At 57.5% G+C, this 45,156-nt stretch carries 29 protein-coding genes and 1 tRNA gene; 17 read left to right on the top strand and 13 right to left on the bottom strand.

The features are described 5' to 3' along the window. Positions 1-79: transposase (locus RCH91_RS10045; RefSeq protein WP_306534530.1), on the bottom strand; the 79-nt coding region annotated here is incomplete at its 3' end. 41 nt (positions 80-120) lie between these two features. On the opposite strand from RCH91_RS10045, the gene RCH91_RS10050 reads away from it, so the two are divergent. From RCH91_RS10050 to RCH91_RS10090, 9 genes are all read left to right on the top strand, one after another. Then, entirely contained in the window at positions 121-2,646 is a 2,526-nt protein-coding gene (locus tag RCH91_RS10050) for a hypothetical protein (RefSeq protein WP_306534696.1), read from the top strand. 220 nt (positions 2,647-2,866) lie between these two features. Continuing rightward, positions 2,867-3,772 (top strand): hypothetical protein, encoded by a 906-nt coding sequence (locus RCH91_RS10055; RefSeq protein ID WP_306534697.1) that lies wholly within the window; start codon positions 2,867-2,869, stop codon positions 3,770-3,772. A 358-nt stretch (positions 3,773-4,130) separates the two neighbouring features. Beyond that, positions 4,131-6,263 (top strand): AAA family ATPase, encoded by a 2,133-nt coding sequence (locus RCH91_RS10060; RefSeq protein ID WP_306534699.1) that lies wholly within the window; start codon positions 4,131-4,133, stop codon positions 6,261-6,263. Then, entirely contained in the window at positions 6,263-7,588 is a 1,326-nt protein-coding gene (locus RCH91_RS10065; protein WP_306534700.1) for an McrC family protein, read from the top strand. The genes RCH91_RS10060 and RCH91_RS10065 overlap by 1 nt, the downstream gene beginning before the upstream one ends. 596 nt (positions 7,589-8,184) lie before the next feature. Next, positions 8,185-8,661, top strand: a complete 477-nt coding sequence (locus tag RCH91_RS10070; protein WP_306534702.1) for a hypothetical protein — start codon at positions 8,185-8,187, stop codon at positions 8,659-8,661. A 190-nt stretch (positions 8,662-8,851) separates the two neighbouring features. Then, the gene (locus RCH91_RS10075; protein WP_306534704.1) at positions 8,852-12,493 is read left to right on the top strand and encodes a HEAT repeat domain-containing protein; all 3,642 of its coding nucleotides are present in this window, start codon (positions 8,852-8,854) and stop codon (positions 12,491-12,493) included. 172 nt (positions 12,494-12,665) lie between these two features. Further along, the gene (locus tag RCH91_RS10080) at positions 12,666-16,541 is read left to right on the top strand and encodes a CHAT domain-containing protein (protein ID WP_306534706.1); all 3,876 of its coding nucleotides are present in this window, start codon (positions 12,666-12,668) and stop codon (positions 16,539-16,541) included. Between the two features lie 44 nt (positions 16,542-16,585). After that, positions 16,586-20,419: a HEAT repeat domain-containing protein gene (locus RCH91_RS10085; RefSeq protein ID WP_306534708.1), complete on the top strand. Its 3,834-nt coding sequence runs from the start codon at positions 16,586-16,588 to the stop codon at positions 20,417-20,419. Between the two features lie 289 nt (positions 20,420-20,708). Beyond that, on the top strand, positions 20,709-22,112 hold the full coding sequence (locus RCH91_RS10090) for an AAA family ATPase (RefSeq protein ID WP_306534710.1): 1,404 nt from the start codon (positions 20,709-20,711) through the stop codon (positions 22,110-22,112). A 43-nt stretch (positions 22,113-22,155) separates the two neighbouring features. On the opposite strand, the gene RCH91_RS10095 is transcribed toward RCH91_RS10090, so the two are convergent. Continuing rightward, positions 22,156-22,231: transfer RNA gene (locus RCH91_RS10095), tRNA-Phe, on the bottom strand. A 100-nt stretch (positions 22,232-22,331) separates the two neighbouring features. After that, positions 22,332-22,895: an elongation factor P gene (locus RCH91_RS10100; protein ID WP_306534712.1), complete on the bottom strand. Its 564-nt coding sequence runs from the start codon at positions 22,893-22,895 to the stop codon at positions 22,332-22,334. A 99-nt stretch (positions 22,896-22,994) separates the two neighbouring features. On the opposite strand from RCH91_RS10100, the gene yaaA reads away from it, so the two are divergent. The 7 genes from yaaA (at position 22,995) to RCH91_RS10135 (ending at position 29,564) form a co-directional block, all read left to right on the top strand. After that, positions 22,995-23,192: a S4 domain-containing protein YaaA gene (yaaA, locus tag RCH91_RS10105; RefSeq protein ID WP_306534713.1), complete on the top strand. Its 198-nt coding sequence runs from the start codon at positions 22,995-22,997 to the stop codon at positions 23,190-23,192. Between the two features lie 14 nt (positions 23,193-23,206). Beyond that, the gene (locus tag RCH91_RS10110) at positions 23,207-24,472 is read left to right on the top strand and encodes a YjgN family protein (protein WP_306534715.1); all 1,266 of its coding nucleotides are present in this window, start codon (positions 23,207-23,209) and stop codon (positions 24,470-24,472) included. Continuing rightward, a complete protein-coding gene (locus RCH91_RS10115) occupies positions 24,472-25,515 on the top strand; it encodes a M48 family metallopeptidase (protein ID WP_306534717.1) in 1,044 nt (347 codons plus the stop codon). The genes RCH91_RS10110 and RCH91_RS10115 overlap by 1 nt, the downstream gene beginning before the upstream one ends. Further along, positions 25,512-26,225 carry a uracil-DNA glycosylase family protein gene (locus RCH91_RS10120; RefSeq protein ID WP_306534719.1) on the top strand — a complete coding sequence of 238 codons (714 nt, stop codon included), beginning with the start codon at positions 25,512-25,514 and terminating at the stop codon, positions 26,223-26,225. The genes RCH91_RS10115 and RCH91_RS10120 overlap by 4 nt, the downstream gene beginning before the upstream one ends. A 16-nt stretch (positions 26,226-26,241) precedes the next feature. Then, positions 26,242-26,718: a MaoC family dehydratase gene (locus RCH91_RS10125; protein WP_306534721.1), complete on the top strand. Its 477-nt coding sequence runs from the start codon at positions 26,242-26,244 to the stop codon at positions 26,716-26,718. Between the two features lie 65 nt (positions 26,719-26,783). Continuing rightward, on the top strand, positions 26,784-27,200 hold the full coding sequence (locus RCH91_RS10130; protein ID WP_306534722.1) for a thiol-disulfide oxidoreductase DCC family protein: 417 nt from the start codon (positions 26,784-26,786) through the stop codon (positions 27,198-27,200). An 87-nt stretch (positions 27,201-27,287) separates the two neighbouring features. Then, complete coding sequence (locus RCH91_RS10135; RefSeq protein ID WP_306534724.1) at positions 27,288-29,564, top strand: Tex family protein; 2,277 nt, start codon at positions 27,288-27,290, stop codon at positions 29,562-29,564. A 55-nt stretch (positions 29,565-29,619) separates the two neighbouring features. On the opposite strand, the gene tpx is transcribed toward RCH91_RS10135, so the two are convergent. The 8 genes from tpx to RCH91_RS10175 form a co-directional block, all read right to left on the bottom strand. After that, positions 29,620-30,135: a thiol peroxidase gene (gene tpx / locus RCH91_RS10140; protein ID WP_306534725.1), complete on the bottom strand. Its 516-nt coding sequence runs from the start codon at positions 30,133-30,135 to the stop codon at positions 29,620-29,622. Between the two features lie 102 nt (positions 30,136-30,237). After that, positions 30,238-31,029, bottom strand: coding sequence for a sulfite exporter TauE/SafE family protein (locus RCH91_RS10145; protein WP_306534727.1), 792 nt, complete (start codon positions 31,027-31,029; stop codon positions 30,238-30,240). Next, the gene (gene cysC, locus RCH91_RS10150) at positions 31,029-32,900 is read right to left on the bottom strand and encodes an adenylyl-sulfate kinase (protein WP_306534729.1); all 1,872 of its coding nucleotides are present in this window, start codon (positions 32,898-32,900) and stop codon (positions 31,029-31,031) included. Before cysC ends, RCH91_RS10145 begins: the two co-directional genes overlap by 1 nt. Further along, positions 32,900-33,808 carry a sulfate adenylyltransferase subunit CysD gene (gene cysD / locus RCH91_RS10155; RefSeq protein ID WP_306534730.1) on the bottom strand — a complete coding sequence of 303 codons (909 nt, stop codon included), beginning with the start codon at positions 33,806-33,808 and terminating at the stop codon, positions 32,900-32,902. Before cysD ends, cysC begins: the two co-directional genes overlap by 1 nt. Further along, positions 33,808-34,656, bottom strand: coding sequence for a sulfotransferase (locus RCH91_RS10160; protein ID WP_306534732.1), 849 nt, complete (start codon positions 34,654-34,656; stop codon positions 33,808-33,810). The genes cysD and RCH91_RS10160 overlap by 1 nt, the downstream gene beginning before the upstream one ends. A 91-nt stretch (positions 34,657-34,747) precedes the next feature. Next, the gene (locus tag RCH91_RS10165) at positions 34,748-39,991 is read right to left on the bottom strand and encodes a GLUG motif-containing protein (RefSeq protein WP_306534734.1); all 5,244 of its coding nucleotides are present in this window, start codon (positions 39,989-39,991) and stop codon (positions 34,748-34,750) included. A 42-nt stretch (positions 39,992-40,033) separates the two neighbouring features. Beyond that, positions 40,034-41,731, bottom strand: coding sequence for a ShlB/FhaC/HecB family hemolysin secretion/activation protein (locus RCH91_RS10170; protein WP_306534736.1), 1,698 nt, complete (start codon positions 41,729-41,731; stop codon positions 40,034-40,036). Between the two features lie 60 nt (positions 41,732-41,791). Continuing rightward, the gene (locus RCH91_RS10175) at positions 41,792-42,301 is read right to left on the bottom strand and encodes a chemotaxis protein CheX (RefSeq protein WP_306534738.1); all 510 of its coding nucleotides are present in this window, start codon (positions 42,299-42,301) and stop codon (positions 41,792-41,794) included. A gap of 207 nt (positions 42,302-42,508) precedes the next feature. On the opposite strand from RCH91_RS10175, the gene rdgC reads away from it, so the two are divergent. Continuing rightward, positions 42,509-43,675 (top strand): recombination-associated protein RdgC, encoded by a 1,167-nt coding sequence (gene rdgC / locus RCH91_RS10180; RefSeq protein ID WP_306534740.1) that lies wholly within the window; start codon positions 42,509-42,511, stop codon positions 43,673-43,675. Positions 43,676-43,732: 57 nt separating this feature from the next. Here the strand turns inward: rdgC and RCH91_RS10185 are convergent, their stop codons facing one another. After that, positions 43,733-44,110 (bottom strand): type II toxin-antitoxin system HigA family antitoxin, encoded by a 378-nt coding sequence (locus RCH91_RS10185; RefSeq protein ID WP_306534742.1) that lies wholly within the window; start codon positions 44,108-44,110, stop codon positions 43,733-43,735. A gap of 68 nt (positions 44,111-44,178) precedes the next feature. Then, complete coding sequence (locus RCH91_RS10190) at positions 44,179-45,021, bottom strand: hypothetical protein (protein ID WP_306534744.1); 843 nt, start codon at positions 45,019-45,021, stop codon at positions 44,179-44,181. Positions 45,022-45,156: the final 135 nt, after the last annotated feature.

The raw sequence follows: 45,156 nt of genomic DNA on the forward strand, positions 1-45,156 counted from the left end.
TTTGGGACAGCCCTTGCTCTGTTACCAGTTTGACCGCCTCTGCTCGAAACTCTGGCGTGTAACGTTGCTGCTTCTTCATGTTCCCCTCCCTCTCGGTAGTTTACCAAGTGGGAGTGTCCATTGTCTTCAGGATACGTCATAGCTCGTTTTGCAGCCGGTCGATTTAGGACGACTTTCCGGTCTCTACGTCCATTGCTGGATTCCGGTGTTAGAGGTGAGAAGGACCGGGAGAACTTAGATGAAGAATTCATTAACGATGAGCTTGGCGCAGCAGATGAAAGAAAATCGCAAGCGGAATTAGATGACGATGCGAGATCGTTTGCCTTGGGACTTATTGAAAACTGGGTTGAAGATCCATCAAACGTCCGATTGCTTCGCATTGGATTGGACCTGTGGCCGGCAAAAGAAATTCTTGAGAAAATTCTCGAACTTCTTGGGCAATATACCTCGAAAGGGGGAGGGCGCGATGCCCCGCGCCGTATTGCTTGGTATTGTCTTGCTGAGATTTTCAGAGCTGGGGCGACGGAGACAGGATTCGTCCGCGATGACGAGAGTTTGCCTGACGCTGTGGATTTACGAGAGTTTCGCGACGCCCTGTTGAGCGAGGCGCAGAGGTTGCTCCGGGAAAACTTTGGCTCACTGCCCTGGTATTTGCAGCAGCAGATTCTCCTTTTCCTTGCTGCCTATTCACCGAAGGCCGGGAACGAATTTCGGCAAGGCAGAAGCAGTGAGACGAAACATTATCGCGAACTTATTCGCTATTTATGCGGAAAATTCAATGGTCTCACTGAAAAGGATTTTGCTATTAATGCAATCCTTGCTCGAAGATCGTTCAAGAAAGCCAATGAACCGGTTCAGTTGGCAGGCAACGAACTGAACCCTTATCGAGCCAGATTTATCGCAGAAAGAGATCCCTCCTTTGCGGTAGAGATTTTTGAAAAATATCCTCAGAAAATTTCTTCTTTGAACCCAAGAATTCGCCATGAATTATCTTTGAACGAATATTCATCTCCCGTTAGTGGCATTATTTCGCTATCAGAATTAGTTATTAGTAAACCTGAATCAGGCCGAAGCAAACTCGGCAATGAGCTGACTTTACTTTCTTTTGCTGAAAAATTTCTTGTTCAGTGGAAAGAGGTAAAACCGGAAGTAGTTACACCGGCTGATGTTTATCTTTCAGTTGACGAAATCAAACCTGTACCTTTGATTGGAACAGTAGAGATTAAGCAAAATAAACTTAAAGCGGCGAAAGGTTTATATGGAGTTCCGAAGTGGTGCCATGAAGAAATGCGCTGGAGAATTCAGCTTGGGTACCTTCTTCGTTTCATTTTGACAGGGCAACATGATTTTTCTAAATCTCGTGAACCTGTTTCATGGAAGGAAAACTCACCTATTTACAGAATTCCTCAGAGTCATTGGTTTAAAAGAATTTACGGGCTCCATAGCGGATACACGGCTTTTGGGGCCGATTGGTTGCCAATCTCTGACTGGACAGAACAATTTCTTTACGCTCTGTTACGGTGGCCTGGCTGTCGTTCCACTAAATTTGCTTCGCAAATAAATGGCGGGCTTGAAAGTACACTGAATTTAATTCGAAGTCGCATTCAAACTCTTCAGGGGAAGATTGGAGGGATGTCGGAAACTCTTATGCTGCCTCTCACACCCAATTGGCCCAAAAGGCCACCCCAGAAAGGTATTTTTACCAGACCCCTCCGGGTTTGCGTGGTTCAAACAGTCGTCCCGAGTCCAGATGACTTTAATACAGCAACTTATCTCACTTTATCTGACCCTGCCCTCCGAAAACGCCATCGTCAACATCTCTCGGCAGCGTTTGCGGCAATAAAGCGAATGCTCAATCTGCGAGAGTCTCATAAAGCTTCTGATGGTGCCATTGATCTGCTCATCCTGCCGGAACTTTCAGTGCATCCTAACGATGTCGAAACACACTTGGTCCCATTTGCAAGAGCGAACGGAACCATTATTCTGGCCGGGTTGACTTATGAGGAGCTTTTTTCAGGGGAGCCTCTTGTTAATTCAGCCCTTTGGGTAATTCCAGTCTGGTCAAAAGAAAAAGGCCTAGAGGTGCTTCGCCGGCGGCAGGGAAAGTTGAATCTTGCGCCGAATGAAAAGCGAAAAAATCATCCAGTGCCTCGAATTCAAGGTTTTCGCCCTTGTCAGTGGTTAGTGGGTTACCCATGGTCGACGCAGAAGGGCAAGGAGCCCTTTTGGCTTTCAGGGGCTGTTTGTTATGATGCGACCGATATTCGACTGGCTTGCGATCTGCGAGATGAATCTGACCTTTTTGCAGTTTGCGCCTACAATAAAGATGTGAAAACTTTCGACCAGATGGCTGTTGCTCTTCAGTATCACATGTTTCAAATGGTTGTTATTGCAAATAACGGCTATTACGGCGGTAGTAATGCTTATGTTCCTTACAGCAACCCGAATGAAAGACAAGTTTTTCACTTGCATGGACAGCAGGCGTTAATGGCTTTCATTGAAATAGAAAATATCCAGGAATTTAAAAATAGAAAATATCACTCGTTAGAGATTCCAGCTCCACCAGATACAGCAACAAAGATTGAAAAGAAATGGAAATGCCCACCGGCTGGAATCTGCCTTGGTGATGTATGCCCTCATAAATAGCAATACCTTTTCGCAATCGGAGGATCAAGATGCCTTGCCTGAATGTCTGCAAGGAGACCGCTGGACTGAACGAACTGCTCGGGCAAGTTTGCCAATTCTGGTTTGGTGCGCGAAAAATGGAAAGACCATAACCTATGTTCGCTAAACAGAGAGTTGAACGGGAAGGATATAAATGAGGAATTATCTGTATTTTCGACCGAGTCGGGAGACATTCAACGAAGTGACGAGTCTGTTTGACTTTCTGTGGCCGACTGCGACGGCGATGTGGAATCTAAGGTGGCAAGTGGATGGATATCTTCGCATTCGGCCCCAAGCTACAGTGCATGAGCTTTCAAATCGTTTTGTTATTGGTAGTGGAATTCATGGTGCAAATTTGAAAAGAGCTTGCGTTGATCTTTCTTGGGAACAGCAACAAGAGCAGTTTGCAAAGTTCTTGCTTATTAATATTTTTGCACTTCACGAGTCATACCTGAAACGCGTTCTCGAAGATCTTGGGCGCTATTCAAAAGACTTAGAAAACCAACTTCAATTTCCAACAGCAACTGATGCAAGCGGAAATAAAAAAGGTATATGGGGCGCCATTGACAGCATAACAGCCACAGAATCGACTATGCTTGTTAACGGATTGTATTCTCAATTGTCAGGACATAGTAGAAATAGCAAGCCAATTCTAGACAATCTGATGAAATGTTATCGATACTTCAAGGAGTGCCGCAATTCTATTACACATAATGGCTCTTTTGCTGACCGTAAGACTGCTGATGCGTACGCTGAATTTTCCACCATTGCAACAACTACTGACCTTGGAGTAACAGAAGTTCCTTTACACACACCTGTCACCGTGGGTGCGCCTGTCAGTTTATCGTTAAGGGGTGTTGTCGGTTTCTGTGATATCATTTTAAAAATTATAGTGACATTAGATGCAGAGCTGTCTCGATCCAAGCTCGCAGAAGAAGTTTTCAAAGCATATTGGCTTGAGAAACATCAGAGACGGTACACTCTAAAAACAGATTTATCAAAAAAGAAGAATCAAATCAAACAGCTAATTGCTAGATTGAACCTGCCTACGCCACCAGCAACGGACGAGTTTGAAACATTCCTGCGGGTTAATCAACTTGTAGGGTGATTGAATAAATGTTCAACAAGCGGCATATAAAGCCTGTCGTTGTGCTCTTGCACGTTATTCAGGAATTATATGGATTCAGACCGAGCAGAAGGCTTTAGGTGCGCTTCCTAATGCAAGCGCACTCTTAGTGGTTGAGAGAAAGCTACCGGCGCAGATTGAACAGCTTGCAGCGATTTTGGATGTAGGTTCAGGGGGCCAGATTGCCCATCGATTGAAGATCGTCTTCGCAACAATGGAGGGTGTAGGCGCCCCAGGTTAGGTCCCCGAGATAATAGTCAGGACCAAAGGAGGATCGGTTGATAACTGAAGATCGATATAGTGCGCTGGAGGCATTGAACCTGGTTGAGGGGAGAGAGCCGTGATTGAAAAGCTCAAAGCAATTTTCAAGCAGCAGCTCCCTGATTTTGTCGACTTTCAAAATCCGGGACGGGATTATCTCGAACAGGAATACAACTACAAGGTCGCTTTATCGGCGATGGCCCATGAAATGCTCGATGAATGGGTTCAGGGCGAGATCGATGGACTTTCCCCGGTTAGTTTCCGGGAGCTGTTAGGCCGACTCCTGCGCGGCAAACTTCCGGGTGTGGACATGGTCCAGAACCTGGCCGGCTGGCGTGACAATGCGACTTTTTTCGATGAAATTCTCAGTGATGATACCCAGACTCGGCAGTTTATGGCCTTGCTCCATGAATTGTTGCGCGAAGCGGCTGCCGGCCCCGAAGTCAGTGATAGCCTGGGACGGATGCTTGACTGGTTCAATGCACATGACTGCCCGCCAAGTTTGACCAAGATATTTCCAACGTTTTTTCTCTTCGTGTGGAACCCGCAGGTCCACTTTTTCATCAAACCTCGAATCTTCGACCGCTTTCTACGGAACATTGGAGAGAAGCCGTTAGGTAGCGGTTACCGCTTGACCGCAGCCGAATACCAGCGGACCCTTCAGATCATGAACCGTGTCAGGGAGCAGTTATCGGACTGGCATCCCCGAGATATGATCGACATACATAGTTTCTTCTGGACTGTTCAGGACTTGACCGAGCTACAGCTGAAAGAGGAGAGTCCCGATCTAAGCGCAGACCATATCCCTGACACCGAACTTGATCTGTCGACGAAAATGAATCGAGTCAACATTCCGCTCAACCTCATCCTTTACGGCCCTCCTGGGACGGGAAAGACCTACGAGCTGGGAAAAGAGTATTATCCGCAATTTATCGAAGATAACCAGCCCCAGACTCGGCAAGGTTTCATTGCCGAAATGGCAGGCTCTCTGACGTGGTTTCAGGCTGTCGCCTTGGCTCTGCTGAATTTGAGGCAGGCCAAAGTTGCCGATATCTACAGGCATGAAGTGGTGCAGGTCAAGCATCAGCTCAGTTCCCACAAGCACCCCATGCAGTCTATTTGGGCAACGCTTCAGGGCCACACGGTTCGCGACTGCCCGAATGTTAATTATGAAAAGCGGCAAGACCCTTTGGTCTTTTTCAAAGATCAGAACAGCACCTGGTCAATTGATCACAAGCTGGTAGAGGAGCTCTCCCCCGATATTAGTGAGCTCCTTCAGAGGATCAAATCATTCGAGACTCATCCCCAACGGGTTCAGCGCTACGAATTTATCACCTTCCATCAAAGCTATGCCTATGAGGAGTTTGTCGAAGGGATCAAGCCGGTCGTCGACGTCGATGGGGAGGGTGGCCTGACCTACCAGGTGCATGACGGCATCTTCAAGCAGATGGTAGCCAAGGCGATCAATGATCCGTATCACAGCTACGCACTGTTTATCGACGAAATCAATCGCGCCAACATCTCCAAGGTGTTCGGTGAGTTGATAACTTTGCTGGAGCCCGATAAGCGGATGCGGTGGAACGAAGAGTCGCAGGCATGGGAAGGCGGCATCCGCATTCGTTTGCCTTACACCCATACCCAGTCGCTCGAAGCTCCTCGGTTTGGGGTCCCGGATAATCTGCATCTCATCGGCACCATGAATACGGCCGACAGGAGTATTGCCCTGCTCGATACGGCTCTGCGGCGCCGTTTCGATTTCAGGGAGTTGATGCCCCGCCCCAATCTTCTGAGCAAGAAGAGTGTGCCGGTGCCCGATGGCCCAAGCAGCATCGACCTGGAAAAGCTGTTGGAGGCGATGAATGACCGTATTGAGTTCCTTTACGACCGCGACCATCAGATCGGCCATGCGTACTTCATGGGTATTGAGAATTATCAGCAACTCGAGCAGGTCTTCCTGAACCGTATCATTCCGCTGTTGCAGGAATATTTTTACAACGACTGGGAAAAGGTGCAGATGGTCCTGGCCGATCTGGATGAGTCCCTTGATGTCGACGGTCGGCCCAAGGCGAAGGACAACGCTATTATTAGTTACCGGATGCCCAAGGTCCACACCCTGCTTGGCCATGCCGACGCTATGGCGCAGCGGAGGCTTTACGAGATCCCGGTTCAGATTGAACCCGATTCCATTATCAAGATTTATGATGGCTTCTGATGCCGGCTTTTGACCACACCCTTCAATTGAAAGAGTTCGAGCGCATCCCCGTTGGCCCGCAATGGGACAGTCATGCCCGCACTGTCGGGGCAGGGGATGTTGCGGCCATTGAGCGCTTTCAGGCGAAATCGGGGAGGGAACTGCTGAAGCTCGGCTATCGGAGCATCCAGGGGACGAACTGGGTGGGAACCTTGGGGGTGGGCCGACGCTGTCTGGAGGTGATCCCAAAAATTGACGACCCTGCTGGCCCCCTCGACGCCCGCCGGACCAGGGAAAACCTGCTCTGGATGGTGTCCCGGGCCGGGATGGTGCCGATAGAGCCTGCGGATATCGCCAGGCTTGCCGACCCCCAGCGTCCTTTGCTGGCGGCGTTTCTGGATCTGTATGTAGACCATCTGGCCCGCGAGTGGCAGCGAGGGCCCATCAAGGAATACCTCGCCGAGGAAGAAAATCGAGCCTACCTACGTGGAAAACTTCTTTTCCCTCAGCAGCAGCGACACAACCTGATTCAGCAGCAGCGCTTTTTCACTGCCGCGGACGAGTTTACCATGGACAGTCCGCTCTCTCGCTTGCTCAAGGCAGGGTTACGGTGCTGTGCCAGGCAGCGGATGAGCGATCTGGTGGTACGTAAGGCGAGAGGGTTGCTGATGGAATTCGCTGATGTGTCGGACTGGGAATTCTCAAACCAGGAAGCGGAGCAGTTGCAGGTCAGTCGGCAACATTTTCGGTATGAATTGCTGATCAACATGGCGAGGCTGATTTTACAGAGTACGTCACCGGAGACCGGCGGCGATGGCCGGCAGGTCTACTCGCTGATGTTCGACATGAACGAGGTGTTCGAGCGGTTTGTCGCCGCCGAAATGAAAACCGCTCTGGCGGGGACCAAATTGGCGGTTATAGCGCAACTCGGTGGCCGCAGCCTATTGACGCAAAGAGGAAAGCCACGTTTCCATCTCCGACCGGATATCGGGGTTTACCGGAGGGACGAACTGGTTTGCCTTATCGATACCAAATGGAAGCGCCTGGATCTGAACAAGCCCCATGCCGGCGTTAGCCAGGCGGATATCTATCAAATGTATGCCTACGGGAAGGAATATGGATCTGCCTTGACTGTCATTTTATATCCGCGGTGGGGAAGTTTGCCAGAGATAGTCGCCGGGTACGAACACAATGATCCTCTGCTGATTGCTGAGCAGAAGGGGATCGAAATAAGAACATTGGATGTTGGCGGTCCTTTTTCTCTCCCCGTTCATCGCAGGGCCTTTGCCGAGTCGCTTTTTCGCTTGATTCCAAATGATCTTTGTCAGAATACGTTACAAGCTTAAGGGAATTTTCTTAGAGCCGGCTGGTTAATTTTTTGGCAATTCCAACAAGTGAGTTCCGACAACCTTAATAAGATTCTAAAGAATCAATAGAGGTGTGTGAGGAAATGAGATCATTTTCTTTTTTAACCACCACATTCTGGCTCAGCCCAAAAGAATAGCTCTTACATATCAAATGGTTGCGTGTGCTATGGATGAGTTCCGACAACTAAAGTAACTTGTGAGCAAGTCGCTACACCGTTCCACTATCTCCCCCCCCAAATTCTGCTTCATCGTCCTCGCTGCGGATTCCCACGGAAATTAATCATAGGCACTGATTCGTCATGGTCCACAAACAAGAATGTGGCACAACGTGTCAAGTCGTGACATGCAACAATCATGGCTGACAATGTAGTATCGTGCTGTGCCATTGCCTTCCAGATTGCGTCATGGCTCCATATAGCATGTTGTGTCGCGTCGTTGGGGCAAACTATCACGACATTGGACGAATTTGTTGCACCATTGCACATACTCTATTAAATCGCAATGGTTCACGTCGCTACAGCTACCTGTGCTGATAAAAATAATGCCAAGAACCCAGCGCTAAGAAGGATACCAAAATGAAAAAAAAGACATTAGCTTCAGTGTTATCAAAAACATACGACCTTCCCGTACGCGTCATAGAGTACATGATACGTAAGGGAATCATTACAGAAAAGGGCAATACTGAGTCAGATCATGAATTTTTGTTCAAGTACCGCAAAATGTGGCTTCAAGCTGACGCACTACGTGCGCAGATTCGCGAATTCCCAAAGCCGCGAAGAGAAAAGTTGCTCGAAGAGGCAGCGAGACCTGACCGCGGGCCCATGCAACGACATATTTTCACGCGATATGTCAATGCATATCGTGCCGGGGGGGTAATACCGATCGTCTCGAAAGTGGCAATTGATGTAAGAAATATTTTTGGCGTCGATAACTACCTTGCCGTTCAAGTAGTGGTAAAAAAAATGAAAAAAGCTGCGTACGACTTCGTAAGAGCAGAAAAGGCCAAGGCTGCCAAAGAGGCAAAAACAGACGGCCTCCATCATGATTTTTGAAAAGGTAGCATAAATTGCCACCTTAGAGGTTTCGGCCAATCTTTCAACGTTCTGTGTCGAGCCTCTCTCAGCGCTATTTCTTGCCATCATCGCTTGACTACGTATTGATAGATTCTAAAGTTTATCCAACGCTTAGATATTATTACCTATTTAGTGAGCTTCACGCTGCTCAGACGGAAGGTACCCAGAGATGAGAGGAGAGATCGGCGATCTCCGACATTATTTGGTTCAGGTGTTGAACCCTGCCGGAGAGGTTGAAGGAACCGGTTTCCTTTGCCATCCCGAGGGCTACGTCCTTACCTGCTGGCACGTCATTGAAACGTGGCGCAAGGCTGGATGTGAAACCGGCGAGGTTTACTATCAGGGAAGCTGCATCAAGGCTGACCTGTGCCTTGACTGCTCGGTACGGGGGGCTGATCTGGCGGTACTGAAGCTCCATCGCCGTCAACCAGACGAGACTTCTCCTTGGCCCCATCTGCCGCTGGATGTGTACTGGCGCGTGCAACTGGGTGACGAGTTGCACAGCTTCGGCTACCCCGCTGGCCAGTTCGACGAGTCCGGGATCGGATTCAGGGGGAGCATGGGAGCACTAACCCCCACTCCGATTAAAGGGCTCGAGTCATATCCGATTACGGGACTCAATCTCAAGAACGTGGATGGGGGCTACAGCGGCGCTCCCGTCGTCGATCAGCGCCTCCAGAAAGTGATCGGGTTGGTCTACGCCAAGCACCGGGCAACCCAGGCCTTCATCGTGCCGCTCCGTCCTCTGTTCGAGGGGTGGCCCGAGCTGCGGGTCGTCCATGATGTTTTCGAGCAGATCCGTACGCGCCTGGGCGAAGAGGCGCACGCGAAGCTCGAGGAGAAGATGCACCATGCCCCCTTCATCCCGCTGAATCTGGACTGCGGTGTAATCTCGGAGCGGCAGGAGCAGGAAGCTGGGGAAGAGGCGAAGGCGTACGAGCATGGCCGTACATGGAATGCATTCGAGCCGAAGCGCCTACTCCCCCCGCGACAGAGCTATATCTTGAGCTCGGATGTGGGGATGGGCAAGACCGTCTTCGTTTACTGGTTGACCGCCGAACTTGTGCGCCGCACGCGCGTGGTGCCGTGGTTAATGAGTTGCCAGGATCTGGAGAGGATTGATCCCAAGAGCGGAATGGATCTAAGAGCTGTGCTTGCTGGCCGACTTGAGGACGTTGCAGCCGACGTTCTCGCCGTCGATCGCAATGACTTCTTCGAGCAGGCGGAGAAAGAAAAGCGGTTCGTGTTTCTCTTCGACGGTCTGGACCAGATCCGAGGAATGCCCTCTAAACTTGCCGAGATCGCCTTCACAACCACGGGGAAGATGCCGGTGCTGATCACCTCTCGCCCCTCGGCGGTGCTGGCGATCGAAAACGATCCGAAGCTAGAGTTCCTGCGCCTGAAGCCCTTCTCTCCCCAGGATCAGCGCCGCTACTTCGGGGAGCGGTATTCCCAGGTTAAAAGCGTCTGCGCACTGGCGCCTGATCTTGCCCAGGTGCCGTTGCTCGCCTCCATGGTGCGTGAGCTGGCGGTTGCCGGGAAGCTCAAGGAGGCGGTAACACGGACGGAGCTCTACGGAAAGTTTGTCGAGCACATCCTGGCTGAGCACGAGCCGAACCGGCCGCGCTATCACGACGAACCGGACCTCTCCCGCAAGATCAAATCTCAGCTCAAGGACTTCGCATTTCTCGCCTTGGCGGACGTAGAGCCCAAGATCCAGAAGGTGCCGGCCAAGCTCTATCCGGAGGATGCGCGGGTCTCGCTCAAGGACCTCACCACCTTTGGTCTCGTGAATCGGGTGCTCGACCGTGGAGAGGAGGCCCTTTTCTTCACCCACCAGTCGTTTCAGGAATTCCTTGCCGCCCAGTACGCAGCCGACAAGCCCGAGGAGATCAATCGCATTCTCACGGAGCGTTGGCACCCGAAGTGGGCGGAGGTTATCCGATTTCTTGCTGGACTATTGGGGGAGCCGATCATTCAGCGGATCCTTGCCGAGCCTGACAACGTCATTCACTCCAATCTCTTCCTTGCCGCGCGCTGTGTCCCGGAGATTAAAACACCAACTCCGGTAATCATTCAAACCATCAAGGAGCAGTTGTTGGAGCTTGCAGAAAAAGAGCCATTTCGCGAGGCGGCCATCACCGCGTTGGTTGGTTTGGGCCAAGAGCTGGAAACTTGCGATGTTTTGGCTTGGCTGCGTGACGAGAACTATTTTGTGCGACAGACAGTTGTTCTTTTGCTCGGTTCGATCAGCGAACGGCTAGATGCGGAGATGGTGCGGGAGTTTGTGGCCCTGCTTGGCGACGAGAACCCTACCGTGCGGGAAACCGCGGCTTGGTTGCTCGGTTTGCTCGGTGATCGATTGGAAGCAGAGGCGATGTATAAGCTCGTGGATCTGATTAGGGACTCGAGCTTTTTATTTTTCGGTTCGGCCGCAGCCAATGCACTCGGCTTGATCAGCGACCGGCTGGAGGCGGGGGTCGTGCATAAACTTGTGAGTCTACTTCACCATAAGGACTCATTCGTGAGGCAGAATGCAGTCCGAGCGCTCAGCAGGCTTGTCGAACGGCAGGATGCAGCAGAGGCTGTGGATGAGCTTGTGGGCTTAGTTTGCGACGAGAATTCCTCCGTGCGTCGGGCTGCGGTCCAAGCGCTCGGTTCGCTCGGTGATCGGCTAGCTCCGGAAGCGGTGCGCGCACTTTTGGCTCGGCTTGGTGACAAGTACTCTAACGTTCGGGAAGCCACTATCACGGCGCTCGGATCGCACGTCAATCTGCTGGATGTGGAGGCGGTGCGTGAGCTCCTGACTTTGCTTGAAGACGAGTACTATTTAGTGCGTAAGGCCGCGACTGAGGTGATCGGCCTGCTCGGCGATCGGATGAATAAAGAGGTGGTACGCAAGCTTCTGACCCTGCTTAGTGACAGGCATTTTTCCGTGCGGCGTGCCGCGGTAGATGCGCTCGCTTCGCTCGGCGATCGACTGGACAAAGAGGTGATCCTCAAGTTTCTGGCCCTGCTTGGCGATAAAGACTTTTCTGTTCGTACGGCCGCAGTCAAGGCGTTGGTAAAGCTCGGCGATCGGCTGGATGAAGAGGTGATGGGCAAGCTTCGGGGTATGCTTAGCGACAGGGATTTTCCCGTTCGTACGGCCGTAGTCGAGTCGCTGGGAAAACTGGGCGATCGGCTGGATGCAGAGGCAGTGTGCGCGCTTGTGGCCTTGTTTGGCGATAGGGACTTTTCTGTGCGGCGGGCCGTTGCAGGAGTGTTCGGTGAACTGGGTGATCGACTGGATGCAGAGTCTTTGCATGAGCTTGTGGCCCTGCTTGGCGACGAGAACTCTTACGTGCGACAGGCTGCGGCCCAATCGCTCGGCAAGCTTAGCGATCGACTAGATGCAGACGCTGTGAATAACCTTGTGGCGCTGCTCAGTGACGAGAACGCTTCCGTGCGATGCGCTGTGGTTCAAGCGCTCGGAAAGTTTGGCGATCGGCTGGATGCAGACGCTGTGAATAACCTTGTGGCGCTGCTTAGTGACGAGAACGTTTCCGTGCGACGCGCTGCGGCCCATGCGCTTGGCAAGATTAACGATCAGATGGATGCGCAGGTAGTGCATGAGCTTGTTGCCTTGCTTGGTGACAAGGACTATTCCGTGCAGATGGCCTCGACCGAGGTACTCGGCTTGCTCGGCAGTCGGCTGGATGCAGAGGATATTCGGGCGATTGCTGGATTTCTTGATGCTTCCGATCGGTCTGCCAGAACTGCCGCGCGACGAACACTAGAACACATATATTCGATCGGCATATCAGTGTGAAACTATGAATGCTCACGTCTCTTCGAACAAATGGGCGGGAATACAGACTATATTCAAGTAACACTATTACCGATTATGAATCCTGTAGCAGCAAGTGAGGTGTCCATTCCTACGATACAAATCGGCTGAGTAACGGGGTCGCTCTTATTTGCTAATGCAAGGAGGGGAAATAATGGAAACTCTAGTTCGCAACAGTGGAGTTCGGGTTACCATACCCAGTACCTACGAAGTTTCTGCACCGCGTTTTTCTCGTGGCCATCAAGGCACTCGCGGCCCGCGCCCGATGGGACCTGTCCCGCTCGGCCCCAACGCGGAAACAACTTCAGAAATGACCAAAGCCTTGAAAAAGGCGCTCACAGCACTTGACCTGACAATCGTCGACACGGTTGTGCTTTCCCCGACGCAAGAGCCGGCAACGGCAGATGGCAAACGTCGTGCCGCACCGACGACAGTTCCCGAGGTCCAACCGGTTTCGGTTGAAGTCGACCTGGGCCCTGACGAGAACGCCGTCCTGCTGCTGGAGCAGGATGGCGTCTACTCGTGGTCTTTTGGCCACGTCACCGAACAACCTGCACCGCCACAGCGCAAACGCGGCGCCGCCGGTCGTGCAGGAAAGCGGGTGACTTTCACCGTAGACGTCCATGGCAGCAGCATCGCTGAACGTCGAAAGAGCCGCCGCGGCTTCTTCGATGACATTATATATCGCGCAGTCACTGCCGTTGTCTTGAAGTTTGCCGCAAAGTTCGTGGCCAGCGAGGTCGTCAAGCACCTTGAACGAGACGTGGAGCCGGGCCTCATCTTCGTCGATGACAGAGAACCGAGCAGGTGGAAAAGGATCCCCTCTGTGGAGACCTTAGAACTGCCCGCAAATCGTCCTGCGCGTATCCTTCTCTTGATTCACGGCACCTTCAGCAGCACCAAGGGAGGGTATGGTGCCCTAGGAGTCACCCCTGCTGGTGTGGAGTTTCTCAGGGCGGCCAAGCGAGGGTATGACCTGGTCCTGGGATTCGACCATCGGACGTTGAGCGAAGATCCACGGGAAAACGCCGAGGCGCTGTTGGATTACCTGAAAAAACTCGAGAGTCCATTTCCTATTCATTTTGATGCGATCTGTCACAGTCGGGGCGGACTTGTGTATCGGTGCCTGGTCGAGCAGTTGTTGCCATCGGATACCTGGAACGCGAAGTTTGATCGATGCGTCTTCGTCGCGTGCGCCAATGCTGGGACCCATCTTGCGGAACCTGACAACTGGCGCGTCTTTGTCGATCTCTATACGAATCTCGCAATCGCCTCGATGCGGGTTGTGGAACTTTTTGCGCCACCAGTGGCCTTGGCATCGGATCTTCTGAACGGACTGCTCCGGGGGGTAGGGGTTTTTGTGAAGGCATTGGCCTCCACCGCAGTTACATCTCAACAAGTGCCCGGTCTTGCGGCGATGGAGCCCGACGGCGATTTTGTGAACGGGTTAAATCGTAGTCAACCGGGGCAACCGACTCAACAACTGGTGGAAAGCTTTGCTGTTCTGTCGGACTTCGAGGCGAATCTCCTGGATATGGAATCAGCCAAGGAACTTCCGGGCAAGCTCAAGCAGGCACTCGCAGACCGACTTGTCGATGAGTTGATGGGGGTAGCCAATGATCTGGTAGTCGATACTGCATCCATGGTTTACGGTAATCCCCAAATGGGTGGCATTATCGGCGATGTTCTCAATTTTGGCACTAACGGGCGCGTATATCACACGAACTACTTCATCCAACCAGACGTCTGCCAGGCGCTATCCAAATGGTTTAACCTCGGAGATCCGCGAAGCCTCGAACATCGTGGGGCACGTTGGATCGACATCGGCGGCTTTGCTAGTCGTCCGATACCTGCGGCTGTGAATCAAGACATACTTCGTCTCGACGCAGATATGTCAGTCCGACTGGCGCGACAGCTCATTGAGAGCCACCCAGCACCCAGTGTTGTGGTGCGACGTACCGAACAATTCCGCGAGGCACCATACTTTTACTACTTTCGTTCTGACGATTTGTTCAAGCGCTTGGCTGTGAAGTCAGATGAAAATCTGAGAACTTATTTGGATTTGCATGAAGGCGGCGCTTGCAAAACAGTCCTTCGCGATCAGGTGCTTCAGGTGTCTCAAGATCGAACGCCAGCTGTAGTGGTGCAGGACGACGCAGTTGTCGGTGTCCTGATACCGATGGACACAGTTGAAACGACACAATGCAAGTTTGTAAGAGGCGATAACGGTCGTGAGGGCGTCCCAGTTCCGTTTATGGATCGAATTTGTAAAACAGACGAAATACCTTTGATTAAGGAACATCAGGATCGCCTTGGCCCCCATGGGCCAGGTGGGGGGCGCCCCCGGGGATCGACTCGCACGTGGGATCCGCCTTCTCCGCCAATTGTGCCAGATGCGGGGGGATCCCGGGGAGCGACTCGCACAAAGACAGGACGGGAAAAAGACGCACCCGTCGTGCCTGTATCACGCGGAGCAACTAGAGAGGCAAAGAAGCAGGAAGCATTGCCAGTAAAACATTTCTTTGCAGCTCAGATGGATGCGGAAGTGGTGGTCAACGAGGTTACTTCTGTCAACGTCGAAATCGCCCGCGAGGAATTGGAGAAAACAGTTCGTCGCGGACAGTCTCGCGCGGACAGCTCCGCCCCGATTGATGTAACTCGTAACATCGTGGTGCAGCTCGTTCCCCGGCAGAACTTCCAGCCAGTAGCAGAGACCCGGGTGGAGATCGAACCGCCGGAGCCGAACAAACCTGTGCGCGTCTACTTTGATGTCAAGGCGACAACCATAGGTTCTGGAGAGCTATGGGTAGTCGTGCGCCAGGGGATGGTTCCGCTCGTGACCCTGGAACTGAAGGCGCAGGTGGTCGCAAAACGTTCGGAGGGTGTACGCAGAACCGAGCGGATTTCTAGCGTAACAGGCGAAGCGCCCGCAACAGAGCGACTCTTTAACCAGCTACAAATATACGAAAACAAAGTCGATGGCGATCCAGCCTACCATTTCGTCCTGCAACTCCCGGGGATTATCACTGCTGAAGGTCAGTCCAAACCTATCAAAGGCGACAGGGTCGCGTACGTCAATGCTCTTTACAGGGAAATTGAGAATCGCTGGTTAAGCAATAAGGATGATGTAAGTGCATTCACCCGGGAACTGCGGGCGATGGGTGGCGATCTTTTCGATGTGCTCGTCCCTCCTGAGATTCAGAAGCTGCTGTGGCAGCATCGGGATAAGATCGACAGCATTCAGATCTTCTCCACCGAACCCTTTATTCCTTGGGAACTCATTCACTTAAAAGACCCCGCAGACGGGAGGCTTCCACCGAAAGAGTGGTTTCTTGGGCAGATGGGGCTTGTGCGTTGGCTGCACAACACCCCGTGGCCGCCTCTGGAACTGCGCATCCGCAAAGACAAGCGTTACGCTGTTGTGCCCAAATATCTGGAGAACACGGACTACTACCTACGTGAGCCAGAAAACGAGTATGCGTGGTTGAAGAAGGAATTAGGAGTGAAGCGCCTCGAAGCCCATGCAGGTCCTCTTCTGAGCTTGCTCGAGAATCCGGGTCAATTCGATCTTTTGCACTATGCGGGCCATGGGATGGCAGAGGTGAATGATATCAGGAACTCGCAACTTATGCTGGAAGGGCGTGTCGAAAACGGCAATTGGATTCCTGAGTACCTCGGAGCGGGCACGATCGGGCAATTTGCCAGTTTTATTGCTCCTGATGCGCCGCGTCCAATTGTCGTACTGAATGCATGCCAAGTGGGCCGTACTGGCTACAGTCTGACGGGCATAGGCGGTTTCTCTACTTCTTTTCTTCGTGGGGGAGCTGGAGCATTTGTCAGCTCAATGTGGTCTGTCGGTGACGAGCCGGCGCGTGCCTTTACGCAAGCGTTTTATGACTCACTACGAGGTGGGAAGACCATCACCGAAGCCACTATCTGGGCACGGAAAAAAGCTCGTGAGGCGGGCGACGCAACTTGGCTTGCGTACGTCGTGTATGCGCACCCTCATGCTACACTCAGGGTTGGTTAACAGCATATGCCATTGCTAATTCATGCAACGGAGTGTACCCAGTGATGAGAGGAGAGATCGGCGATCTCCGACATTATTTGGTTCAGGTGTTGAACCCTGCCGGAGAGGTTGAAGGAACCGGCTTCCTTTGCCATCCCGAGGGCTACGTCCTTACCTGCTGGCACGTCATTGCGCAGTGGCTCAAGGTCGGATGTGAAACCGGCGAGGTTTTCTATCAGGGGAACTGCATCACGGCTGACCTGTGTCTTGATCGCTCGATAAAGCAGGCTGATCTGGCGGTACTGAAGCTCCATCGCCTTCAATCAGGTGAGGGCTCGCCTTGGCCCCATCTACCGCTGGACGTGAACTGGCGCGTGCAACTGGGTGACGAGTTGCACAGTTTCGGCTACCCCGCAGGCCAGTTCGACGGGTCCGGGATCGGATTCAAGGGGAGCATGGGAGCACTCACTCCCACGCCGATTAAAGGGCTCGAGGCCTATCCGATTACGGGGCTCAATCTCAAAAACGTTAATGGGGGGTACAGCGGGGCTCCCGTCGTCGATCAGCGCCTCCAGAAAGTAATCGGGTTGGTCTACGCCAAGCACCGGGCAACCCAGGCCTTCATCGTGCCGCTTCGTCCGCTGTTCGATGTTTGGCCCGAGCTTCGGTCCGCCCACGATGTGTTCGAGCAGATCCGCAGGCGCCTGGGAGAGGAGGCTCAGGCGAAGCTCGAGGAGAAGATGCACCATGCTCCCTTCATCCCCCTGAATTTGGACTGCGGCGTGACCCCGGAGCGACGTGAGAGGGAAGCTGGAGGCGAGGCGAAGGCCCACGAGCATGGCCGGAAATGGAACGAGTTCGATCCAAAGCGTTTGCTCCCCCTGCGACAGAGCTACATTCTGAGCTCGGATGTGGGGATGGGGAAGACCGTCTTCGTGCACTGGCTGGCGGCAGAGCTTGTGCGCCGCACGTCCGTGGTGCCGCTGTTGATGAGTTGCCAGGATCTGGAACGGATCAATCCCAAGAGCGGGAAGGATCTGCGAGCTGTGATCACCGACCGTCTTGCAGACGAATTCCTTGAAGTCGATTGCGCAGACTTCTTCGTGCGGGCAGAGAAAGAGAAACGGTTCGTGTTTCTGTTCGACGGGCTGGACCAGATCCAGGGAAAGCCCTCTGCCCTTGCACAAATCGCCTTTACGGTCGCGGGAAGGAGCCCGGTGCTGATCACCTCTCGCCCCTCGGCGGTGCTGGCGATCGAAAACGATCCGAAGCTCACGTTCCTGCGCCTGAAGCCCTTCTCGCCCAAGGATCAGCGTCGCTACTTCGGGGAGCGGTATTCCCAGGTGAAAAGAGTATGCGCACTGGCAGCTGATCTTGTCGAGGTGCCGATGCTGGCCTCTATGGTGCGTGAACTGGCGTTGGCCGGGAAGCTCAAGGAGACAGCAACACGGACGGAGCTCTACGGGAAGTTCATCGAGCACATCCTGGCTGAGCATGAGCCGAATCGGCCGCGCTATCTCGACGAGCCGGACCTTTCGCGCAAGATTCGGGCGCAGCTCAAGGAATTCGCCTTTCTCGCCTTGGCGGATGAGCAACCTAAGATCCAGAAGGTGCCGGCCAAGCTCTATTCAGAGGATGCGCGGGTTTCGCTCAATGACCTCACCACCTTTGGTCTCGTGAATCGGGTGCTCGATCGAGGAGAGGAGGCTCTTTTCTTTACCCACCAGTCATTTCAGGAATTCCTTGCCGCCCAGTACGCAGCCGACAAGCCCGAGGAGATCAATCGCATTCTCACGGAGCGTTGGCACCCGAAGTGGGCGGAGGTTATCCGATTTCTTGCTGGACTATTGGGGGAGTCGATCATCCAGCGGATCCTTGCTGAGCCTGACAACGTCATTCACTCCAATCTCTTCCTGGCGGCGCGCTGTGCCCCGGAGATCGAGAAGCCCACACCAACACTCACCCAAGAAATCAAGGAGCAGTTGTTGGAGCTTGCAGAAAAAGAGCCATTTTGTGAGGCGGCCAGCACCGCGCTGGTTGGTTTTGGCCTACAGCTGGATGTCTGCGAAGTCTTGGCCTGGGTACGTGATGAGGGCTTTAAAATGCGGAGGGCCGCAGTCAAGACACTCGGCAACCTCTGTGATCGGCTTGATGCGGCGGCAGTGCACGAGCTCGTTGCCCGACTTGGTGATGAGGACTATTCTGTACGGTTGGCCGCAGTCGAGGCACTCGGCGAGCTCGGCCATCGTCTTGATGAGGGGATAGTGCACGAGCTCGTGGCCATGCTTGGTGATAAGGACCATTTCGTAGGGAGGGTCGCAATCGAGGTGCTCGGCAAGCTCGGCGATCGGCCTGATGCCGGGGTGGTGAACGAACTTCTGGCTCTGCTTGGTGATGAGAAATCTCGCGTACGGACGGCCGCAATCGAGGTGCTCGGCAAGCTCGGTGATCGGCTTGATGCGGGGGTGGTGCACAAACTCGTGGCCCTGCTTGGTGATGAGGACTCATTCGTACGGATTGCTGCGGTCGAAGTGCTCGGCAATCTCGGCGATCGTCTTGATGCGAGGGCGGTGCACGAACTCGTGGCCCTGCTTGGTGATGAGGACTTTCAAGTACGGATAGTTGCAGTCAAGGCACTCGGCAATCTCGGCGATCGTCTTGATGCGGAGGCGGTGCACAAACTCGTGGCCCTGCTTGGTGATGAGAAATCTCAGGTGCGGACTGCCGCAGGCAAGGCGCTCGACAATCTCGGCGATCGTCTTGATGCGGGGGCAATGCACGAGCTCGCGGCTCGGCTTGGTGATGAGAATTCTACCGTACGGTGGACCGCAGTCGAGGCCCTCGGGAAGCTCGGCGATCGTCTTGATGCGGGGGTAGTGCGCAAGCTCGTGGCCCTGCTTGGTGATGAGAAATCTCGCGTACGGACGGCCGCAGTCGAGGCCCTCGGGAAGCTCGACGATCGTCTTGATGCGGGGGAGGTGCGCAAGCTCGTGGCCCTGGTTGGTGATGAGGACTTTCACGTACGGATTGTCGCGGTCAAAGTGCTCGGCAAGCTCGGCGATCGGCCTGATGCCGGGGTGGTGAACGAACTTCTGGCTCTGCTTGGTGATGAGAAATCTCGCGTACGGACGGCCGCAGTCGAGGCCCTCGGCAAGCTCGGTGATCGGCTTGATGCGGGGGTGGTGCACAAACTCGTGGCCCTGCTTGGTGATGAGGACTCATTCGTACGGATTGCTGCGGTCGAAGTGCTCGGCAATCTCGGCGATCGTCTTGATGCGGGGGTGGTGCACAAACTCGTGGCCCGGCTTGGTGATGAGGACTCATTCGTACGGATTGCTGCGGTCGAAGTGCTCGGCAATCTCGGCGATCGTCTTGATGCGGGGGCGGTGCACGAACTCGTGGCTCTGCTTGGTGATGAGGAATCATCCGTACGGATTGCGGCAGTCAAAGTACTCGGCAAGCTCGCCGATCGTCTTGATGTGGGGGGGGTGAACGAACTCGTGGCTCTGCTTGGTGATGAGAAATTTCGCATACGGGCGGCCACAGTCAAGGCACTCGGCAATCTCGGCGATTGTCTTGATGCGGGGGCGGTGCACGAACTCGTGGCTCGGCTTGGTGATGAGGAATCATTCGTAAGGATTGCCGCGGTCGAAGTGCTCGGCAATCTCGGTGATCGTCTTGATGCGGGGGCGGTGCACGAACTCGTGGCTCGCCTTGGTGATGAGGAACCATTCGTAAGGATTGCCGCAGTCGAGGCGCTCGGCAAGCTCGGCAATTGGCTGGATGGGGAGGCGGTTCAAGGGATTACTGAATTACTTGCTGGCCCAGACACGAATACCGGCATTTATGCTCTAAAAACACTCAAAAGGCTTTACCTGTTCGGCGTGCGTATTCAGTGAAGCTTTGAGTCACGATTATTAGAACGACTGAGCGGGAATACCGACAATCTTGAAACCAAGCATCTGGCATGGCTCTTCAAGATCATCATTCCAACAACTACCACATCTCCTCCCCAACAGCCCCATCACTTTCCATTACCATCCATTGCAGATCTCTAGCCTATTGAAAGTCTAATGATTGCAGTGTGTTGAAAGTTGTATTGGGTTCTCTATCAGGCGTCTTCCTCCAGAGGTGTTGCACCCTCGGGCAGTAGATTCATGTGTGACAAAAAAACTCTGGGGGTGCTCAATGAAAAAGAACAGTAACAGTAAAGATTTTTACCCGTACTACAAAAACGAATTGAAGGGAGGGCTGATTTTTGTCGAGGAGATGTCGGCTGTGTCACGTTGTCCATTTCATGTCGGTAGGGGCTACGGCTTGAAAGTGGATGTCTGTACTGGCTATTTCGAATGCAGTGAATGTGGGAAGTCGGGAACTGTTGGCGAGTTTCATGGACTACGTCTCGGCATGGATGATGGGGAGGTGAAGGATCCTAGCGTTGCTGATGCAATGAAGCGAGAGGTGCTATTGCCTTGCAGGAACGATCAACTGGGGGCTGTTCGGCTTGTCTGGTCCGACGGGAGCATAATCGAAAGCAAGAGTTCAGCTGTTGAGACGCCGGGACAGGCTGATGGCAAGAATCAAGCTCACGATGGTAAATGCAGGACATTGACTCTTTCGGAGATGCTTTCACTTGAGTTGCCACCCAGAGAGTACTTGCTCTATCCGATTCTTCAGACGCAGTCAGTCAGCATGCTCCATGCCTGGCGTGGAATTGGAAAAACTCACGTGGCTCTGGGGATGGGGGTTGCGATGGGAGTCGGGGGGGATTTCCTTGGGTGGAATGCTCCTAAACAGCGAAAAGTTCTGTATATTGACGGTGAGATGTCAGCAAGGGACTTGCAACAACGGTTGGTATCTATCATGAAAAATGTTCCGAAGTCCCTGCCGGCTGATGATTACTTTCGTATTCTAACGCCTGATTTCCAGAGATCTGGAATGCCTGATCTGGCGACAAGGGAAGGCCAGGCTGAAATCGACGAGATAATCCGTGATGCTGAGGTAATCATTATCGATAACCTGTCATGTATGTGTCGTAACGGGCGTGAGAACGAATCTGAGAGTTGGGTTCATATGCAGGAATGGGTGCTACGGCATCGGGCTCAAGGAAGGTCAATTTTATTGGTTCATCACTCCGGAAAGAATGGTACGCAACGCGGAACTTCAAAGCGCGAAGATGTTCTCGATACCGTCATAGGCCTGCGTAAGCCCGATGATTATGTGCCAAGTATGGGCGCTTGTTTTGAGGTGCATTACGAAAAGCTTCGTGCTTTGTACGGTAAGGATGCGGATCCGTTCCGTGCGCAACTTCTGGCCGACGAAGACGGAGGAGCGTTCTGGGTAGTCAATAGGGAGATGGGCTCCCAGGACACCAGTGAGCAAATCGTGCGAATGTTGCAAGAGGGTAAGAATCAGTCGGATATTGCTCGAGAACTCGGTGTAGATAAATCAACGGTAAGTCGTCATGCGAAAAAGGCAATCGCTGAAGGACGAATTGAAAAGCGTGAACCCGTTAAAAAACCTTCTGTTGTCACGAGCATCGAAGACGTGCGGAAAACTTACCAGTCACAACCAGTCATTAGAAAAAATTAAGGGGCCGCGACCGGTGTCGCAACCCCTTAATTTCATTGATGAATGGTGCCCAGAGACGGAGTCGAACCGCCGACACGAGGATTTTCAGTCCTCTGCTCTACCGACTGAGCTATCTGGGCGAAAAGAGCTTTAACTTATAGCTCGAAGCCGAGAATGTGTCAATATCTTTTTCGTCTATTATGGCGCCGGCACGAGGATTTTCAGCCCTCGTGCTGGGGGTCACGCCCGGGAGATGAACCGGCAGTCGCGGGTGTCGACCTTGATCTTCTCTCCCACCTCCAGGTAGGGGGGAACCTGAAGCGTCAGGCCGGTTTCGAGGATCGCCTCCTTGGTCTGGGCGGTGGCGGTGGCGTTCTTGATGACCGGCGGTGTGTCGGTGACGGTTAGCTCAACCACCTGGGGCGGGTCGACGCTGACCAGGCGCTCCTGGAAGAGGCCGAGGACCACTTCGGTACCGTCCAGGAGGTACGGCTGGATCGCCCCGAAGGCCTCGGCATCCATCTCGAACTGCTCGTAGGTTTCCAGGTCCATGAAGATACCGCGGTCGCCGTCGGCGTAGAGGAACTGCCCCTTGTGGCGCTCGAAGTCGGCCTCCTCCACCTTGTCGCCGGAGCGGAAGGTCTTCTCCAGCACCTGGGCGGTCAGGAGGTTGCGGTACTTGGTCTTGACCATGGTGCTGGCGCCCCGGGCCGAGGGGGACTGGAAGTGGACGTCGAGGATGGTGCACGGCGCGCCGTCGAGCTTGATGACGAGGCCCCGCTTGAAGTCGGATGTGGTAAGCATGGCAAATCTCCTTGTGTGTGAAAAATCTCCTCTTCATAGCAAAAAAGTGCTACAAAGACAACCGTGTTGGACTGCTAGAGACAGGAGCATTATCACGAGATGAAGATAGAAACCGACTACATAAAGCTCGACAGCTTCCTGAAGGCCGAGAATATCGTCGCCTCCGGCGGCGAGGCGAAGATCCTCATCGCCGAGGGGGAAGTCCGGGTGAACGGCGAGGTGGAAACCCGGCGCGGCAGGAAGCTCCGGGCCGGTGACCGGGTTGAGGCGGGCGGTGAAACGCTCGTGGTGGAATGAAGGGGGAGGCTTTCATGGAGATGGTGAGCTGTCCCCATTGCCGATTCACCAAGGAGATGCCTGCCGGGACCATTCCCGACGGGGCGAGGGTGAGCTGCCCACGCTGTGGCGGGAAGTTCGTCTTTGCCAGGGTGGCTGAACCGAGCGCCCATTCAGGCCCCCAGACGGAGGCTTCCGCTCCCGTGGCGGCTCCCCTGCAACCACCGGCACCACCCGAAACCCGCCGTCCAACGACCTCCCGCACTCTCCGCTTCGCCTTCACCGGAACGGCCAGGGAGTATTTCGGCATCTGGATCGTCAACACCCTCCTGAAGATTGTCACCCTGGGGGCCTACTCGGCCTGGGCCAAAGTCCGCAAGCGCCGTTATTTCTACGGCAACACCCTCTTGGACGGAAGTCCCTTCGACTACCTGGCCGATCCCAAGGCTCTCTTCCGGGGGTGGCTCATCGGGGTCCTGGCGTTTCTCGTCTACACGGCGGGGATCCGCTACGCGCCGAGCGTTTCCTCGCTTCTCGGCTTCGCCTTCTTCCTGACGGTGCCGTGGCTCGTTGTCCGCTCGCGGCTCTTCACCTGCCGCAACTCCAGCTACCGGAGCCTCCGCTTCGCCTTCCGGGCCGACTATCAGGAGGCCTATGTGGTTTACGCCGGCCTTTCCTTCCTTCTGCCGTTCACCCTGGGACTCATCTTCCCCTATCTCATCTATCGCCAGAAGAAGTTCCTGGTGGAGCGAAGCTCCTACGGCCGGACACCGTTCACCTTCACGGCCACGGGAAAGAATTATTACTTCCTCTTCCTGAAGGCGGCGGGGTGGCTGGTGCTTCTGGCCGTCGTGGTGATGCCGGCGGCCTTCTACGTGGTCTCCACCCTGGCCGAGGGGGGGGCGCTTCTGGCCGATGCCGACCTGCGCCGAACCCAGATGATGATCGGCGCCCTCATGGCCTTCGCCCTGCCGCTCCTCTACTTCTTTATCGTGGTCTATGTGCAGACCGCCCTGGCCAACCTCACCTGGAACAGCACCAGCATTGCGGGGAGCCGTTTCGTGAGCCGGATGCGTGTCCGGGACATGGCCTGGCTCTACCTCTCCAACGCCGCGGCCATCGTCCTGAGTCTCGGCCTCATGATCCCGTGGGCGTCGGTGCGGCTGGCCCGGTACCGGTTCGAGACCCTGTCGGTGGAGGGAGTGGCGGACATGGAAGCGTTCCGGGCAGGATTCCAGGGAGACGTGGGCGCCGCCGGTGAGGAGATCGGCGACATCTTCGGGATTGACGTGGCCCTGTGATGACGGCCCCCGGCATCTACTACGACGGCAAGACCTCGGCCCGGCGGACCGTGCGTCTCACCCTTGAGGGGAACCGTCTCCTCGTGGCGGGGGAGGGGGTGGACATCTCCACGGAACTCTCCCGCCTCGTAATCTCCCCCCCGCTTTCCACGGCGCGGCGGTCGGTAAGTTTCCCATCCGGCGCCCTCTGCGAGGTGAGCGACACCCGCCTTGTGGACGAACTCCTGCGGCGCCAGGGGAAAGGGCGCGCCTCGGCCGCCATCCACCGGTGGGAGCGGAGCCTCCCCCTGGCCCTGGTGGCCCTCGTGGTGACGGTGGCGGTGGTCTGGGGCTTCGTGGCCTACGGTATCCCGGCCTTGGCCGAGCGGGTCGCGCGGGCCGTGCCTCCTGCCACCGAGGTCTCCCTTGGCCGGGAGAGCCTTGCGATGCTCGACCGGCTCGTATTTGCGCCTTCCCGGCTCCCCGACTCCCGGCGCCGTGAGCTTTCGGCGGACTTCTCCCGTATGACCCGGGAGCTCCCCTTTGCCACCGGCTACCGGCTGGAATTCCGCAGGAGCGACCAGCTGGGGGCCAATGCCCTGGCGCTTCCGTCGGGAATCATCGTCGTCACGGACCGGCTCGTGGAGGTGGCTGACAGCGACGACGAGCTGATCGGGGTCCTGGCCCACGAGATGGGGCATGTGCGGCATCGCCACGCCCTGCGTCACGTGCTCCAGAACTCGGCCACCGGCCTTGTCATTGCCGCCATCACCGGCGACATCACCTCCATTACCTCCCTGGCCGCCACGCTGCCGACGGCCCTCATCGACGCCTCCTACTCCCGCAGCTTCGAGGTGGAGGCCGACGACGCCGCGGTGGCGTACCTGAAGCGCCGGGGAATTCCCCTCAAGAGTTACGCCGCCATGCTCGGCCGCCTTGAGGCGGAACACCGGAAGAAAAGCGGCGAGGCGGGCGCGGAAAAGAAGAAATCCCTCGGGGACTACTTTTCCACCCATCCGGTGACCGAGGAACGGATCAGGCGGATCATGGAGGGGAGCCGGTGACCAGTCTCGTAACCATAGCCGATGCCCTTGCCGCCGACCTGGAGGGGCTTTCCTTCTCAGCGCCGGTGTCCCACGTCTACAACCCCCTCCTCTACGCGCGGGAGCCCCACGCCGCTTATCTCGCGCGGTTCGGCTCCGCTCCCAAGGAAGCCCTTTTCGTCGGCATGAACCCCGGGCCCTGGGGGATGGCCCAGACCGGCATCCCCTTCGGGGAGATCGGGGTGGTGACTGAGTGGCTCGGCATCGACGGCGCGGTCGCCAGGCCGGCGGACGAGCACCCCAAGAAGCGGGTCGACGGCTTTGCCTGCCGGCGGAGCGAGGTGAGCGGCCGGCGCCTCTGGGGGCTCATCCGGGAGCGGTTCGGGACGCCGGAGCGGTTTTTCGCCCGCTTCTTCGTGGCCAACTACTGTCCGCTCCTCTTCCTCACCGCCGACGGCGGCAACATCACTCCGGACAAACTGCGCCGCGGGGAGCAGGAACCACTCTTCGCCGCCTGCGACCGGGCCCTGCGCCAGACTGTGGAGTTGCTCGAACCCCGTCTAGTCATCGGCGTCGGAGGGTTCGCCGAGGAGCGCTGCCGCGAGGCCCTGAGCGGTCTTGACGTGGAGGTGAGGCGGATCATCCACCCGAGCCCCGCAAGCCCCGCCGCCAACCGGGATTGGGCCGGCACTGCCCTGCGGCAGCTCCACGGGTTCGGCATTGAATTCTGAATAACCGGAGGCTCCCATGCCCGCCGCAGATGAACTCATCGCATTTCTTTCCCCGAAGCTTGGCACCGAAATCCACGTGGGCCCCTGGCTCACCGTGGAGCAGTCGCGAATCGACGCCTTTGCCGCGGCAACGGGGGACGTCCAGTGGATCCACACCGACCCGGAGCGGGCCCGGCGCGAGTCTCCCTACGGGACCACCATTGCCCACGGGTTCCTGACCCTGTCGCTCCTCCCGTTTCTCACCGAGGCGAACGCCCCCGGCCAGTTCGAGCAGAACTACCCCGGCATGCGCCTGCGGGTGAACTACGGCCTTAACCGGGTCCGGTTTCCTGCAGCCGTAAAGACCGGCTCCGGCATCCGTGCCCGGACCAGGCTCACGGCCCTTGAGCCCCTGGGTGAGGCGGTGCAGATCATCTACGAGATTACCGTGGAGATCGAGGGGGAGAAAAAGCCCGCCTGCGTGGTCGAGCAGCTTTTCCGGCTCTACCCCTGAGCCGGGTTGCTGCGGCCCGGTTCTCCCGTACAGGTTTCGGAAACATCTGACTGCGAGGTTTGTCGATGCCCGCAACGCCCCAGTTCCCCCTCACGGTTTTTTATGACGGCGCCTGCTCCGTCTGCGCGGCGGAGATGGCGATCTATCGGCGCAAGAACCACGGGGGGCGCCTCGTCTTCGTCGACATCAGCGATCCCGCCTTCGACCCGTCACCCCACGGGATCACCCTCGACGAGTTCATGGCCCAGATGCACGCCATCGACCGGACCGGCCGGGTCTATCGTGCCGTGGAGGCCTTCTGGGCCATCTGGCAGGCCTTCCCGGCATCGACCCTCTACGGGTTCCTCGGCACCCTCGTCATGGTCCCGGGCATGAATCTCCTGGCCCGGCTCGGCTACCGTGGCTTCGCCCGCATCCGGAAGTATCTCCCCCGGCGCACACCTCCCTGCGACGGCGGATCCTGCCGCATCGACCACCGCTGAATCCTTCCGGCGTTCCCGCCCTTTTCAACGCCTCCTCCCTGTGGTAGTATCCTCCCCCTTTTCATTCAGCCATATAAAGGACCAACCATGAGTAAGACCAGCGACATTCTCAGAAAAATCATTGCATTCATCATCGAAGAGACCGGCCTGAAGCCGTTCCAGGTGGAAAACACCGTGGAGCTCCTGAAGGAAGGGGCCACCGTGCCGTTCATCGCCCGCTACCGGAAGGAGCGGACCGGCGAGCTGGACGAGGTGGAAATCCGCACCGTGGAGGAGCGCCTCGGCTACTTCACCGAGCTGGAGGAGCGGAAGGTCACGGTGCTGAAGTCCATCGAGGAGCAGGGGAAGCTTACTCCTGAGCTCCGCGCCCGCATCGAGGGCTCCCGCCAGAAGACCGAGGTGGAGGACCTCTACCTTCCCTACAAGCCCAAGCGCCGAACCAAGGCCACCATCGCCCGGGAGCGGGGTCTGGAACCCCTGGCCGACATCATGGCGGCCCAGGAGCTTTCGTCCGGTACGCCGGAGGAGGCGGCGCTCCCCTTCGTGGACCCGGCCCGGGAGGTTCCCGACGCGGCGGCGGCCCTGGAGGGGGCGGGGCATATCCTGGCCGAGCGGCTGGCCGATGATGCCGACGCCCGGGCCTTTGTCCGCCGCCTCACCGGGGACGACGGTATCTTCTCGTCCCGCGTGGCCAGCGACAAGAAGGAGGCGGTCACCAAGTTCGAGATGTACTACGACCACCGGGAGCCGTTGAAGAGCGTCCCCTCCCACCGGATGCTCGCCATGCGCCGGGGGGAGAAGGAGGAGGTGCTGCTCCTGGCCGTCGAGGCGCCGGTGGCGGAGATCCACGCCGGCCTCAGGGCGCGGCTCGTGACCCGGGAGAGTATCTTTCGGCCGCTCCTGGAGCGGGTAGCCGAGGATGCCTACAAACGGCTCATTGCCCCCTCCATCGAGGTGGAGCTGCGGCTGGAGGCGAAGAAGCTGGCCGACGAGGCGGCCATCCGGGTCTTTGCCCAGAACCTGCGGAATCTGCTTCTCGCCCCGCCGGCCGGGGGGAAGCGGGTCCTCGGCATCGACCCGGGGCTGCGGACCGGCTCGAAGCTGGCCGCGGTGGACGGCACCGGCCGCTTCCTGGAGCATGTGACCATCTACCCCCACACCGGCGAGGGGCGTGTCGCCGGGGCGCGGAAGGAGCTCCTGCGTCTCGTTGAGACCCACGATATCGAGATGATCGCCGTGGGGAACGGCACCGCGGGGCGGGAGGTGGAGCAGTTCGCGAAAGAGACCCTGGCGGAAGCGGGAAAGCGGGTGCCGGTGGTGATGGTGAGCGAAGCCGGGGCCAGCGTCTACTCCGCGTCGGATATCGCCCGGGAGGAATTCCCGGAGCTGGACCTTACGGTGCGGGGGGCCATTTCCATCGCCCGGCGCCTCCAGGACCCCCTGGCAGAGCTGGTGAAGATCGACCCCAAGAGCATCGGCGTGGGCCAGTACCAGCACGACGTGGACCAGAAGGCCCTGAAAAAATCCCTGGACGACGTGGTGGAGTCATGCGTCAACTTTGTCGGGGTCGACCTCAACACTGCCTCCTGGGCGCTCCTCTCCTATGTTTCCGGCGTGGGGCCGTCCCTGGCTAAGGCCATCGTCGCCCGACGGGACGGGGAGGGCCCCTTTGCCTCCCGGCGGGGGCTCCTGAAGGTCCCCCGCTTCGGCGAGAAGGCCTTCGAGCAGGCGGCGGGCTTCCTCCGCATCCGAGGTGGCGCGCATCCCCTCGACAACACCGCCGTCCACCCGGAGCGCTATCCTGTGGTGGAGGCCATGGCCGCCGACCTGGGGGTATCCCTGGCTCAGCTTGCCGCAGACCCGGCCCTGGCGGCGCGGATCGACCTCAAGCGCTACGTGACCGAGGCGGTGGGGCTTCCGACCCTGCGGGACATCGTGGAGGAGCTGAAAAAGCCGGGACGCGACCCCCGGGAGGAGTTCAAGACCGCCGCCTTCCGGGACGACATTCGGGAACTCTCCGACCTCAAGGAGGGGATGGTGCTGCAGGGGGTGGTGACCAATGTCACTGCCTTCGGCGCCTTCGTGGATATCGGCGTCCACCAGGACGGTCTCGTCCACGTGAGCCATCTGGCGACCCGCTACATCAAAGACCCCAACGAGGCGGTCCGGGCAGGAGAGGTGGTGAAGGTGAAGGTGCTGGCCGTGGACGGGGCCCGCAAGCGGATATCCCTCTCCATCCGCGAGGCAACGGAAGGGGAAGCGCCACGGCCCAAGGGGGAGCGGCCTCCCCGGGAGGAGAGGGGCTCCGGTGGCCTCGACCTGGCGAAGCTGGAAAAGGCGGGGTTCAGGGTGAAGAAGAAATAAAAAAAGGCCTGCATCGTGAGCAGGCCTTTCCTTTTTCTGGACATGATGGAGTCAGCTACAGCAGTCCCTTGGCCGCAGCCAGGACCGCTGCGTAGTCGGGCTCGTTGGTCACCTCCGGCACGTGCTGGATATACCGGATGGTGTCCGTGGCGTCGATGACGAAGATGGAGCGGGAGAGGAGCATCAGCTCCTTGATGACCACCCCGTAGGCGAGGCCGAAGGAGCGGTCCCGGTAGTCGGAGAGGGTCTTCACCCGGTCGATGCCGGCGGCGGCGCACCAGCGCTTCTGGGCGAAGGGGAGGTCCATGCTCACGGTGAGGAGGACGACACCGTCGGGGAGCGCCGCCGCTTCCTGGTTGAAGCGGCGGGTCTCCGTGTCGCAGACCGGCGTGTCGAGTGAGGGGACGGCGCTGATGATCTTGACCTTGCCGGCGAAATCGGCCAGGGATACCGGCGCGAGGCCGGTGTCGACGGCGGTGAAGGCCGGTGCCTTGTCCCCCGCCGCCAGCGCCGGACCGAGGAGGGTCATGGGGTTCCCCTTGAAGGTGATGATTCCTGGGCGTTCCTGCATTGAGTAGTCCTCCTTTTCGGGTTGATTGCTCCACAAGTCTACCGCATGGGGCCGAAAAGGAAAGGACCTGAATCCGTCACCATATGGTGGGCGTAGGGATTCTCAACAGCCGGAGAGTATCTTGATGCCGGTCAGTAGCAGCAACAGTGCCAGGACCGGCCTTAAGACAGCATCTGAGGCGCGGGCCGAGAACCAGGATCCGATCAAAACTCCAGGTATGGAGCCGGACAGCAACGTTAGAAGGAGCGCAACGTTGATATTGCCTCCCAGCAGATGGCCGGAACCGGCCACAAGTGCAAGGGGAATGGCGTGGGCCAGGTCTGTGCCGACAACCTTGGCCGGTGTCAGGCGCAGCGGATAGAGGTAGAGCATGATGACCGTCCCCAGGGCTCCTGCTCCGACGGAAGTCAAGGTAACAACCACCCCGAGGAACAGCCCGGCAAACACGGTCAGTGGGGCTTGAAGCCGCTTGAACAACTCAGCATCGCCTATCCTGAAGTTTCTGCCGATCTCGTGCAGACTTTTCTTGAAGATCAGCCCAATGGCCGTGATGAGCAGCATGACTCCCAAAGCCTGCATTATCAGAGTGTTTACCGTGAGGGCATCACGTCCGACGTAATGCAATGCGGCACTCGTCAGCACGGCTGCCGGCAGGCTTCCAGCCGCAAGCCGCCGGCAGACCTGCCAGTCGATGGTCCCGCGGCGGCCATGCACTGTCACGCCCGCCATCTTGGTGATCGCGGCAAAGAACAGGTCGGTGCCCACGGCCGTCTTGGGAGCGAAGCCGAACAGCAGAACCAGAATGGGGGTCATCAGCGCACCGCCGCCAATGCCGGTCAGACCGACCATCAGGCCGACCAGCAGGCCTGCGGTCATCACGGCAGGGTCAAACATTACGTCTCCCACCCCATGCAGCGCTCCCGGACCGACTTCTGCAGCATGATCACGCAGTCGTCAATGGAAAGGGATGCCGTATCCAGTTTCAGGTCGGGGCGCTCAGGCTGTTCATACGGTGATGAGATACCGGTAAAGCTTGGCAGTTCTCCGCTGCGGGCCTTTTTGTACATCCCCTTGGGGTCCCTTCCTTCGCAAACCTCCAGTGAGGTTTCGAGGTAAACCTCCAGAAAACGCTCGTTGCCGATGATTCCACGGGCCATCTCCCGGTCCTCCTGAAAGGGAGAGATGAAGGCGGTAATCAGGATCAAACCGGCATCGTTCATCAGCCTTGAAACCTCGGCGATACGTCGGATATTCTCGGCGCGGTCCTTTGGGGAAAATCCGAGGTCGCGGTTCAGGCCATGACGCACATTGTCGCCATCCAGCACGTAGCAGGCCATCCCCATGTCGATCAGCCTTCTTTCCAAGGCAAAGGCAAGAGTTGACTTGCCGGCGCCGGAGAGGCCGGTGAACCAGATTGTCAGCGGCTTCTGACGGAGCAGTTCGGTTCTGTCCGCCAGCGTCACCTGCCCATGATGCCAGACCACTTCCCGCCTTTCCGGCACTGCCCGGTCCGTCTTCAGCTCGGCATCGTAATCGGTCCGCTCCACAATGGTTGCGGCGCCGACCGTGTCATTGCCGGAGGCCGAAACAAGCAGCAATGCTCCCAGTTGACGGTTGCGCGAATATGGGTCGGCAAAAACCGGGCGGTACAGCACAAGCCGGATACGGGCGATATCATTCATCCCGAGGGACTCAACCCGCTCCTGGCGCAGCGTATCGGGGTCAATGCGGTAGCGTATCGACTCGCAGCGCGCCTTGATCCACTGGCAGCCCAGCTTGATCAGCAGCACCGTTCCTGCAACCAGGTGCTCGTCCCCGGTCCAGACCGTCATCAGATCCAGTTCCTTGAATTCTCTCGGGACATTGCCGGGATGCACGAGCAGGTCGCCCCGGGCGATATCCAGTTCATCGTCCAGGCAGACGGTTACTGCCTGACCTGCCACGGCCTGGGGCAATGCGGTACTGCCCAGGTGGATGCTTCTGATTGAAGAACGGAAACCGGAGGGGAGCGCGATCACTTCGTCGCCAACCCGCACCACGCCGGAAGCGAGGGTGCCGCTGTATCCCCTGAAGCTTGCGTCAGGGCGTACCACGCGCTGCACCGGCAGACGGAAGTCGACCAGGTTGCGGTCACCGGCCACATACACGTCCTCCAGATACGGCAGGAGGCACGGTCCTCCGTACCAGGGCATCCGCTCGCTTTTGTGGACAAGATTGTCCCCGTCGACGGCGCAGACCGGAATGAAGCAGAGGTTCTTCAGGCCAAGCCGGACGGCAAAGGTCCGGTACTCATCCTCGATCTCACGGAAGCGTTCCTCCCTGAAACCAACCAGATCCATCTTGTTGACAGCCACCAGGAGGCGTGGCACCCCCAGCAACGCACAGATGAAGGCATGGCGCCTGGACTGGGTCAACACCCCCTGCCGGGCGTCGATCAGCAGCACCGCCAGATCGGCATTGGAGGCTGCTGTCGCCATGTTGCGGGTATACTGCTCGTGGCCCGGGGCATCGGCAATGATGAAGCGGCGGCGTGGGGTGGCGAAATAGCGGTAGGCGACATCGATGGTGATCCCCTGCTCCCGCTCGGCCCGCAGGCCATCGGTCAAAAGGGCGAAATCCGGGCGCTCGCCGCCGCGCGCACCTTTGTAGAGCGAAGCGATATGGTCATCGTGGAGGGCGCCGGCATCGTAAAGCATGCGCCCGATCAGGGTGGACTTCCCGTCATCGACGCTGCCGGCGGTCATGATGCGCAGAAGGTCGGTCATCAGAAATACCCCTCCCGCTTCTTGCGCTCCATGGAACCGTCCTGGTCATGGTCGATGAGGCGGGTTGTACGCTCCGAAAGGCGGGTCTGCTCCAGTTCGGTGATGATATCCGCCAACGTGGTCGCACTGGAGGCAATCGCGCCCGTACAGGGATAGCACCCCAGCGTCCGGTAGCGGCAGAGGCGCGGGACAGGCGTCTCACCGGGCAGCAGCGGTGTCCCCTCTCCTGCCGGTATCAGCTGGCCGTTGCGCTCCACCACCATCCGCTTTGCCGCGAAGTAGAGCGGAACCACCGGGATCGACTCGCGTTCGATATAGCGCCACACATCCAGTTCGGTCCAGTTGGAAAGGGGAAACACCCGCATGCTTTCGCCGCTGTTGACGCGACTGTTGTAGAGGTTCCAGAATTCGGGCCGCTGGCGGCGCGGTTCCCACTGGCCGTTGGCATCACGGAAGGAAAAAATCCGCTCCTTGGCACGGGAGCGCTCCTCTTCGCGGCGGGCCCCGCCGATGACCGCATCATACCCCCCCTCCTGCAGCGCATCCAGAAGCCCGCTGGTCTTGAGACTGGCGCAGCAGCGCACGGTCCCCAGGTCCCACGGGTTGACGCTGTCATCGTCCCCGTCGCGGCTGTGGTAAACTCGCAGCTCGAATCCCAGCTCGGCAGCCCGGGCATCCCTGAAAGCCACCATCTCCGGGAACTTGTAGCGGGTATCCACATGCAGCAGGGGAAACGGTATCCGGCCAGGCCAGAACGCTTTCTGGCAAAGGTGCAGCATCACCGACGAATCCTTGCCGATGGAGTACATCATCACCGGACGCTCGAACTCGGATGCCACCTCGCGGAGGATGTGGATCGCCTCGGCTTCCAGCTGGTCGAGCACCGAAATGGTCAGGCCGGATCGCATCAACGTTTCGTCCGCGGCTGGGGGGCAGGGCCGTTCTTCGGGTAGAACCATTCGTAGTACCAGCCGCAGGCTCGCTCGATCTGCGACTGAATGCGGGGGGGAATTTCATGGCGCCCGGGAGCGGATATGCTCCCCTGCTGCCGGTGCAGGTATTTGAAGCGGTAGTGGCTGTCGCTCTCATGGGGCCGGGTGGTGATGCGCTGCGGATCAATCGTATGGGGCGGCAGCCCGAGCCAGCTGTAAATCCGCACCATGGTGTCGACCGGGTCGGCGATCATATCCTCGAACTTCACGAAATAGAGGCGGTTCTTAACTGTCTGCGGCAGTTCCTCTATGGCCCGGATCGACGACAGCGGCGCGCCGATGGACTTGTCCTGGGCAAAGAGCTTGTCGGCCCGACCGAAGCGGTCAAAATCGGCCAGGTGGTCGATGAAGTCCAGCAGGATGGTTTTCTGGTGCTGGGACTCGATAGAGCCGTAAATCTGCCCCAGTTCGCGGATCGGCACCAGCAGCCTCGCCTCGGGGTCCAGATGCAGCAGCATCTCGATGCAGTGCAGCCAGGCGCGGTTCTTGTCCGCGACAACGTGCTTGCCGCAGTCACCGTGCCAGCCGTGCAGAAACCCCTGCATGGCCGATTTCAGATGGGCATAGGTGGCCTCGAACTGCACGTCGAGCTGCGACAGCATGAACTGGTCGTCGCTGATGAAACGGCGCATCATCAGCAGGGCATTGCAGAGGGGCGAGCTGTGCCCCTCACAGTGTATGGCGGGATGCTCGGCAAGCAGCTGGCACAACAGGGTGGAACCGGCTCGGGGCAAGCCTGCGACGCCGACAAAACGAGGGGTCATAGGTGTTCTCCAGGCAGAAAATTTAAAGGGCGACCATGGCCGCCCTATTTTGAAACATGGAGCTAGCAACTGCAATAGATCTTTATGATTACTACGCCTGCTGCTTCGTAATTTCCACAGTCCAGCTTTGATCTCCAACAGTCACGGTAATCTTGATCGGCAGGGAACCTGCCGGAACATCGCTGGCCGTAAAAGTATTCGATTCCGGACTGTACCGAAGCCATCCCGGCAATTGCCCGCCGTCGGACAGGGAAACTGTTACTGCTGCGGCGGTTGCGGCTGCCATGTCCCTGGCCTGTTCAGGTAGCTGGAAACTGAAAGCCGACCCTGGCTGTGCCATGCTGTCCGGTACGGCTACGGCAATAATGCCGGAATTCTGAGATGTGGGCTGGCTGACAAGGGTTACGCTGAGGCCGCCTACGCCAGCGGGTGTGCCACTGCCACCTGTTGTTGTGATGCTGGCGCCGGTGACAGGCGTCCCTCCTCCTGGGCCGGCATAATCCACAATCGGCGCGGGTGGTTGCGGGATGGACGGAGGTGATCTCTGGTCCGAAACCGCCAGCGGGGTCGGCACTGGCTGCTGAATAGGCTCATCAGCAACAACCGGCTCATCAGCAACCGTGGGCACGGCGGATACGGTAAGCACCCCGTCGTTATAGCCGATAGTGTAATTATCCGCGTTGAATGTGCCGCCGGTTGCATTGGATGCCGTTATTGCGTAAGGGCTTCCCGCTGCGCTTGCGGAGGCTGCTGCCCCTGTGCTGGCCAGGGTGACGCTGCCGATGGTCTCGCTGTTCTGCAGGCCACTGGAGGTGAATTCGGTGCCGGTGAAAGTTGTCGTCTGGCCGTAGCTCTTGGTGGCGTCGCCGGCGGTGATGGAGAGTGCCGCCGGGGTGATCGTCAGCGCCCCGTTGTTGTAGGTGATGGTGTAGTTGGCGGCGTTGAAGGAGCCGCCGGTGGCGTTACTGGCAGTAATGGCATAGGGGCTGCCGCTGACGGCGGCCGTGGCCGCGGTGCCGGCGCTGGCCAGGGTGACGCTGCCGATGGTTTCGCCGTTCTGCAGGCCGCTGGAGGTGAATGCCGAAAGGGTCGGCGTCTGGCCGTAGCTCTTGCTGGCATCGCCGGCGGTGATGGAGAGTGCCGCGGGGGTGACCGTCAGTGCCCCGTTGTTGTAGGTGATGGTGTAGTTGCCGGCGCTGAACGTGCCGCCGGTGGCGTTACTGGCAGCGATGGTGTACGGGCTGCCGCTGACGCCGGCCGTGGCGGCAGTGCCGGCGCTGGCCAGGGTGACGCTGCCAATGGTCTCGCTGTTCTGCAGGCCGCTGGAGGTGAAAGCCGAGAGGGTCGGAGTCTGGCCGTAGCTCTTGCTGGCATCGCTGGCGGTGATGGAGAGTGCCGCGGGGGTGACCGTCAGGCTGCTGTCGCCGCTGGCCGTGATGTCGTAGCCCAGTTGATCAGAGTAGGCGGGCGACGGAGAGTAGGTACCGGCGTTGACGAAGCTGGCGTAAGGTGACGTGAGACCTTGGAGATGTCCCGACGCGGGGGCGGTCGGATCCGAGTAGGTGGCGTCGAGGTCCCCCGTATACGCCGTCCCATCGTAGGCCTTGGTAACGGGGCTGGCGATACTGGTGAGTGGTGTGAGGAAACCGCGCAGGAGCGGCATGGTATTGCCGTCGTAAATGCGCCAGACCGAGCCGGTGCCACCGGCATCGTCGATGTCCCAGCCGGCGTCTGTGAACGTGGCCAGGGTTTTCAGCTCAGTAGTCGTCTTGCCGGTGCCGAAGCCATTGTCCAAGGCGGGGTCGGAATTGACCGTCTTGTCCCAGAAAGAGGAAGTGATAACAGAAGAGCCGGAGTCGCCTACAAGCCCTCCTGCATAACTGCCGCCCGTAACCGGACCCGTGGCGAATGAGTTGGTAATCCCGTTGCCATTGTCATAGCCGACCAGGCCGCCGACATAGCTGTTGCCGGTTACCGGCCCGGTAGCATAGCTGTTGTCGATGCTGGAGTTGCTGTTATTGGTGCCCACCAGGCCGCCAACATTCTGGCTGGCAGTGGCATCCGCCGTAACTGCGCCGGTGGCAAAGGAATTGGTAATAGTGTTGCCGTAGCCGTAAGAATAGCTGTTCCCCACGAGGCCGCCGATATTGGAACTGTCGGCCCCCCCCGTTACCGCCCCGGTAGCATAGGCATCGGATATGGAGGAACTTCCGTAGCCCCATGATTCAAAGTCCCCCACCAGGCCGCCGATGTTGTTGCCATTGGCGCCTGCCGTCACTGGGCCATCGGCATGGGAGTTGGTGATGGATACTTCATAACCATAGCCGACCAATCCTCCCACGTTGGAACTGTCATCCCCCGCATGCACTGCGCCGGTGGCATAAGAATTGGTAATGGTGTTGCCGCTGTCATAGCCCACCAGACCGCCGACGTAGCTGTTTCCCGTTACCGGCCCGGTGGCGTAGCTGTTGTCGATTCCCGAGTTGCTGTTATTGTACCCCACCAGCCCGCCGACATATTGACCGGTAGCGGCATCCGCCGCCACCTCGCCGGTGGCATAGGACCCGTCAATGGCACTGTCGGCATTGTTTCCCACCAATCCGCCGACATTGGAACTGTAGGCACCCACCGTCACCTTTCCGGTGGCGTGGGAACTGGTGATCGCACCATTCGAATTGTTGCCCACGAGGCCGCCGACGCTGTCGCCATAGGCGCCTGCCGTCACCGCGCCGGAAGCGTCGGAATCGGTGATGGCTACGTTTTCGTTATACCCAATCAGCCCCCCAACATTGGAGCTGGAGTCGCCTGCCGTTACTATGCCGCTGGCATGGGAATTGGTAATTTCGCTGCCGGAACCGTATCCGTAGCCGCCGCCGTAGAGATACCCGACCAGCCCTCCGATATACTGGCCATTGGGATTGATGTCAGCTTTTACCCCGCCGATGGCGTATGCATCTGAAATGTTGATGGTCCCCCCGCTATTGACGGAGCCCACCAGACCGCCGACGTAGCTGTTGCCTGTGACAAGACCATCGGCATGACTGTTGTTGGAAATGGTGATGTTGCTGCTGTTAATGGAGCCGACAAGGCCGCCGACGTAGTTGTTTCCCGTCACCGGACCGGTGGCGTAGCTGTTATCAATAATGGGATTGCTGCCGTTGGTATATCCCACGAGGCCGCCCACATTATCGCCTGTCCCCGTTACCTCGCCGGTAGCGTATGAATTGGTTATGGAGTCGTCATAGCCATACCCCACCAGCCCGCCGACGCTGTTCCCACCCGTAACGTTGCCGGTGGCGTGGGAGTTCAGGATGGTGCTGCCGGAACTGGAGCCATAACCATACCCCATGAGCCCACCAACGCCAGTAGAGTTGACGCCGGCGGTGACCGTGGCAGACGCATGGGAGTTAATAATGCTGCTGCCGCCATAGTCGTAGCCCATCAGCCCGCCGACACCGGTTGAATAATCGCCGGCGGTGACGCTGCCTATGACAGAGGAATTCATAATGGCGGTGCCGTATCCGTAACCCACCAGAGCGCCTACATTGCCATAGCCGGTTACGTTCACGTCGGTCAGGCCGACGTTGCGCAGCGTGGCGCCGTCGGTTACTCCGAACAATCCCTGCTCGTTCGCGTTGCGGTTGATGCTCAAGTTGCTGATTGTATGGCCGAGGCCGTCGAAGGTGCCCGTAAATGAGTAGCCGCCCGTGCCGATCGGCACGAAACCTTCTCCATAGTTCCACCCGGAGGTGTCGGTTGCATCAATATTGCTGCCGAGGGCGAAATACCCGGAAGAATTGCCGCCGTAAGCCATCCCCTGCAGGGTGCTGTCGCCAGTAGATTCATCACCGGCTAATCCCAGATCGGTGATAACGGTATAGGGATTGCCGTTGATGGTCAGGAAACCCGCTCCGGAGCGGGGTGTCACACCATCCGCCTGGAAGAAATCCACCTTTCCTTTGAAGGTGCCATCCGGGTTGAAACCGACGTTCACCGTGCCGCTGCCCGGCTCAAGATCAAGACTGGCAAAGGTTCCGGGATCGCCGGTGTCATCAACGGCGCCGGCCGTCATCACGGCGTTGATGTTGATGTCGTTGGTGGCGATCAGCGCTAGATTGTTGGCATGCCACGTCACATTGTCATTGACGTTGATATTGCCGTCACTGCCGCTGCCATCCGTACTGCTAATGATTGTATCTCCATTGTTATCGACGTTATTCCCAAGGGTCGTACCGTCGATGTCACCTCCACTCGCCGCGATGGTATAGCCATCGGGATCTATTAACCACGTGCCTGACGTGCCGGATGGAGCCCTGGTGGTAATTACCGTGCCACTACCGATCTTTACCCGGCCGCCGGAGGTCTCCACGAACCCGCCGTCACCGCCGTCGGGGGCGCTGGCGTCGAGGGTGCCGCTGACGCTGGTTGCGCCGCTCTGCATGTCGGAGAGGAGCAGAATCCTCCCCCCCTTGTTCACCAGCGTCTGGGCCTCGATCACGCCGCTGTTGTTCACTACGGCGTTGGTCAGAGCGTTCGCCGCCTTGGCGGTCAAGACCACCAGGCCGCCATCGGCCTTGATCAGCCCCTTGTTCTCGGCCAGGGCATCGACGGCCCCCTGGTCGACGGTGTAGGTGATCAGGCCATCACCCTGGAAATCCACACTGACCTGGTTGCCGGCGATCAGGGCCGCGCTGCCGTTGGTGGCGGTGATGGTCCCTTCGTTGCTCACTTTGGGGGCGATCAGGGCGACGATGCCGCCGTTGGCGCTGAGGTTTCCCTGGTTGATGATCGATCCGGCATTGCCGGGGCCGCTGAAGGTGTACCTGCCGGCAAGAAAGTCGCTGTCGAGCATGTTGAGGGAGGAAGCCACCAGCCCCCCGACATCCACTTTTGCGTTCTGGCCGAATATGATGCCGGCCGGGTTGAGGAGGAATATCCTGCCGTTGGCGCTGAGGCTCCCCAGGATCTGAGTAGGGTTCTGGTCCTGAATGCGGTTCAATGCCGTGGCGCCGCTATTGGGCTGGTTGAAGCTGACGCCGGCGTTTTGGCCGATGTTGAAGCTGTTCCAGTTGGCGATCATCTGCTGGCTGGACTGGTTGATGGTCATCTGGTTGCCACTGGTGGCGATGGTGGCGTTGCCAGCCGTTATCCTGCCGCCGGTGGGGAGTGCCCCGGGATCAAGGGCGAAGGCTCCCCCCCCTGCCGCCAGCAGGGCCGCCACGGTGAGCGCTCCGACAGTTACTGACGGAATGGCCCCTTTGGCGGAAACCTTCTCGGAAACGACAACCCATTGCTCTTTGGCTTTGGACCAGATCATACGGTAGATCTTGTTCATGGGGTGCTCCTTTATGCTCTCACTACATGCCGTTCGTTTTGGTTAGAAGAACAACATTGCCTGTAGCCAGAAGCGGTTGTCGTCGCTGCGGCCGTCGGCATCCCTGCCGCTGATGCTTCTACCCTGGTTGTCGCCCACGGTGTGGGCCCAGGTGGCTTTGAGGCTGATCCGGTCGTTGTAGGCGTAGTTGAGGCCGAAGCCGGCACCTTGCAGCCAGTAGTCGTTCCTGTTGGAGATGGTGGTGATGGAGTTCGGCCAGGTGTCTTTATACAGCCTGATCCAGCCGGCGTCGTAGAAGCCGTTCAGTTGGAGCAAGCCGATACTGGCGGGGAGCGGGAGGTCATAGCGCAGGTCGACGTTGAAGAGGTGCCCTTCGTCGCCGGATGCTTCCCCGACCGGATAGGCACGAATGCCGTAAGGGCCTCCCAGGTAGAATTGTTCGCTGGTGTCGAGGTTGTCGAGGCTGAGCTGGCCACTGTACGAGAGATTGAGGGTAGTCCGCTCGATCAAACGCTGCAGTCTCGCCAGGCCGAAGTTGAATCGGGTGTAGCTCCCCTCTTTTTTGGTGATGGCTATGTCGGCGATTTTTTCGTCCATGGTGCCGGTGGTAGCGCCGGCGTTCCAGGTGGTGTAGCCGCCGCCGAGAAAGGTGTCGTATTTGTCGCCCATGAAGCTGACGGTGCCGCTGTGAAGGGTTTTGTCCCGGGTGTCGACATCACTGATGCTATCAGTCAGTTTTTTGAATTCATAGCCGATGGAGGTGGTGACATTTGCAGTCCGGCTGCGAAGGATGGGGTAGCTGAGGCCGGCATCAATGATGTGGCTGTCCCCTTCCTGTTTGAGCACCTCTGTTTCGCCTTCGACAATCTCGTAACCCATGCCGGTATAGGTGAGGTTCCCCTTGAGGCCGTTGGAGGCGAGGGGGAAGAGGTAGCCGGCCCGCCCCAGGATGAGCCCTTCGGCGCCGGTGATCAGCAGGGAGAGCTGGTCGCCGTACCCCAGGGGGTCGTTGATGCTGAGTAAGCTGTTGCCGCGCCAGGCGCCGGTATAGCGGTTGCCCTGGTTGTCGCCCCAGATTGCGCCGGAGAGGAGCGGTCCTTCACTGACGTCGAGCTGGACGGAGGTTGTGCCGGGGGTGCTGCCCTGGGCCAGGGATGCCTTGGCTGTGACACCGGGGAGGTCGTTGATGAGGAGTGCGGAACGTTCGAGGCACTGTTCGTTGATGGGCTGGCCGTGGCGGACGGACTTTTGGGCGATGCTGCTGATGCTTTTTTCACTGATGCGGGCGCTCTTGTCGCGCCTGATGATGAGACCGTCGCTTTTGCCCTGGATGACGGCGATTTCAATGACGCCGCTGGTGATGTCCTGTTTGGGGAGGTAGGCTTTGGCCAGGAACCACCCTTTGTCTTTGAGGTGTGCGGTGACTTTTGCCGCGAGGCCCTGCAGTTCGCTGAAGCTGAGACTTTTGCCCACGGCGTCGGCCACAAGGGCCTGCAATTCGCTCTCTGTCGCCAAACCCTCTATGCCGCTGAACGTGAAGCCTTTGACCACTACGCGGACGCCGCTGTCGGAGAGGGGTGGGCGCTCTTTTTCGGCTTCGGGGGTCGGGAGCTGCCGCGGCATCTGCCGCTGGGGCTGCTGTTCGCGCAGGAGCTGGCCGGCATCGGGAGGGGCCGCTTGTGCGGCGGAAAAGGAAATCAGGAACGGTAGGACAAGGGCGCCAGCAGTATAGGGTTTCATGTCAACGTCACCTCCGGCGTATGGGTGGGAGATCGAGATAGATTCTGAATCCGTGTCGCGTCAGCTCCCCTCCAGCTGCAGCGTTGCCAGGAAGCGTTGCTCACCCCGGTTGAAGGGAACCACCACCGCAGCTCCGCTGGAGACCACCTCGACCGAGTACTCCTTGCCGGAGATGACTGACGGTGTGGAAAGACAGATGCGCATTCCCCGTGCCGAGAATATCATCTTTATCTCGCCGGCCAGCATGTTGGTTAGCTCTCCCATGGCGTCGTTCACGTCGCCGTCACCCTCGAGCTCGTCCATCTCCATCCCGAGCATGGATGCCGTGGCCTCCCGGGCCAACTCCTCGGGGATGTGGATTCCCACCATCCCCGTGCAGTCCCCGCCGAGCCCCACCATCCCCGAGATGCTGCAGGTGAAGTGGGAGACCGGCTTGTCCAGGGGGTAGCTGTCGGCGATATCGTCGATGAAAACCATGGTGGAGAAGATGTTCTTGACCGCCCCGACCATATGAACAGCCAGATCCGCCTCGCCCAGGGTTGCGTCTCCGATGGTGAAACTCAGTGGCATACGTGTGCTCCTTTTAAAAGAAGTGGTGCGCACCCTGAAAAAAGTGTGCCCCGCTTAGAAGCATATCGGCCATGTTCAGGAAAACTTTAACTTTTTTCCCGGAGGGCCACCCCCCCCATGCCGGCGCCCTCCACAAAGTGCTTGCCCTCCGTGCCCCAATGGGTGTATCTCTTCTCCCCTTTTACTTCCTGATCAAGGAGAACATCCATGGGCATCCTTTCCAGCACCGTCGCCGTCTGTCAGTTCCGTGTAGCGGGTGATCTTCCCGCCGGCGACCTCTATTCCTATGTTGCCGAAAATCTCGCCAAGCAGGCTTTTCAGCCCATTGACCAAGGGGCCGCCGAGCAGTCCGTGGGGTGGGTCCACCTGGACGACCACCGGCAGATGGGCTTCGACACACCCGCCGCCTTCTGGCGGGACCACTACGTCACCTTCACCCTGCGCCGCGACCAGCGGAAGCTCCCCGCCGCTCTCCTCAAGGCCTACCTCCAGGTGGCCGAGCACGAGTACCTCTCCGCCAACCCCGGATTCAACAGGGTGCCCAAGCAGAAGCGGGAGGAGCTGAAGGAGGCGGTGCGCCTGAACCTCCTGGCCAAGACCCTGCCGGTCCCCTCCACCTGGGACGCGGTCTGGGATACCCGCACCGGCATCGTCACCTTCACCTCCCTCTCGGCCCCGGTCATCGAGCTCTTCGAGGCCCAGTTCAAGAAGACCTTCGAGGGTGCGCGCCTGGTGGCGATCCACCCCTACGCCCGGGCCGAGGCCGTTGGCGGCGAGGAGCTGAAGCCGGCCCTGGAGAAGGCAAACCTCGCCACCAGCGACGCGGCCATCGACCTCATCCGGAGCAATCAGTGGCTCGGCTGGGACTTCCTCCTCTGGCTCCTCCACCGGACCATGACCGAGGCGTCCGAGTACCGGGTGAACCAGCCGGGCCCGGCCTTGGCCGACGACCCCTTCGTCGCCTACCTGAACGATCGCCTTGTCCTCATGAGCGTCGGCGAGGCCGGCACCCAGAAGATCACCGTGGCCGGCCCCCAGGACCACTTCCGGGAGGCCGTGACCGCCCTTGCCCACGGCAAGCGGATCACCGAGTCGACCCTCTACCTGGAAAAGGAGGAGAACACCTGGAAGCTGACCCTCAAGGGGGAGCTCTTCCACTTCGCCTCCCTCAAGGCCCCCAAGGTGGCCATCGAGAAGGGTGACCACGTGGACGAGGGGAGCGAGCGGGAAGCGGCGTTCTACGAGCGGATGTACGTCACCGAGCAGGGTCTGCAGCTCTTCGACAGCCTCTACGGGGAATTCCTGAAGGTCCGGCTCGGAGCCGGGTGGGGTGAGGAGCTGGCGCGGATCGAGGGGTGGCTGGCGGGGGAGTGAGGCGGGGAGGCTTTTGGAAATAACGAGTGGCCGGTGAAGTATCCAGCGGCCACTCGTTTATGCGGCGTCTCTGAACGTATGGTAAGGCTGAATGAGAACTTCTGCCGGTATGCCGAGACCTTTATGGAGATTGCGGATCATTTCCATGGTGAGAGGGCGCTTACGGTTAAGTATCTCTGATACGCGGGCGCGGCTGCCTATAAACGGTTCGAGATCACGGCGAGTAAGCCATCGGCTTTCCAGATGGTACACAATAGCCTCAATCGGATCTGGCATGGGGATGCTGTAGTGCCTCTCTTCATAGGCTTCGACAAGGGTTGTCAACACCTCAAGCCGGTTACCTTCAGGGGTATCGGGAGCCGCGTCGAACAGAGACTCAATTTCATCGAGTGCTGCCTGATAATCGGTTTCGTTTTTTATCGGTTTGATTTCCATGGTGGTTCTCCGTTCAGATTGTTGCTGCGTCAATCCTGGGTAGAATCCATTTCAATGTGCAAGTTTGACTATTGTGCACCGCTCAGTTCAAATTTTTCCTTCTCTTCTCGCATCTTCTCACGCCGTAATTGATCTAGGGTTTTACCGGCGTCCTTTAGGACTGTCCATTCGTAGATATTTACAGCCTGCCACCCAGTTACGTCTTTTGCCCAATCATTGAAACTCCATGATTCTCCTTTGTAATTTACACGTTTGGGGCTTTCCACGATAGCGCTTTTATCCTCGCGCTCACGGATATAGACGATATCTCCTGGTTTTATTAGGTTCCATTCGTAGAAAAGCTTTGGCATTGTTGGCAGAGTTATCCTGCCTCCCTCTGCAGGGGTATCATGGCGAGTCCTAGAAGACAACGGACTAGCAACTGGAACAAAAAACTCTTCTATGGAAGGTGGAGGCAAAATCTGTTCAATGACCAAGAAGACCTGATCATTATGCTTTATAGGTGCTATAGTTACACATGTTACATCTATGCCGTTTTTGTGTAACCAAGCACAGGCTGAGAGTGCTTGAGGGTCAAATTCAGAAGCGATAAGAACTATTTGTTGTTTGCGATTAATTTCCCTGGTTTTCAAAAAGTCATTGAGTTTGTCATAGGCAAATTGAGGAACAGTTTTTTTAGCTTCTATCGCGGTAGCTTTTTCAAAACGCTCAACATATGGAATATATAGTTTGTTGAGTAGGTCTTCTTGGTTGTTTATGAGAGAATAGTTAGCGGCATAACGAATAGCCTGCATCTCAAATGCTTCTGCTCTGGTTTGACAATCTTTAAGATCTCGCTTAATTTCAATGACAACTATGTTGCCTTGTGAATCAATAGCTACCAAGTCAGACCGTCCATTTTCACGGTTCATATTACTCCGGCAAATAAACAGAGCAATTAAGATGCATAGGCAGCACAGGGGTGCTCGAAGAACTTTTTCACTTTGGTTCGGTTGTTCTGTAAATGCCGCATATGCTTTCTGGCCTTTGACTCAAGTTGCTTGGCA

Origin of the sequence: Geobacter sp. (genome assembly GCF_030834625.1) — a bacterium.
GTDB lineage: Bacteria > Desulfobacterota > Desulfuromonadia > Geobacterales > Geobacteraceae > Geobacter.

Coding starts and splice junctions, on each gene's coding strand:
- RCH91_RS10065 (WP_306534700.1), top strand. CDS start 6,263: ATGCCGGCTTTTGACCACACCCTTCAATTGAAAGAGTTCGAGCGCATC.
- RCH91_RS10070 (WP_306534702.1), top strand. CDS start 8,185: ATGAAAAAAAAGACATTAGCTTCAGTGTTATCAAAAACATACGACCTT.
- RCH91_RS10075 (WP_306534704.1), top strand. CDS start 8,852: ATGAGAGGAGAGATCGGCGATCTCCGACATTATTTGGTTCAGGTGTTG.
- RCH91_RS10080 (WP_306534706.1), top strand. CDS start 12,666: ATGGAAACTCTAGTTCGCAACAGTGGAGTTCGGGTTACCATACCCAGT.
- RCH91_RS10085 (WP_306534708.1), top strand. CDS start 16,586: ATGAGAGGAGAGATCGGCGATCTCCGACATTATTTGGTTCAGGTGTTG.
- RCH91_RS10090 (WP_306534710.1), top strand. CDS start 20,709: ATGAAAAAGAACAGTAACAGTAAAGATTTTTACCCGTACTACAAAAAC.
- RCH91_RS10100 (WP_306534712.1), bottom strand. CDS start 22,895: ATGCTTACCACATCCGACTTCAAGCGGGGCCTCGTCATCAAGCTCGAC.
- yaaA (WP_306534713.1), top strand. CDS start 22,995: ATGAAGATAGAAACCGACTACATAAAGCTCGACAGCTTCCTGAAGGCC.
- RCH91_RS10110 (WP_306534715.1), top strand. CDS start 23,207: ATGGAGATGGTGAGCTGTCCCCATTGCCGATTCACCAAGGAGATGCCT.
- RCH91_RS10115 (WP_306534717.1), top strand. CDS start 24,472: ATGACGGCCCCCGGCATCTACTACGACGGCAAGACCTCGGCCCGGCGG.
- RCH91_RS10125 (WP_306534721.1), top strand. CDS start 26,242: ATGCCCGCCGCAGATGAACTCATCGCATTTCTTTCCCCGAAGCTTGGC.
- RCH91_RS10130 (WP_306534722.1), top strand. CDS start 26,784: ATGCCCGCAACGCCCCAGTTCCCCCTCACGGTTTTTTATGACGGCGCC.
- RCH91_RS10135 (WP_306534724.1), top strand. CDS start 27,288: ATGAGTAAGACCAGCGACATTCTCAGAAAAATCATTGCATTCATCATC.
- tpx (WP_306534725.1), bottom strand. CDS start 30,135: ATGCAGGAACGCCCAGGAATCATCACCTTCAAGGGGAACCCCATGACC.
- RCH91_RS10145 (WP_306534727.1), bottom strand. CDS start 31,029: ATGTTTGACCCTGCCGTGATGACCGCAGGCCTGCTGGTCGGCCTGATG.
- cysC (WP_306534729.1), bottom strand. CDS start 32,900: ATGACCGACCTTCTGCGCATCATGACCGCCGGCAGCGTCGATGACGGG.
- cysD (WP_306534730.1), bottom strand. CDS start 33,808: ATGCGATCCGGCCTGACCATTTCGGTGCTCGACCAGCTGGAAGCCGAG.
- RCH91_RS10160 (WP_306534732.1), bottom strand. CDS start 34,656: ATGACCCCTCGTTTTGTCGGCGTCGCAGGCTTGCCCCGAGCCGGTTCC.
- RCH91_RS10165 (WP_306534734.1), bottom strand. CDS start 39,991: ATGAACAAGATCTACCGTATGATCTGGTCCAAAGCCAAAGAGCAATGG.
- RCH91_RS10170 (WP_306534736.1), bottom strand. CDS start 41,731: ATGAAACCCTATACTGCTGGCGCCCTTGTCCTACCGTTCCTGATTTCC.
- RCH91_RS10175 (WP_306534738.1), bottom strand. CDS start 42,301: ATGCCACTGAGTTTCACCATCGGAGACGCAACCCTGGGCGAGGCGGAT.
- rdgC (WP_306534740.1), top strand. CDS start 42,509: ATGGGCATCCTTTCCAGCACCGTCGCCGTCTGTCAGTTCCGTGTAGCG.
- RCH91_RS10185 (WP_306534742.1), bottom strand. CDS start 44,110: ATGGAAATCAAACCGATAAAAAACGAAACCGATTATCAGGCAGCACTC.
- RCH91_RS10190 (WP_306534744.1), bottom strand. CDS start 45,021: ATGAACCGTGAAAATGGACGGTCTGACTTGGTAGCTATTGATTCACAA.